At 41.0% G+C, this 57,671-nt stretch carries 31 protein-coding genes and 8 pseudogenes (1 of these 39 running past the window's edge); 8 read left to right on the top strand and 31 right to left on the bottom strand.

Features of this window, described 5'->3' with window-relative positions; translation table 11 throughout:
• The 7 genes and pseudogenes from DXA05_RS08065 to nagB form a co-directional block, all read left to right on the top strand.
• Positions 1-1,533 (top strand): annotated as a pseudogene (locus DXA05_RS08065) (pectate lyase); it begins 107 nt to the left of the window's first position.
• Between the two features lie 47 nt (positions 1,534-1,580).
• The gene (locus DXA05_RS08060) at positions 1,581-3,158 is read left to right on the top strand and encodes a pectate lyase (protein WP_128859022.1); all 1,578 of its coding nucleotides are present in this window, start codon (positions 1,581-1,583) and stop codon (positions 3,156-3,158) included.
• A 174-nt stretch (positions 3,159-3,332) separates the two neighbouring features.
• Positions 3,333-4,127 (top strand): LiaF domain-containing protein, encoded by a 795-nt coding sequence (locus DXA05_RS08055; protein ID WP_008020765.1) that lies wholly within the window; start codon positions 3,333-3,335, stop codon positions 4,125-4,127.
• Positions 4,128-4,130: 3 nt separating this feature from the next.
• The gene (locus DXA05_RS08050; RefSeq protein ID WP_128859021.1) at positions 4,131-4,949 is read left to right on the top strand and encodes a LytTR family DNA-binding domain-containing protein; all 819 of its coding nucleotides are present in this window, start codon (positions 4,131-4,133) and stop codon (positions 4,947-4,949) included.
• 434 nt (positions 4,950-5,383) lie between these two features.
• Positions 5,384-6,363, top strand: a pseudogene (locus DXA05_RS08045) (TIGR01212 family radical SAM protein).
• 54 nt (positions 6,364-6,417) lie between these two features.
• Positions 6,418-7,613: pseudogene (locus tag DXA05_RS08040) on the top strand (FprA family A-type flavoprotein).
• A 51-nt stretch (positions 7,614-7,664) separates the two neighbouring features.
• Positions 7,665-8,477, top strand: coding sequence for a glucosamine-6-phosphate deaminase (nagB, locus tag DXA05_RS08035; protein WP_087321483.1), 813 nt, complete (start codon positions 7,665-7,667; stop codon positions 8,475-8,477).
• Positions 8,478-8,570: 93 nt separating this feature from the next.
• On the opposite strand, the gene DXA05_RS08030 is transcribed toward nagB, so the two are convergent.
• From DXA05_RS08030 to DXA05_RS08020, 3 genes and pseudogenes are all read right to left on the bottom strand, one after another.
• Positions 8,571-9,185, bottom strand: a complete 615-nt coding sequence (locus tag DXA05_RS08030) for an L-threonylcarbamoyladenylate synthase (RefSeq protein ID WP_015532391.1) — start codon at positions 9,183-9,185, stop codon at positions 8,571-8,573.
• Between the two features lie 80 nt (positions 9,186-9,265).
• Positions 9,266-11,790, bottom strand: a pseudogene (locus tag DXA05_RS08025) (AsmA-like C-terminal region-containing protein).
• 448 nt (positions 11,791-12,238) lie between these two features.
• A pseudogene (locus DXA05_RS08020) lies at positions 12,239-14,937 on the bottom strand (hypothetical protein).
• Positions 14,938-15,156: 219 nt separating this feature from the next.
• On the opposite strand from DXA05_RS08020, the gene DXA05_RS08015 reads away from it, so the two are divergent.
• Positions 15,157-17,589, top strand: a complete 2,433-nt coding sequence (locus DXA05_RS08015) for an ATP-binding protein (RefSeq protein WP_128859020.1) — start codon at positions 15,157-15,159, stop codon at positions 17,587-17,589.
• A gap of 515 nt (positions 17,590-18,104) precedes the next feature.
• Here DXA05_RS08015 and DXA05_RS08010 read toward each other — a convergent pair.
• The 28 genes and pseudogenes from DXA05_RS08010 to DXA05_RS07895 form a co-directional block, all read right to left on the bottom strand.
• The gene (locus DXA05_RS08010; protein WP_182019451.1) at positions 18,105-18,995 is read right to left on the bottom strand and encodes an endonuclease/exonuclease/phosphatase family protein; all 891 of its coding nucleotides are present in this window, start codon (positions 18,993-18,995) and stop codon (positions 18,105-18,107) included.
• 11 nt (positions 18,996-19,006) lie between these two features.
• On the bottom strand, positions 19,007-20,602 hold the full coding sequence (locus tag DXA05_RS08005; protein ID WP_284515471.1) for a hypothetical protein: 1,596 nt from the start codon (positions 20,600-20,602) through the stop codon (positions 19,007-19,009).
• Complete coding sequence (locus DXA05_RS27265) at positions 20,572-21,168, bottom strand: hypothetical protein (RefSeq protein ID WP_284515470.1); 597 nt, start codon at positions 21,166-21,168, stop codon at positions 20,572-20,574. Before DXA05_RS27265 ends, DXA05_RS08005 begins: the two co-directional genes overlap by 31 nt.
• 16 nt (positions 21,169-21,184) lie before the next feature.
• Entirely contained in the window at positions 21,185-22,078 is an 894-nt protein-coding gene (locus DXA05_RS08000) for an endonuclease/exonuclease/phosphatase family protein (protein WP_004325982.1), read from the bottom strand.
• 29 nt (positions 22,079-22,107) lie between these two features.
• Positions 22,108-23,852 (bottom strand): annotated as a pseudogene (locus DXA05_RS07995) (RagB/SusD family nutrient uptake outer membrane protein).
• A gap of 26 nt (positions 23,853-23,878) precedes the next feature.
• A complete protein-coding gene (locus DXA05_RS07990; RefSeq protein ID WP_128859019.1) occupies positions 23,879-27,379 on the bottom strand; it encodes a TonB-dependent receptor in 3,501 nt (1,166 codons plus the stop codon).
• Between the two features lie 215 nt (positions 27,380-27,594).
• Complete coding sequence (locus DXA05_RS07985) at positions 27,595-28,587, bottom strand: FecR family protein (RefSeq protein ID WP_008017758.1); 993 nt, start codon at positions 28,585-28,587, stop codon at positions 27,595-27,597.
• 7 nt (positions 28,588-28,594) lie between these two features.
• Positions 28,595-29,215 carry an RNA polymerase sigma-70 factor gene (locus tag DXA05_RS07980; RefSeq protein ID WP_004310318.1) on the bottom strand — a complete coding sequence of 207 codons (621 nt, stop codon included), beginning with the start codon at positions 29,213-29,215 and terminating at the stop codon, positions 28,595-28,597.
• 195 nt (positions 29,216-29,410) lie between these two features.
• The gene (locus tag DXA05_RS07975; RefSeq protein ID WP_165861487.1) at positions 29,411-31,615 is read right to left on the bottom strand and encodes an alpha-L-rhamnosidase C-terminal domain-containing protein; all 2,205 of its coding nucleotides are present in this window, start codon (positions 31,613-31,615) and stop codon (positions 29,411-29,413) included.
• A gap of 162 nt (positions 31,616-31,777) precedes the next feature.
• Positions 31,778-33,637: a right-handed parallel beta-helix repeat-containing protein gene (locus tag DXA05_RS07970; RefSeq protein ID WP_128859018.1), complete on the bottom strand. Its 1,860-nt coding sequence runs from the start codon at positions 33,635-33,637 to the stop codon at positions 31,778-31,780.
• 35 nt (positions 33,638-33,672) lie between these two features.
• Positions 33,673-35,769: a glycoside hydrolase family 127 protein gene (locus DXA05_RS07965; protein WP_128859017.1), complete on the bottom strand. Its 2,097-nt coding sequence runs from the start codon at positions 35,767-35,769 to the stop codon at positions 33,673-33,675.
• Positions 35,770-35,909: 140 nt separating this feature from the next.
• Positions 35,910-36,643 (bottom strand): annotated as a pseudogene (locus DXA05_RS07960) (DUF5131 family protein).
• 421 nt (positions 36,644-37,064) lie between these two features.
• Positions 37,065-39,013, bottom strand: a pseudogene (locus tag DXA05_RS07955) (cytochrome c biogenesis protein CcdA).
• Positions 39,014-39,071: 58 nt separating this feature from the next.
• The gene (locus DXA05_RS07950; RefSeq protein ID WP_008640454.1) at positions 39,072-39,563 is read right to left on the bottom strand and encodes a hypothetical protein; all 492 of its coding nucleotides are present in this window, start codon (positions 39,561-39,563) and stop codon (positions 39,072-39,074) included.
• Positions 39,564-39,670: 107 nt separating this feature from the next.
• On the bottom strand, positions 39,671-41,515 hold the full coding sequence (locus DXA05_RS07945) for a S41 family peptidase (RefSeq protein WP_128859016.1): 1,845 nt from the start codon (positions 41,513-41,515) through the stop codon (positions 39,671-39,673).
• A gap of 35 nt (positions 41,516-41,550) precedes the next feature.
• A complete protein-coding gene (locus tag DXA05_RS07940) occupies positions 41,551-43,332 on the bottom strand; it encodes a hypothetical protein (protein ID WP_284515469.1) in 1,782 nt (593 codons plus the stop codon).
• Entirely contained in the window at positions 43,242-44,087 is an 846-nt protein-coding gene (locus DXA05_RS27260) for a PL29 family lyase N-terminal domain-containing protein (RefSeq protein ID WP_284515468.1), read from the bottom strand. Before DXA05_RS27260 ends, DXA05_RS07940 begins: the two co-directional genes overlap by 91 nt.
• Before the next feature lie 82 nt (positions 44,088-44,169).
• Positions 44,170-45,114, bottom strand: a complete 945-nt coding sequence (locus DXA05_RS27255) for a hypothetical protein (RefSeq protein ID WP_284515467.1) — start codon at positions 45,112-45,114, stop codon at positions 44,170-44,172.
• 29 nt (positions 45,115-45,143) lie between these two features.
• Positions 45,144-46,325, bottom strand: a complete 1,182-nt coding sequence (locus DXA05_RS27250) for a hypothetical protein (RefSeq protein ID WP_284515466.1) — start codon at positions 46,323-46,325, stop codon at positions 45,144-45,146.
• Positions 46,326-46,405: 80 nt separating this feature from the next.
• Positions 46,406-47,470 (bottom strand): Omp28-related outer membrane protein, encoded by a 1,065-nt coding sequence (locus DXA05_RS07930; RefSeq protein ID WP_128859015.1) that lies wholly within the window; start codon positions 47,468-47,470, stop codon positions 46,406-46,408.
• 9 nt (positions 47,471-47,479) lie between these two features.
• Positions 47,480-48,130 carry an Omp28-related outer membrane protein gene (locus DXA05_RS27245; RefSeq protein ID WP_284515465.1) on the bottom strand — a complete coding sequence of 217 codons (651 nt, stop codon included), beginning with the start codon at positions 48,128-48,130 and terminating at the stop codon, positions 47,480-47,482.
• Entirely contained in the window at positions 48,127-48,597 is a 471-nt protein-coding gene (locus DXA05_RS27240) for a hypothetical protein (protein WP_284515464.1), read from the bottom strand. Before DXA05_RS27240 ends, DXA05_RS27245 begins: the two co-directional genes overlap by 4 nt.
• A gap of 5 nt (positions 48,598-48,602) precedes the next feature.
• A complete protein-coding gene (locus DXA05_RS07920; protein ID WP_118408586.1) occupies positions 48,603-49,700 on the bottom strand; it encodes an Omp28-related outer membrane protein in 1,098 nt (365 codons plus the stop codon).
• 35 nt (positions 49,701-49,735) lie between these two features.
• The gene (locus DXA05_RS07915; RefSeq protein WP_128859014.1) at positions 49,736-51,340 is read right to left on the bottom strand and encodes a DUF6029 family protein; all 1,605 of its coding nucleotides are present in this window, start codon (positions 51,338-51,340) and stop codon (positions 49,736-49,738) included.
• A 33-nt stretch (positions 51,341-51,373) separates the two neighbouring features.
• On the bottom strand, positions 51,374-51,862 hold the full coding sequence (locus DXA05_RS07910) for a TlpA disulfide reductase family protein (RefSeq protein WP_128859013.1): 489 nt from the start codon (positions 51,860-51,862) through the stop codon (positions 51,374-51,376).
• A gap of 35 nt (positions 51,863-51,897) precedes the next feature.
• The gene (locus tag DXA05_RS07905) at positions 51,898-52,791 is read right to left on the bottom strand and encodes a Calx-beta domain-containing protein (RefSeq protein WP_118408582.1); all 894 of its coding nucleotides are present in this window, start codon (positions 52,789-52,791) and stop codon (positions 51,898-51,900) included.
• Positions 52,792-52,828: 37 nt separating this feature from the next.
• Positions 52,829-54,412, bottom strand: a complete 1,584-nt coding sequence (locus tag DXA05_RS07900; RefSeq protein ID WP_230328156.1) for a RagB/SusD family nutrient uptake outer membrane protein — start codon at positions 54,410-54,412, stop codon at positions 52,829-52,831.
• Positions 54,413-54,432: 20 nt separating this feature from the next.
• Positions 54,433-57,402, bottom strand: a complete 2,970-nt coding sequence (locus DXA05_RS07895; RefSeq protein ID WP_128859012.1) for a TonB-dependent receptor — start codon at positions 57,400-57,402, stop codon at positions 54,433-54,435.
• Positions 57,403-57,671: the final 269 nt, after the last annotated feature.

Genomic DNA, 57,671 nt, shown 5'->3' with positions numbered 1-57,671 from the left:
TGAAGGGACTGGAGAAACTCAAGATGAAAAGATACCAGCTTTTCCTGGGGCAGAAGGACATGGACGCTACACAACCGGTGGGCGTGGTGGCGATGTATATATTGTTACTTCATTGGAGGACAAGTTACAGAACGGAACTTTACGTTATGGTATTGAGAAACTAAGCGGAAAACGTACAATTATTTTCCAGGTATCCGGAACTATTCATTTAAACGGTGATTTAAAGATTAAGAATGGAGATTTGACCATTGCAGGCCAGACGGCTCCGGGGGATGGTATTTGTTTGGCTGGCTATCCGGTTTTCTTGGAAGCAGACAATGTTATTGTCCGTTTTATGCGTTTTCGAATGGGAAATAAAGAAGATGTCAGTGCAGACGGAGCCGACGCCTTTGGCGGCCGGTATCATAAAAATATAATGATTGATCATTGTTCTATGAGTTGGTGTACTGACGAGTGTGTTTCTTTCTATCAAAATGAGAATTTTACACTGCAATGGTGTCTTATTTCTGAAAGTCTGCGTTTAGGTGGGCATACAAAAGGTCCTCATGGCTATGGTGGTATATGGGGAGGTATGAAAGCTTCTTTTCACCATAATCTATTGGCACATCATGATAGCCGTAATCCTCGTCTAGGTCCTGGAGTTAATTCGACAAAAGAGAATGAAATTGTTGATATGCGTAATAATGTCATTTATAACTGGTGTGGAAACTCTTGTTATGGTGGAGAAGCCATGCATGTAAATATTGTGAATAATTTTTATAAGCCGGGGCCTGCCACTCCTACTGGTACTTCTAAACGTGGACGTATTATTGCCATTGACAAAAAAGTGAGTGATTCGGATAAGAAATCATATCCGGCCATTTTTGACACTTGGGGAGATTTCTTTATCCAAGGAAATGTGGTGGATGATGGGCAAATTAATGGTGCGGCTGATTACGATCGTTGTATGAAGGCTACAAAGGATAACTGGGAGTACGGAGTTATAATCAGTTTGATAAAAAGTATGGAACGTTGGATGAAAGTACAAAAAAAGCTCTTAAACGTACTACTCCTGTAGAAACAGGTACTGTTACCACTCATGATGCCCGTATGGCTTTTGAGCGTGTTATGGATTATGCAGGTTGTTCTTTGCACAGGGATAGAGTGGATGAACGTATTGTTCAGGAGACTCGTACCGGGACTGCGAACTATCAGGGAATGAACGAGCACAATGGTCAGGGAGTTGTTGAAGGTATTGATTGGAAAAGCGTGGGGTATCCAAAGAAAGGTATCATTGATAGTCAGGATGATGTGATTCCTGTTGGAGAATCTTCAGCATGGCCTGAATTGGTACAAGGTGTTATTCTGAAGGATTCGGATAATGATGGTATGCCTGATGAATGGGAAAAAAAGTATGGTTTGAATCCGAATGATGCTTCTGACCGAAATGGTAAAACAGTAGATGAGGAAGGAACATATACAAATCTGGAGATGTATATGAATAGCTTGGTACAAAAGATTGTTGAGGAACAGAATAAAGGAGGAGTACAATAAATAAATTTGGTGTATTTTTGTATTATTCCATAAATAAAAATATGAATATGAATTTGATCTTTCGTTGTTTAACCGTTTTATTAACTCTGATCGGAAATGAGGCTGCTTTTGCCTCTGCTGGTATTGGTAACACTCTTGATTTTGGAGAGTTGGCTGCTTTTCCCGGAGCAGAAGGATATGGACGTATGACTACAGGCGGACGTGGAGGTGAAGTGTATATTGTTACTTCTTTAGCAGATGATGGGATGCCTGGCACTTTACGTTATGGTATAGAAAAGTGGGATGGTCCTCGTACTATCATTTTTCAAGTGTCCGGTACAATATTTCTGCATAAAGACCTAAAAATACGGAAAGGGGATTTGACTATTGCGGGACAAACTGCACCAGGAAACGGTATTTGCATAGCGGGTTATCCGGTGACAAATTATGCTAGTAATGTAATTCTCCGTTTTTTACGTTTCCGTATGGGTAATAAAGAATGTGTGCATCCTGACGGTGCAGATGCTTTAGGAGGAAAAGGGGCAAGGAATGTGATTATAGACCATTGCTCTATCAGCTGGTGTACAGATGAATGTGCCTCTTTTTATGAAAATGATGATTTTACTATGCAGTGGTGCATTATTTCTGAAAGTCTTAGATTAGGTGGACATACCAAAGGTCCTCATGGATATGGAGGAATTTGGGGAGGTGAACACTCTTCTTATCACCATAATTTATTAGCCCATCATGATAGCCGGAATCCCCGTTTCGGATTAGGAGCTAAGGTACGTAAGAATGGAGAATGTGATGGTGATTATGTAGATTTTCGCAATAATGTGATCTATAATTGGGGTATGAACAGTTCGTATGGTGGTGAAAGGATGAATATTAATATAGTGAACAATTATTATAAACCAGGTCCTGCAACGGTGACAGGCTCTAAACGTGGACGGATTTTTGCTATAGATGCAACAGAAAATAGGAATGGGGGGTATCTGTGGGGAAAGTATTATATCGATGGTAACGTTGTAGATGGAGGGGCAGATGATAAAAACAGCCAAAAGGCTACAGCTAATAATTGGGAATATGGAGTCTACAATCAATTTTCGAATAATTATAAGAAAGTAGTTACGCAAAAAACTAAAGACTCGATTCGATTGGACAAACCTCATGAATTTGCATCGGTAACAACACATTCTGCTTTCAATGCTTATAAACAAGTGTTGGATTATGCGGGGTGTTCATTGCATCGAGATGATGTGGATGCACGTATTGTGAAGGAAACACGTACGAGAACAGCTGGATATAAAGGTTTGAATGTTCATAATGGAGAAGGAGGTATTTGGAAAAGTGAAGGATATCCGAAACCAGGATTGATAGATAGTCAGGATGATTTGCTCTCGTTAAATACTTCGGAAAATGTTTCCGTATGGCCAGTTCTTTTACAAAGAAGTACCTTGATTGATTCTGATAATGATGGTATGCCTGATGCATGGGAGAGAAAATTCGGATTAAATCCTCATGATGCTTCTGATGGCAATGGAAAAACGATAGATAAATATGGCCAGTATACAAATCTGGAAATGTATATGAATAGTTTGGTGCATGACATTATTGAAAAACAAAATAGCGGTGGAAAGAAGTAATCTGCAAACATCGTATTTAAGAATTATCTTTATCAGGTAAGATACTTTATAGTCAGTTTCACCGGTTTTTATCCGGCATTCATCGGAATTTATACCGGAAATCAACAGAAAAGGCTGTAGAAGCAGTGGGAAATGATGTATCTTTGAACCATTAATCAATTAATAATAGAGACAATGGAAGAGAAACAAAAATTTCCCACTGCTACAGGCTTTTCCGGTAAAATACTGATAGCTTCGCTTTTTATCCTTTCCGGGATTCTGCTGTTTGCCCGTAATATGGGATGGATTACATCTGAAGTCTTCGATATGATCGTATCCTGGCATTCACTCCTTATTATATTAGGTATATATTCTATGATTCGCCGCCATTTCATCGGTGGAATCATCCTTTTGTTGATAGGTTTGTATTTTTTGATTGGAGGGCTTTCATGGTTGCCCGAAAATTCGCAGGCAATGGTATGGCCTATCGCTCTGATAACAGCAGGTGTCTTATTCTTTTTTAAATCCGGCAAGAACAGGCGGGGGCACTGGGCACACCATCATGCCATGCAACATCGTCAGAAATGGATGAAGATGCATCAGGGACAACCCGGCATGAATTTTGAAAGTGAGCAACAGCAGGCAGAGTCAGTAGATGGTTTTCTACGTGCCGAGAATGTTTGGGGAGCTGCCCGTCACGTGGTGCTTGACGAATTGTTTAAAGGAGCTGTCATTCGCACATCTTTCGGAGGAACGACGATTGATTTGCGCCATACCCATATTGCACCCGGAGAAACATACATAGATTTGGATTGCAGTTGGGGAGGAGTTGAGATATATGTCCCTTCTGACTGGAAAGTCGTGTTTAAATGCAATGCTTTCTTTGGAGGATGTGATGATAAACGTTGGCAGAATGGAAATATAAATAAGGAGAGTGTGTTGGTAATTCGGGGAACACTTTCTTTCGGAGGCTTGGAGGTTAAAGGCTAGCGTATGAAAGCACATCCGATTATAGAATCTCCTTTTCGTTGGATTCCGATACTGGTGCTGGCATTGATTCTGGTTGTATTCCAAGTAGCTTTAGTCTGTGGATACACCGGAAACGATTATCTTCCCGCTTTGGTAGATGGAATAGTAACGATCGGTTGGTTGGCGGCTATCGCCTATCTGGCATGGTTTGTGGTCGGTCTTGTCTCGTTGTTCCAGACGGATGTAATTATGATTATCGTTGGAAGTCTGCTTTGGCTGGCAGGGAGTTTTATGGTCTGTGACATAATGGTGAGAATTGTAGGAGTGTCCTATGTTCCTTTTGCGCAGACAATCCCTTTCCGGTTATTGTTCGGACTACCGGTTTTAATTGCCATTACTCTATGGTACCGCTTGATAGTCACAAAAGAAGAAGTACAAAACCTGGAAATGGAAAAAGAACTGGCTGTACATCAGGTGAATGTGGCTGAACAGCAGAAAGAGTCAGCCATGGAATGGGTAGATCGTATTACAGTGAAAGACGGCTCCCGGATTCATTTGGTGAAGGCAGACGAATTGATTTACATACAAGCATGTGGAGATTATGTGATGCTGATAACCCCCACAGGCGAATACCTGAAAGAGCAGACTATGAAGTATTTTGAAACTCATCTCTCTCCGGATACATTTGTTCGGGTGCATCGTTCTACGATTGTGAATGTTACGCAGATTTCCCGGGTCGAGCTTTTTGGAAAAGAAACCTATCAGTTATTATTGAAGAATGGAGTGAAACTTCGGGTTAGCCTTTCCGGCTACCGGTTGCTGAAAGAACGGTTGGGGATATAAAATCTGTTTATTCTGATTTTGTAATATACTATCACTACAGCCCTGTTATAAATGTTTCATCTAGCAGATCGGTTGGGTAATAGTATTGATCTCGCTTCTTTGTTTTGGAAAAGTGAAATGAATAATATCGTTAAAAAATCCTCTTTATATCTTATTCAGAATATAAAGAGGATAATTTTATTGACAAGAGTTGCATGGGGTATGGTGAGATGAAATCATAATTGGGGAATAATTGCACAAGACTTTCACAAGTATCCTCCTGCCAATGCCTAAAATCATTACAAAGCTAATTAAATAGTTTTTTGAATAGCAATGTTTATTAATTTATCTTATGGAATTTATGAATTTTTTAATATATTGAAGATATTTTGTGTCAACTTTCCATAACTCGCTGATTTTGCTTATGTTTGTAGATAAAATAAAGAAAGAAGTGAATGAACATGTCTACACAGCTATTATATAATGATTTTCCTACTTTTTTGCGGAAATATTTTCCTTACAAGGTACAAAAGATTTCATTGAACGGAGGTTTCACTTGTCCTAATCGTGACGGAACAAAAGGATGGGGCGGATGTACATATTGCAATAACCAGACTTTTAATCCGGATTACTGCCGGACAGAGAAGTCTATCACTACCCAATTGGAAGAAGGGAAATGCTTTTTTGCCCATAAATATCCGGAAATGAAATATTTGGCCTACTTTCAGGCCTATACCAATACGTATGCCGAACTGGAAGGCTTGAAGCGTAAATATGAAGAAGCGTTGACGGTAGACGGGGTGGTCGGATTGGTAATAGGTACACGCCCCGATTGTATGCCGGAGAGTTTGTTGCGTTACTTGGAAGAATTGAACAAACATACTTTCCTTATGGTTGAATATGGGATCGAGAGCACTTGCGACGAAACCTAAAACGCATTAACCGGGGGCATACTTATGCCGATACGGTGGAAGCCGTCCGGCGGACAGCCGCCTGTGGTATCCTGACAGGCGGACATATCATCCTCGGACTTCCGGGAGAAACGCATGATACGATGGTGGCACAAGCGGAAATACTTTCCGATCTGCCTTTAGCTACACTCAAGATCCATCAGTTACAATTGATTCGTGGTACACGAATGGCGCATGAGTATGATGAAGCTCCTGATGGTTTTCATTTGTTTAACGAGGTGGAGGAATACATTGATCTGGTGATTGATTATGTAGAACATCTTCGTCCCGATATAGTTGTGGAGCGTTTTGTTTCCCAATCTCCTAAAGATTTATTAATAGCTCCGGACTGGGGATTGAAAAATTATGAATTTGTAGCGCGTTTACAAAAAAGAATGAAAGAAAGAGGTGCTTATCAAGGTAAGAAGTATAGGGATTCGGAAAAAAGGATTATTTTTGCAGACGATAAACTTACCACTGAATAAATAGCTGTTTGAGCGGAATATAGATGGTGGAAGAAATATAAATGGATTTGAAGAATGGAACATAAAACAAGAATTAAAGGAAATGTCCACTATGTGGGAGTGAATGACCGTAACAAGCACAGATTTGAAGGGATGTGGCCATTGCCCTATGGAGTTTCATATAACTCTTATCTGATTGATGATGAAATGGTGGCATTGGTGGATACGGTAGATATTTGTTATTTTGAAGTCTACTTGCGCAAGATCAAGCAAGTGATTGGAGAACGTCCTATTAATTATTTGATTATAAACCACATGGAACCGGATCATTCGGGATCTATCCGACTGATTAAGCAACATTATCCGGAAATTATTATCGTGGGTAACAAGCAGACATTCGGTATGATTGAAGGTTTCTACGGTGTAACCGGCGAACAGTATCTGGTAAAGGAAGGTGATTTCTTAGCTTTGGGACATCATAAACTGCGTTTTTATATGACTCCGATGGTGCATTGGCCGGAAACGATGATGACTTTTGATGAAACGGACGGCGTTCTTTTCTCCGGCGACGGATTCGGATGCTTTGGCACTGTAGATGGCGGATTCCTAGATACGCGGATCAATGTGGATAAGTATTGGGGGGAAATGGTTCGTTACTACTCTAACATCGTAGGCAAATACGGAAGCCCCGTGCAAAAAGCTTTGCAAAAATTGGGAGGACTACCTATTTCTGCCATCTGTTCTACACATGGTCCGGTATGGACAGAGAATATTGCCAAGGTAATTGGTATCTATGACCGTTTGAGTCGTTATGATGCAGACGAAGGTGTTGTTATTGCTTATGGAAGCATGTATGGAAATACGGAGCAAATGGCGGAAGCTATTGCAGAAGAGCTTTCGGCACAGGGTGTTAAGAACATTGTCATGCATAATGTGACAAAGAGCCATCCTTCTTATATTATAGCGGATATTTTCCGTTACAAGGGATTGATTATCGGTTCTCCCACTTATAGCAATCAGATATTCCCGGAAGTGGAAGCGCTGCTCTCAAAGATTCTGTTGCGTGAGGTGAAGGGACGCTATTTGGGTTATTTCGGTTCTTTCACATGGGCAGGTGCTGCTGTGAAGCGTCTGGCAGAGTTTGCGGAAAAGAGCAAATTCGAATTGGTCGGTGATCCGGTGGAGATGAAACAGGCAATGAAAGACCTGACTTATACTCAATGTGAAAATCTGGCACGTGCATGGCGGATCGTTTGAAGAAAGATCGTTAAAACTGTGAATGAGATAATAATTTATTAACTAACCTATAAAACAATCGACTTATGAGACTTATTATTCAGCCGGACTATCAGTCCGTATCTCTGTGGGCTGCACATTATGTTGCTGCTAAAATAAAAGCTGCCAATCCAACCCCCGAAAAACCATTTGTATTGGGCTGCCCCACCGGATCTTCTCCTCTGGGTATGTATAAAGCTTTGATCGACCTGAATAAGAAAGGAATCGTTTCCTTCCAGAATGTGGTAACATTCAACATGGACGAATATGTAGGATTGCCGAAAGAACATCCGGAAAGCTATTATTCTTTCATGTGGAATAACTTTTTCGGTCATATCGACATCAAACCGGAGAATACGAATATTCTGAATGGTAATGCTCCGGATTTGGATGCAGAGTGTGCACGTTATGAAGAAAAGATCAAGTCATACGGTGGTATCGACCTGTTCATGGGCGGTATCGGTCCTGACGGACATATTGCGTTCAACGAACCGGGATCTTCATTGACTTCACGCACTCGTCAGAAAACATTGACGATGGATACCATCATTGCTAACTCCCGTTTCTTCGATAATGACATCAATAAAGTTCCTAAGACTTCTTTGACAGTGGGAGTGGGTACTGTGCTTTCTGCAAAGGAAGTGATGATTATTGTAAACGGTCATAACAAAGCTCGTGCTTTGTATCATGCAGTAGAAGGTCCTATCACACAGATGTGGACAATCAGTGCATTGCAAATGCATGAAAAAGGTATTATCGTTTGTGATGATGCTGCTACGGCGGAATTGAAAGTAGGTACTTACCGTTACTTCAAAGATATCGAGTCTGCTCATTTAGAACCGGAATCTTTGATTAAGTAAGCATAAAATTGATTCTATAAAAAGAGAATGGGCTGCATCAGTGTTGAATTGATTGCAGCCCATTTTGTATGTTAGAGATAGCTGTCAGCGGAATTAATTCTCTTCCAGCCAGCCTTTTCCTTGTCGGACGATTTCCAGTTCGTTGTCCGTGCATTTCACAACCGTTGAAGGTTCTATACCTCCGATACCGCCGTCAATGACCAGATCGACGATGTCGCCGAACTTTTCATCTATAAGTTCGGGATCAGTCATATATTCCAAGTCCTCGTGCTCTTCGTATGGCAGTGTGGTGGTCATAATGGGAGCGTCCAGCAGGCGTGCGATTTCACGGATGATGTTGTTGTCCGGCATACGGATACCTACTTCTTTCCGGTTGCGAAAGATTTTCGGTAACCGGTTGGTGCCGTTCAAAATAAAGGTAAATGGTCCCGGAAGATTATGCTTCATCAGTTTGAATACGTTATTGTCTACTTTCGCGTATTCGCTGATACTGCTTAAGTCATAACAGATGATAGACAGATTGTTTTTTCGAGGGTCTATCTCTTTAATCCGGCAGATCCGTTCTATGGCACGTTCCTTCAGACCATGGCAGCCGATGGCGTACATCGTATCGGTAGGATAGATGATAAGTCCGCCGTCATTCAGGATATCGATGATTCGTTGTAAATCCTGCGGGTTATTGTTTTTATCATATAGTTTCAGTAGCATATTAAAAGCTTCATCCCTTCCCTCTCGCAAAGGAGAAAGAGGAGGGATGAGTGGGGTTAAATGGTTATTATCTTCTCTTTTTATTTGAGTTTCTTTTTCAAGAAATCTAGTGCCTTTTCCGCAGCTTTCTCTGTGACTTTCTGTTTGATTGAGTCTTTGTTGGCGGTAGCGGCAGAGTCCAGTCCAAGTTTCTGTCCGAGTTTGCTGATTGCTTCATCGGCTACGGCTTCGACAGCTTGGTTGGCCATGCTTTTAGTATCTACACTGACTTTCGGAGAGGTGAACGAACCTCCGATTTTCAAGTCAAGAGTCATTAACTTAGAGATATTGCCTACGGATGCGGGCAGTTTCACTTTACCGGAATAGTCGATGGTTTGATCGAGTCCTGTGCTGCCGGAAAGATTCAGTGTGTAGTCTCCCATCTTGATATCAAACGGTTTGGTTTCTACGCGGCCGTCTTTGATGGTGAAATCCAATGTCATGTCTTTCACTTTCATGTCTTTCAGGCTGGGTTGCTTCACGGCATCGGCTATCTGGTCGATTGCTTTTACTCCGCTTAAACTAAGGTCGCGCGTGGAAAGGCTACCGTCACCCTGCATCGTATTCAGTACGGGGCTCATGGCTGCATCCAAATCTGTCAGGATATTGATGCTTCCGGAGAAATTACCTTTCAGATTTTCGAAGATAGGAGCCATTTTCTGCACCATATCCAGTTCTTTGTAAGCTTGTGCGAAACCGATATTGGAGAGCTTGAATCCGGCTTTCATTTCCGGTTTCTTTATGTTGGCAGTGGAGTAATAGCCGTTCATCACTACATTACCACCCATGGTGTTCATGGAAAGGTTTTTCATATCCACTTTGCCATCTTTTACAACAAGTTTGCCATTCATATTATTGAAAGACATCTTGTCGAATAACACCTGTTTCAGGTTAGCGTCCATTTGGAAGTCGATGTTACGGGGAACTTCAACAATACCTGTGGCGGCTGTAGCTACAGAGTCGGTGGACGCAGCTTCTGATGTGGAGGCTTCATCGGCAGAAGCGGTGATGAAGTCGTTCAGATTGAAGTAGTTGGAACGAATATTCAGGTTTCCTTTCAATGTGCTACCTTTCAATACATAACCGATGTAGTTTTCAAACCGGCTGTCGGCGGTGATATCGTTCTTTCCGATGTTGACGGTTGTTTCACTCAACTGGAGGTATTTCGGAGTGAAGGTGAAGAGAGACTTTTTAATCTCTACATCCGGCATATCTTTCATTTTGAGTTTCATGCCCGTCAGTCCGATAGTGCCTGAGGCTTGTATGCGTTCGTATTCTTCTTTTTCGATGGATGAGAGGCGTCCCGACATTTGCATATCGCGTCGATGGTACCGTTCAACTCCATGTCTCCAAGCGGGTAGACTTGTTTGATCATACCTAAGTTGAGCACTCCTTTCGCTTCTGCTTTAAAATCCGGATCACTGATCGGCGTTTTCACAGTAGCAGTCAGGCTAAACGGATTTCCGGCAAGGCGGAAACTGAACGGATGGATGTTGACCGTAGTCAGGTCTATATTTCCTCCGGGATTTTGAACGTTGGCACTGATGTTGATTTGATCTACTCCTGCCGGTAAAGCCGGATAGCGGAACATGGCATTCTTGACTTGCATGTCAATATTGAATGATGGAACGGTGTCTCCTTGCAGGATACCTTTGGCCGTTGCGGTAAGCGTTGCAGTTCCGTCTGTTTTCAGACTGGAGAATTCTGTGGCGTAAATGGCGGGAATTAATGACAAAATTTCCTTGAAGCCTATATCATTCGTGTTAAGTTTCAAGTCCATGTCGATAGCCGGGTCTTTCAAGGCTACCCAACCGTCGATGCCTGCCTGAATGGCGTTGAGGCGGATAGTGTTGTCTTTCAATGTGTATTTGTTGTTGGCAAGGTCGGCGTCTACATCCATCTTAGCGGAGATATTGGCATTTGCCAGGAAAGGGATTCCATTCATCTTGTAGGTGAGTGATTTGGTTTCCGCTTCCAGTTTCAGAGTGGTACGTTCGCTTCCTAAGTCTCCGGCACAAATAGCGTTGAAGTCGCGGATATCAGCATACATCTTTCCTTGTTGATCGTCATAAATCAGATTCATGTTTTTGATAACAAAGCGTTGCAGCTTGACTTTGAAAGGAGAAGAGGCTTCTTCTTCTGCAGGCGTTTCGGCTGTTGCTATTGTATCCGGTTTCATGATATCCCAGTTGGCACGTCCGTCCGGCAAGATAATGGCATGTAACTTCGTGTCTTCAATAAATATTTTAGAAATATCGTAACCGCTATCTCCGAAAAGGGAGAATAAGTTGACTGCGGCGGTAACTTCTCCGGCTTGTACAAGGGTGTCATTGGCAAATTCACCCGTACCCTTCAGCCAGAAATCTTCGAGAGTGACAGAAGCCTGTGGAAAATTGCGGAACAGACTAATGTTAAGGTTCTTAAAGTCAAATTGTGCGTTAAGCATCTTGTTGCCTTCTGTTTTTACAATGTCGGCTATCTTTCCTTGGAAGGCGAAAGGAAGAAGGAACATCAGAATGATAATTACTCCTACGGTGATAGCTGCGATTTTCAAACCTTTTTTCATTTGCTTCTATTTTAAGAGTTTGAGATATAATGAAGAGCAAAACTAATAAAACTTTTTGATAATAAGAGATAAAAGAGAAATTTTTAGGGATTCTTATTTTTAAATTAAGCGGAATCCAAAGGACTGGCTTCTGGCTTAATCCGAACTTCCGGTTTTAGTTCAAATCGGTGCAGAAATGAGATAAATGATCATTTTGCGGAGTGCCCTGAAAGAGCTTAATTATATAGCGTAGGGCAACGCCCTACGTAAAAACGACAATCTGAATTTGCGCCCTGAAAGGGCATAATTGTATACGGTTCCGCCCTTTCAGGGCTTGTGGCTGGTGTGTTTTTTTCGTAGGGCGTTGCCCTACGCTATATAATTAAGCCCTTTCAGGGCACCCCAATAAATATATAATGTAAGGCTTTCAGCCTAACCGATAAATTCTCATTTAACCGATAAATTCCCATTAATAAAACAACCAATCCATTGTCTCTTCATCCCCGGCAAGCCCGGCATTACGAACTTTCGTTTCCGCAGCCGTGAATCCCAGCACTTGCAGATAACCTTTGGGTAACATCAACGTATGTTTCCAGCCGGAAAACTATATGCATGCACATTTGCCAAAGGCATTCCATTGATACGGACAGCATTCGTCAACACGGGTTCCGCCTGACCGTAGTCATTGGCTGACGCATCGATTTCCAGTTTCGGAGCTTTTGCATATTTTTTCTGGTCGTCTTTGAAATAAGCGACTAACAATTTCACCGGAGCATCCGTTTCGAAAGTGATGCTTGTGCCTTTCTCTCTCTGCTCATTTCCATTGAAGCGGAGCGCTTTCATTCCTTTCAATTCCGGAGCTATTGCTTCTATCTTACCTGGAACATCCACAAATAAAGAAATACCCTCATCTACTTTCACTGTCGGATAATTAGAGATCAGTTTCACGTTTGCAGGAGTCCAGGCAGTAATCTCGACAGTTTCAGTCACCGCATTTCCATTCTGTTTTTCTTTCAACAAAGCGAGGTTGGCTTTGAAATTCTCCAATTCCTTCTCGTAGTGTACCAGCAATTCTTTCCAAGTCTTATTCTTTCCATCATCTCCACCGATAGGAATACGACGTTGGGCAGTCTGCATACTGTTGGCATACAAGTAATGTTCGTCCGTCAGTTCCACCAATTTGCGATAGTGTTCCAAGCTTTGTTCCATCAAAGGAATAGCTTCTTCAAGATTCTTAATCTCTTTTCCCCATTGATAATCCAATACCAGTTTGGCAGCTTTCACTTTCAGGTTGAACGCATACGCAAACTCACGATAACAATGCATATCATTCTGCAAACGTGCGAATTCATCTTTATTTGAAGAGACGGAACCTGCTGCTTTATCAATAGCCGCTACCGCTTTATCTCCATGTTCTGTTACTTGAGCAACAATATCCAAAGGCATTTCACCTACATGAGGTTGCTTTTTCCATTCTTTCTCTACATACTCTATCAGCTTCTCTCCTTCCGGTCCGCAGCTTTCATAGAATCCCGGATAGATCGTATATTTGTATGGATTGACAAGCTGACTCATAAACATACCCAGTAATAACGTTTGGCGATTTCCCTCTGTGATACCGAAACGACGTAACAACTTCGGAGCGATCTCTCCGCTTTCTTCGTATGCTACACGGATATTACTTGCATTTTCGTCAGAGGTTCCGTAGAACTTGCCTAACTGATGGTCCCAGTAACCCATTTCATCTGTACGGTCGCGATGGCAGTTCCACGCATAGCGTCCCCAGGTCTGATACCAGATCCAATCACGATCCAATTGGGATTCACGTTCATTGTTCGGTAGTTTGTCAGCCGTATAAGGCCAGTCCCAATATGAGGCCTGCGGATAAAGGTGCAACGCATTGGCACCGTGTACATTGTGCATGGCAGTTACCGCCTTCTGAACGAAATCCGGAGAACCCCAGCGGAACGGTTCCAAATTTGCCAGAATATGTACGTTACTGATATGAATAGAACCCAACGAACTCAAATCCGTATGAATTTTCGACCAGGGGCCACGAGGTTCGTAGGTAGTCAACGATTCACCATTATACTTATGCATCGTATAAAGATTCTTATAGAGCGGCGAGGCAGCGTCCATCACCAGTTTACAGTCCGTGTCGTGTGCACGCAACAAAAGAGGCGGTTCATCCGTACGTCCCAATGCCTGTAATCCGTCTTTCACTCCCGGAATAATTGTTTTAGTAAACCATTCCACATCGTCCTCCACTGTACACATCGCTTCACCCAGACAAACAAGTAATCCTACATTGGGATATTTTTCGATGAAAGCGGTAATACTCTTGCGTGTATAATCGGCAATCAGAGGAGTAATGGGACGGTTACGGTCCTGTGTTTTCAGTCCGTAATGTTCAGCAAAAGGTTTGGAAAGAATGATATTATAAAACATCTGTATGACAAAGATACCGCGCTTGTCCGCTTCTTCCGTGAGGAAAGAGAACATTTCTTCGTTCATTTTGAATGTTTCTTCATCTACTTCCAGTGCAAACGGATAATCTTCCAGTTTCACCAATGACGCAAACGGATGGCCATTCCAAAGGTACAGCGAATTCATGCGGTTGGCAACCAGCATATCCAAGTATTTAATCCACTGTTCTTTATCATAAAACCAGGGGAAACTTTCCGGCGTATACGGATATTCGTATACACCATGCCCCGGCAGGTAGGTCATCTTCTGTAATCCTACACATGCGCCACGCAATACCATTTCAGGACCGTCTTTCAGTTCCTCCGGGAAGTTCAACTTACCATCCGAATCATTCACACGGTCAATCAGTTCACGGCATCCGTAAATGACACCACTCCCATCCCTGCCGGACACTCTGGTCAGATTGCCCGTCGTCGAAATATGAAAACCTTCTTTCTTGAGCGTCGTGTCATTTACTTCCGTCAAGAGAATCGTTTTGATTTCGGGATCGGAGAATGTCGTGTCTCCCTGTTGCATCATTACCTGATAACCGGCTTTATCCAAGGTAGTCTGTAACTGCTCCGCACCAAACAGAACACGATTTGACGCATCCGGCGGAGTCATAATCTTCACGGTTTGCCTGCCACACGCTGCCAAAAAAAGTGTGCATGCCGCAAACATGAATAATCTGGTATTTTTCATTCTTCTGATATATATTATAGATATATAATTCATTTCTTCACTAAGAGAAAGACGAAATAATCCCCTGTTTGTACTCATTCGTCTCTTTTTCCACTTTTCAGCACCAAATTTCCACTTTCATCCTGCTGTGATATGCAAATGCCTCATTATTTAAAAGTTATGCTTATCTTTGCAGGCTAGTGTCTTATAATATAAAAACAGAAAACAAGAGCAAACAATATGAAAGAACAAACAAATTATGACTATGAAAAATACGTTCAGATAGCACAGATGGCCAAAATGGGATGGTGGGAGTCAGATTTGAAGAATAAAGAATATATCTGCTCTGACTTTATTGTTGACTTACTCGGCCTTGAAAGTAACCGCATCAGTTTCACCGAATTCCACCAAAGAATACGTGAAGACCACCGGCTGCGTCTTAAAAATGAATATATGTCTCTTTCTTATCTGGAGACATACGAACAAATGTTTCCAATCCGGGCAAAAGACGGGGAAATATGGGTGTACTCCAAGATTAATTTCCAAAAGCCCGATAAAGAGGGATATAGGAACATGACGGGCCTTCTGCAATATATTGACAGACCGATCGATACTACGGATGGAAACATTGATTTCTTTCAAGTGAGCAATTTGCTTTACCAACAAACTAATATTTCATATTCATTGCTTGCTTTTCTGCAATGTGATGATGTTACTCAAGTGGTTAACAAGACGTTAGGAGATCTCCTTCACCAGTTTTTGGGCGATCGTATCTATATCTTCGAAATAAACAGAAAAGAACAACGCCAGGATTGCACTTATGAGGTTACCGCCGAAGGAATATCCAAGGAACAGGAATTCTTGAGTAATATTCCCTGGGACCCTTCTACCTGGTGGAATCATCAGATAGCCGAAAGAAGGGCTATCATACTGAACACGCTGGACGACATGCCCGAAGAAGCTGCGGAATATCGTCAGACGTTGGAGATGCAGGATATCAAGTCGCTGATGGTAGTTCCGCTAATCTCTAAAGAAGAGGTATGGGGCTATATGGGAATTGATATGGTAAGAACGCAGCGTAGCTGGAGCAATGTAGATTATCAATGCTTCTCCTCCCTTGCTAATATTATCAGTATTTGCATCGAATTGCGAAAGTCGGAGTTACAAGCCAAAGAAGATCGTCTTGCTTTGGACAACAGCGAGAAGATATTGAGAAACATCTATAAGAATCTTCCGGCTGGCGTCGAACTTTACGACAAAGACGGTTATCTGGTAGATATTAATGATAAAGAGCTTGAAATATTCGGCTTGTCTGACAAGCATGAGGCACTGGGAGTTAATCTGTTCGACAATCCCAATATTCCTTTAGAGGTTAAAGAGAAGTTGAGAGCGAAAGAAGATGTAAACTTCTCCATCAATTATGACTTCTCAAAAATAAATCAATATGTAGATAGCCGGAGAAATGGGATTATTAATCTTACCACTAAAGTTACTGCTCTCTATGATTCTCAAAATCGATTTATCAACTATCTGTTTATCAATATAGATACGACGGAAACGACCAATGCATACACCAAGATACAGGAGTTTGAGAATCTGTTTCTTCTAATCGGTGATTATGCCAAGGTAGGATTTGCTCATTTCAATGTATTGACAAGAGACGGATATGCCCAAGATACATGGTACAGGAATTTGGGAGAGAAAGAAGGTATTCCCATGCCACAGGTTATCGGAGTATATGCACATGTGGTTCCTGAAGATCAGGCTGTTCTGAAAAACTTTGTAGGTGAAGTGAAAACGGGAAAGGCAACCAGTTTGCGTAAAGAAGTTCGTGTATGCAGGGAGAATGGCAAATATACATGGACCAGCATTAACGTAATGGTCAGAGATTATCGTCCGCAAGACGGCATTATTGAGATGTTGTGTATCAATTATGACATCACGCCTTTGAAAGAAACTGAACAGAAATTGATTATTGCCCGCGATAAAGCGGAAGAACTGGATCGTCTGAAGTCGGCTTTCCTAGCTAACATGAGTCATGAGATCCGTACTCCTCTCAATGCTATTGTCGGTTTTTCCAGTCTTCTGGCAGAAACGGACAGCAGAAACGAACGGCAGGAATATATCAAGATTGTGCAAGAGAATAATGAACTTCTCTTGCAACTGATATCGGACATTCTCGATCTTTCGAAAATCGAAGCGGGAACATTTAATTTTGTATATACCAATGTGGATGTAAATGAGACGTGTGCTGAAATCATCAAATCAATGAGTATGAAAGTGAGTAAAGGTGTTGAATTGATTTTTGAGGAACCATTCCCGGAATGTTATATCTATACGGATAAAAACAGATTCACCCAAGTAATCAGTAACTTTATAAATAACGCGTTAAAGTTCACCCAGCAAGGCAGTATCACCCTGGGATATGAACAAGTATCCCATCAGAAAATAAAATTCTATGTGCGCGACACCGGAATGGGAATACCGGAAGAAAAGCAAAAGAGCGTATTTGAACGTTTTGTGAAGCTCAATACCTTTGTTCAGGGTACAGGACTTGGACTTTCTATCTGCAAAAGCATTGTTTCCCAAATGGGAGGAGAAATTGGCGTGGATTCGACCGAAGGAATAGGTTCCTGCTTCTGGTTTACACATCCGTACCATGCTGCTGACTAGACTGACTATAAAAAGAGTTGTCCGCATGTTTGGTTTCTCAATATTAATATGATCAATATATTCGGGCAGTTTGTGGATTCTAAATGAATAGAACTATTGACTTTGCCCTTTTTATTTTGTATATTTGCAATAACCAATTAGCTAACATCAAAATGATATATACAAAAATAGATACATAAAGTAGTTTTTCAGATACATAAATATATGTCTGAAAGAGTAAAAACGGGGTGAAATTTTTGCTAATTTCACCCCGTTTTGTTTAATATATTCAGTGCCGTTTGACGAATTTCTATGAATGTCGTTTATAATAAATACAAGAGACGTTTATAATAAACTATTTCACTTTTTATTATAAACGTTCTATGAGTTTATTAGCATCTTGTATGAGAAAAAGAAAACAGTGTAAAGGCCGAAACAACACCAATGCGATATATACAAATATATCTATACACTTATAGTAATGAACGACCTTTACAACTTGTTTTTTATAACTATTCAAATGTTTATTCCTTTTCTCATTTCAGTAGCGCTTCCACCATTACAGGAAAATGATCTGAAGAGTACTTATTATACTTTATATCATCATCAATGGTGTGATAAGAAAGTATTTTTATTTTTGGAGTCACAAAAATAAAATCTATGCGCTTAGCTGTTTTTCCAGTTTTGTCATAGGCATAAAAACTACCGGACGGTCCTTTAGGAGGCGTCAAAGTACATTTATATGAATCCAGTAATAAACTATCTTTCAGGAGAAGTTGTATCGGTTCTTCGTCCGGAGTGGCATTAAAATCACCGGTGCAAAAGGTTGGTCTGCCTTTAGCGATTTTCCTTACCTGTTCCAACAACATGAACGAAGATTGCCGTCTTGCTTCTGTTGCTTCATGATCCGTATGCGAATTAAACACATAGAATTTCTTCCCAGTCCGGAGGTCTTTAAAATATCCCCAAGTGCAAATCCGGCGACAACGTGCTCCCCAACCATAAGAAGGTATATCCGGAGTTTCCGAATACCAGAAATCACCATGTTTCAACACCTTAAAGCGATCTTTTTTATAGTAAATGGCACAATGTTCTCCTTTATTATCCCCGTCACGATCACGACCGATATAAGAATATTCGTTCAGAATCATCATATCCTTTAATTGAGAGGTACGCCCTTCCTGTATGGCAAACATATCGAACTTATTCTGTCGCACAACATCTACCAATGCGTTCAGACGGACTTCCCAAGACTTATCCCCCTTGTCTCCTTTGGTACGGATGTTATAAGATGCAAGGCGAATAATATCTTCCGGTTTCGTTTTGTCTAAGTTGGAAGATTTTGCCGGAAGACCTCCGGCAAAAAGTAAAATCAAAAGTAGAAAATAATATTTCTTATTTATAGAACACTTCATATTACAAATCATTAAGTATCAATTTATTTACTCCATTTAAATACCGGATAGCCGTTGCTTCCTTCTTTCCAAAGAGAAGAATCCCAGTTTATGACAGTGTTTTTCAGCTCGTTAGCAGATTTAGCTACTCCCTGGAAACTACTACCGGACGGTGATGTCTCATCTGAAACGGTAAATGTAGCCTCTCCTGCTTTCAAAATCACACCGTCATAAGCATAGCAATTTTCATAAGTAGCATTGGCAGTACCTCCGACTATACGTCCCACCTTTGCTTTATCGGTACTAACCAACATACTATTCCAAGCAATACAATTTTTTATGACTAATTTACCGCCATCCACTTTGCCGACTATACCTCCGGCATTTCCTCCACCTATGGCATTGATATCACCACTAGTATAACAGTTTTCAATACTGCTTCCACTGGCATTGCCATTCACCCTTCCGATGATTCCACCGGCTTTACCTGTATTGTTAGCAATTTGATCAATAACAGTAGCACTGGAATAGCAATTTTTGATATATCCCGAACCACCAAGTACACCGCCAATTCCACCTGCTGCTCCCGACCCCTTCAGTACTCCGGTAGTATAGCAGTTTGTTATCTTTCCAGTATAATTCTCTGCACCGGCAGCCAATCCTACATAACCGGCTATGATGCCAATACCAGTATTCGGAGATGAGATATTTGCATCCACAAATCCCACATTTCTACATTCTCCACACAATACCCCGAAGAAGCTTCTATATGTGCCTGACTCACAAGTAAGGTTTTTAATTACATGATTGCGTCCATCGAAATCAATCCATTTATGGTAACCATTAGCATCATTTAGAGGTGCCCACTTGATCCCCTGCATATCAATATCCGCACTCAAGACAAAATAAGTCGTTTGTTTTTCAATGAGGGCTTTGCTCATATTCTGAATATGGATAGCATTAGCAATCACATAAGGATTATTTTGAGTTCCGTCTCCATTGGCAAAATCTCCTTCCGGTTCGTTGTCATGTCCTCCATAACTAGCATAATCTTCTCTATCCAATTGCCACTCTAAAATAGGGAATCCCATATCTATATTCCCAACATTATGCCATGGGGTCCCCCAATTAGCAATGCTATTCTGCAAAGTCAGAGCACTTTCACTCACTCCATCATATTTTCCTGTCGAAACGGAACCTGCATTATCCTCCGGAGTAAATCCTGTACAAATCATATCCTCCCATGCATAACATTCAGATGCGACGGGATCCGCCTGATGTCCATTTTCACCTTGAGACAAAACTCCACTGATACGTCCAGATCTGGCAGCAGGACCTGTTATTTTCCAGTTCCAAGCAACACAGGACGTAATTTTAGCTCCTTCGGAAGGAAGTGCAGCAATACCTCCCACTGAATTGGCTCCAATTAATACACCTGTAGAATAGCAATACGACACTTCACTGTTTTCATACATAGAACCTACAATACCTCCACATTCATCTCCTGTAGATATAACCTCTGCTGTGGAATAACAGTTTTTGATATAACAAATCTGTCCTCCATACGGTCTACCCATACGGGAAGCTATTCCACCAGCATACTTTCCTTTCACTTTTCCGGAGACGTAACAGTTTTCCACCTGCCTGTCTTCTCTACAGCGTTCGGAGCTTTCACTCCGATATAACCGCCGATAACCCCTGCCCCACTATTAGTAGCTGCTTCTACATGGGCATTATAGAAACCGACATTTTTACAAGTCCCGGCCAAAATACCGAAAAAACTGGCATACGCTTTATCCGTACAGGTGAAATTCTTTATAATATGATTATTTCCATCAAAATAGATATAATAGTCACCGGTTGGGTTCAATGGATCCCAATTAGATATAGACTTCATATCAATATCAGCTCCCAATTGGAAATAAATCATCTTTCCTTTCACCAAAGCCTCACTCATATTCTGAATCTGTATCACATCCATAACGAGATAGGGCTTGTTCACTGTTCCATAACCTTTTTCAAAAAGCCCGCCTGCTCCGTCACCCTCGTCTCCGTCATCTATGTCTGTGTTTCTATCCGGCGGAATACGGCTATAGGAATCCATCGGATTAAAATCAGAGCATGAGAAAGATAAAATAGCCATCCATAAAATGGTCCAATATCTCATTACCGAGTATGTACTTATATGATAAAATTTGTTTTTCATAATCTTCATTTTTATTTTAGATTTCTACTACGATCACCATAGGATAATGATCGGATAAAGAACTGACAATAGTGCGGGTAGAAAGCACCGTAGCATGTTTCACAAAAATAAAATCAATTCTGGTCTTTTTAGAAGGAAATGTAAAGAGAGCTCCATGCTGAACGGCCGCTTCCCGATATGCATCTTTTAATATACCACTTTGACAAATCGTAGTAGCTATTTCAGGAGCATCCGGGGTAGCATTAAAGTCGCCGGTACAAAATGCGGGAGTATTGTCTTTTGCTTTATCGGAAACTGCATCCACCAGCATTTGGCATGCGTGTTTTCTAGCATTATCAGCCAAAGGCATGTGAGTTTCAAAAAGATAAAATTCCTTTTGAGTCTTGCTATCCTTGAATTTTCCCCATACACAGAAACGTTTGAAATTTGTTTCATCCCATCCGTTGGAAGGAATGTCCGGAGTTTCGGAAAACCAGAAACGTCCGGCATCCAGTAATGTGTAGCGGCTCTTCTTATATAAAATGCCACTCATCTCTCCTGCCTTGTTATCGTCATTTCCAGTGTCACGACCATAAGCGAGAATCTGATAATCACTCGCAAGTTGAGTTCCTAAGTAGGAACGTTGTTCCCAACTGGCTTCTTCGAATCCACAAATCTCAAAATCGTAGTCTTTGATTAATTGTGCCACACGTTCCCGTCGGTTAGTCCATCCTGTACCAGTCTCCACCTGTAAGTTATAAGTTGCTACACGCATGGACGTTTCAGTTACGGGGTCTTCGTCTTCCTCTCCATCTCCTGTATCCCACGTGAAATCAGGATAGTACAATGAATTGTCTTTATTATCTTCACAACTGCTGGCAAAAACAGAGAATATGAAGGAAATCAATGTATATATTACTATCTTTTTCATAAATCTATTATTTATATCTTTTATACTTGTTATTCATTCCATCCCGGATTTTGGGTTACAACACCGTCAGATAGTGTTATTTCCTGTCTTGGTACCGGATATAGATAATCACGGTTCTCATTCCAAGTACGGTCGATCCAGCTATAACACAACAAATTACCATAATTACCTTCCGACAAAGAGGTGCCACTTCCATCAGAAGCCAGTTTTACATACGTCACACTCCCCACATTGGGTTGCGAAGATGTGGTGTAGAAACAGACATCATTTGTTCCGTCTCCATCAATATCATACGCTTTATTGATAGCTGTAGCAGGAAGATAAAATCCTTTAAAGGATTGGGCCATACATTGCCCCTCTTTCCAGCGCATCAAATCATAATAACGGAAGCCTTCCATGACCAGCTCTATCGCACGTTCCCGGCGGATTTCCAGAATCACCCCTTTGTTATCTCCTGTGACATTCACATAACCGGTTTCCGGAGCACACATATAAGGGTCCGGAGCAAGGTTTGCTGCGTTCATATTCAGTTTTCCCGTTACTCCTGCACGCGTCCGTAATTTGTTTACCGTATTGTCGATATCAGTTTGCGTCAGTGTGCTTAATTCTGCCTTTGCTTCGGCATAGTTCAAATAAACTTCTGCCAATCTGAACAGAGGAAGGTCATTGCTTGAATCACCTGTATAGCTCATATTATCATTTGCATATTTCAGCAGGTGGTATCCGGTCATCGTGACATTCATATTTATATTTGAAGTACGGATTGTTTGCGCTAAACGCGGATCACGATTGACTATTTCATCCTTGAACTCCATTGTTGCATAATTGGGTTGGTCGGTGAAACGGTTGCCGTTCTTCATTAAATAATAATTGACCAGTTTTTTCGAAAGTCCGGGACGGCCTAATGTCGGAGAATTCTCAAAAGCCTGTACTTTATGAACCAGACTCAAATCATTATTATAATCCCTAGCCAATATGATTTCCGCATCAATCGCATTCTCGGATTTAAAGAGATTACGATAGGACTGTGAGCCGGATTGATACAATGAATATCCTCCGGAAGCAGTCATAATTTCATTAGAGGCACTTACACAGTCATTCAAGTATTTCTCATAATCACCCAATCCATGGTATTTACGATAAGTACCTTCAAATAATCCTACACGTGACTTTAATGCCTGGACAGTCCACCAGGTTACACGATAAAGTTCTTTTGTCCGGTTGGTTTCTTTAAAAACCTCTATGGCAAAATTAAGATCTTCCATTATCTTTCCCATCACAAATTCGCGTGAATCCCTGGCTTTGTATAAATCAGCATCATCCGAGCCGAGTACTTTATCGTACCAAGGTACATCTCCAAAACGTTTCACCTTTTCAAAATAGAAATAAGCACGGAAGAAGCGTGCCAGGCTTCATATTTGTCGCGCACTTTCTGGTCTTTACAGTTTCCCAGATTATCCAATAAAAAATTAATTGATCGCAGTGCACTCCAACTCCATCCTCCACCCGTTTCCGGAATGACACGTTGCCCACTCACTTCGTCGCTTAAAGGAGATACAATCAGCATATCAGCATCGTCCCTATAAATATCACCGTCACCCGGAAAATTGTTTGAATAGAACTGGTTACTGTACAACTGTAATTGCTCTTCATTCGTAAAATAATCCTTAGTCGTCAAGCGATCTTTCGGATTTATATCCAATATGCTTTCACAAGAAGCAAATAACAACGACAGACCAACAGTCGCCCACAATGTATATTTCATTATTTTCATACTATATTCCTTTATATTCATTATTATCAGAACGTTATATCTACACCAAAAGAGTATGTCTTTGCCCAGGGATAAATATTTGCGTCACTTTTACTTGTTTTCCAGCTGTTACTTGCCGATGCTTGTTCCGGATCAATATAATCGGAATGTAGCTTAGTGAATGTCAGCAAGTTCTCACCACTAAAGTAAACACGTATTTTCTCGAAACCTATTTTAGAAAGCCATTTATCCGGCAATGTGTAACCAATAGAAAGATTCTTCAACCGACAATAAGCCAGATTCTGCAAATATTTAGTATTAACCACTGCCAATTCACGATTACTACCGAGAGCCACATATCCTCTGGGACGTGGGAAATAAGCATTTGTATTTTCTTCACTCCATACCTGGCTCATAAAGTCGGAAGGAATAAAACTAGCGTATGGTCGGGAATAAGGTCCCCAAAACATGGACGTTTCAGCACCAGGATACCAATTTTGTTTGCCAATGCCCTGAAAAAGAACTGAAAAATCAATTCCATACCAATCTGCAGAGATTCCGAAATTATAATTATAGCGCGGCAATGAGTTACCGATCACTTTCATGTCTTTCCGGTCATTAGCTGATGTTGTCTGTTCAATCTTGTTGTTACCATCCAAATCGACAAATTTGAGGTCACCGGCATGAAGTCCATTATCCAAAGCGCTTGCATTAATCATTTGGTTAACGAACGATTGGTCCACTTTATAATTCCTTGCTTCTTCATCCGTTTTAAAATAACCGTCTACTACGTATCCCCATATTTCGCCCAACTGCTGTCCTTCGTAAGGATCAGTCAGCGTTCGGTTGGGATTATCATATTTTGTCACTTTGGAGGTGTTATCTCCGATACCAGCCATTATCCGGTAGTTGAAAGGCTTGCTTGCCAAAGTAAAACTATCTCCCCAAGTAACAGATGCTTCCCACCCTTTCGTACGCAAGTCTGCCACATTCATTCTGGGAGAAGAGGCACCATATACGCCAGGCAAAGTCTTTCCTGCCATCAACATATCTTTGGTATCACGAATATATGCATCAAAAGATACATTCAAACGGTTATTAAGAAAACCCAAGTCCAAACCTATATTTTTTGTGATTACAGTTTCCCAAGTCAAATCGGTAGAGTTCGGAGCTGACTCATAGGCATAATCGCCTTTCGTAGTATCTCCGAAAGCATAGTTCATTACCGCTCCGGTATTAATCAGTTGCAGATAGTCATAATAGCCTACTGTTTTCTGATTTCCCAATGATCCGTAAGACAGTCTTAGTTTCAGATTACTTACATAGTTTTTGGCTTGTGTAAAGAAGGCTTCTTCACTGACACGCCATCCGGCAGAGAACGACGGGAAGAAACCGAAACGATGTCCTCGACGGAAACGGGAACTACCGTCATAACGTCCGCTGGCTTCAAATAGATAGCGGTCTTTATATCCATAATTCAAACGATAGAAAAAACCAAGAATCGCATATTCCTCTTGTCCTCCGGTTATGGATATATCATCACCTTTTGCCAGGTTAAAATCATCGAGAGATTCAGAGAGTAACCCGTTACGTTTCATTCCCAGTTTCTTGAAATACTTATAATCATAGTTACCTCCCACAATGACCTTTACAGAATGTGCATTTGCGAAGGTATTGTCATACGTCCCGTATAAGTTGAAAGTTTGGCGTATCTGGTTGTTTTGTATTTCCGACAAATAATTGCCTCTGGTACGTCCGTTATCCATTGTGATTGTTTCTCCCGGATTTCTGGAGTATAATACATCTACGGAACGATTCAAATTCTGCTGGTTGTAATGCGCCCAGCTGTAGTTTGCACGAACCTCAAAATGTTTGATGGGTTTCAATACGGCCTCGAACGTAGTTACAAACTCATATTCACGATCCCGGTTATGGTGGCCGCCATTCAATAATACGGCACTAACACCATCTGCCACTTCTCCTGTGTCTGTCAAACCTGTTCTGTAAACCAGAGTTCCATCCGGATGCATCGGCACAATACTTGCCAAAGCATGCCGCCCGGCTCTGGTGAAAACGTCATTCACTCCTGATAGTCCCGGATAGGTATATTCAGAATGGTAATAGGAAGTATTGTTACTCAATTCAAACCAGGAAGTGATATTGGCAATGATTTTCGAACGAAAAGTATATTTCTTAAAACGGTCCGGATCTATTCTGATAATTCCTTTCTGATTATAGTAGTTGCCTGATAGCATGTACTTCACTTTTTCGGTTCCTCCCGAAACCGTCAAGTTATGCTCCCAAGTAGGGCGGGTATTATCAAACAAACAATTATACCAGTCAAAGTTGCCGTAATATTTATACTCTCCGTTTTTTTCTACCACCCATGGACGGGAAGGATCTTCCACTTTATCATTACGGCGAATCCATAATTCATGGTAATCTTCTTGGGTATAATGTGTATAAGGGACGCCCTGGTATGTTTTGTAGAACATATCATTGATACCGGCCGAATAATAACCACGCGTCTCAAAATCCGTAGAAGTTGTCGTTTCACCAAAACTGAAACGACCGTTATAGCTGACATTGGTCTTGCCTACCTTTCCATTCTTGGTTGTAACCAAAATAACTCCATAAGCAGCACGGGCACCATATACGGCAGCAGCCGAAGCATCCTTTAAAACACTGATGGATTCTACGTCATTGGGGTTTACCTTATTTATATCTCCCTCGATTCCATCAATAATAGTCAGAGGTGCTGCATCCGCACTAATGGAGTTGACACCACGGATATTGAAGCTTCCCCCTTGTCCGGGACGTCCCGAACTAAAGTTTACGTTCATATTCGGTACAGAACCTTGCAGAAGCTGTGATAAGTTAGCAGCAGAACGGGTCGTCAGTTCATCACCCGAAACGATAGCAACGGCACCAGTCAGGTTTACTTTCTTTTGCGTACCATATCCCACCACTACCACTTCTTCCAGTGTCTTACTATCTTCGCGGAGAACTACTTGGGACAGATTTCTGCTGGTAGCAGCGTAATTAACCGTAATATATCCGATGTATGATACTGTAATCGTACTGTTTTCGGGAACATTAGCCAAAGTATAACGTCCGTCTACATTCGTTATTGTACCCAAAGAGCTGCCTTGCACCATCACACTGGCGCCAATAATCGGCTCTCCTTTTTCATCGACTACCCGACCGGATATATTTCTTTTGTTCGCATTACTGGTTTGTTGTTCAGAATCCGTAACTTTCTCCTTCAAATAAATTTTTGTTTTTCCGATCTCATAGTTTATGTTAGTACCGAGAAACAAATCATTCAGAACTTTAGATAGTTCCTGATTCTTTGCTTCTACCGTCACTATTCGATCCGGATTGACGATCGTACGGCTATAAGCCACCGTAAGACCAGTTTGCTGTGTAATGGCAGAGAATACTTTCTCCAGCTTTACTTGTTTAAGATTCATTGTCACCTTTTGGGCAGAAGCGGAAACGCTTATGATTATCCCCAGCAACAATACGAGCAGAACTTTGTGTTTCATACTACTTGCTTTGATTAAAGTTAAACTTAGATTTAAAATCTCATTTATGCTTAGTAGACACACAAGTCAAAAAAGCGGGTGAGAGAAAAAAGAGTTTTTTTTCATAAGCCTAATTTATTTCATAACATTCTTATCCTAAAACAGTAAAGGCTGCGTATATACACAGCCTGTCCTCATTCTATTATCCTATCCAGTATATTTTACTTCTTTCCGTCCTATTTCATTCGGACTGTCACTTCTTTCCGGACTTCATCATATTCAAATTTTACCGGCGCAATCTTTTCCAAATCCTGAAGCACCTTCTCCAGTATCGTATTATCCGAGGTCAACGTATATACATATTTCGATGCCTGCTCATCCTCTATCTTAAAGTTTACATTATACCAGCGGTTCAGAACCTTGACCACTTCTGCCAGAGGAGTATCTTTAAAAGAAATCACATTGTCTTTCCACATTGAGCCTTGCTTTGAATGATCGTTTTTGATTATCCGGCACTGGTCACTTTCTTTATTATATATCAGTTTCTCGCCCGGCAGTAACGGGTATTCTTTTGCAGAGGAGAGAGTCAGGTTTACATGTCCTTCATCCAGACAGATCACAATGTCTTTATTCTCCGGGTAGGCTTGTACATCAAAAGAAGTACCCAGTACATGAACGGAAGGTCCGTTCAGATTAACAATAAACGGACGTTTTTTATTCTTGGCTACCACGAAATAGGCTTCTCCCACCAGGAAAACTTCCCGCTTACTCAATCCGAACTTTTTAGGATACTTCAACCAGGAATCTGAATTGATATAAACTCGTGTCCCGTCTTGAAACATCATCTGTATCCGCTCTCCTTTGGCAACACGAATTTCCTCATACTCCGTAGTGCCGAATAAATCCACCCGGGAATTGATCTGTAAATAAAGACCTATCAGGAAAATAACGGGAATCAAGATTGCAGCCACACGGAAGCAGATACGTTTGATCTGTTTGCGTGATATGTTCTTTTGGATCTGATGGTACATCTTTTCTGAAGGTATAGTATGGTCTACATATATTTCTGCCGTTTCGGCTTTTAAATATTCTGCCTCCCGAGTCATCACAGCATCCAGGTAAGTGTTCCCTTCTTCTGTGGCAAACCATTCCGCCACAAATTTTGCATCCTCCGGTGTAGCAACTCCGGCAAGCACTTCTTCTATTTGTTTATCAGTGGGTCGATTCATTCTCTTTTTATCTTAAATAGTGGACACTTAAATATGTCATTAGTGTGACAAAAGTAACAATTATTAGCATTTTACTTAAATGAATACGTAACATTTTCAATGCTTCTGTATAATGTGTTTTGACTGTATTAACAGACAGATTCATCCGTTCGGCTATTTCCTGATTCGTTAGTTCCTCTTTCACTTTCATCAAACAAATACTGCGTTTCTGCGGTGGAAGCATATCTACCGCTTTATAAAAAGAGGCCATCAATTCTTTCTTCTCCAGATTTTCTATCAGATTATCTTCGTAGACAGGCGTCGATTGGGCTATCTCATAGTTCTTGCTGATTGCACTATTCTCATTACGAATCAGATTTAAGACATGATTTTTCGTCATAGTGAACAGATAGTTCTTAAGGCTGATTCCTACATGTAGTTCCGACCTAAATTCCCATAAACGGGCAAAGACATGTTGTACTACATCTTCTGCCATGTCTGCATTCATTAAATAACGGTAAGCTAATACATATAGCAGCTTATGATATCTGTCATAAGCTTGTGTAAAAGCTCCTTTATCTCCTTTTTCTATGAAGGAAAAGAGCTTCTCGTCATCTGTATTAGTGTATTGAGCTGATTTATCTAACATTCCTTGGATTTTGTTTAATTGTTTTTCCAAAAGAACAAAAGACGTATTACAATTAAGTGTCTTTCACAAAACAAAAGTAGTAAAATTTAGAAAAGGTGGCACACATTCCAATAAAAAAAGTCCCCGATTAACAATCCCCCATTAAAAAGAGGAACCGTTAATCAAGGACTACTCCACTAACTAATTAACAATGTATTATAAATGATAGGTAACAATTCTTTCTTCAGGTGAATCGATCCAGAGGCGCCATACTCCTTCCGACACTTTTTCCGGTGTTCCGATATTTGCTTTAGGTGGACGACGGCTTTTGATGGTCAGATAGCCTTTCCCTTCTGTTGCTTTCACTTTCATCGTTTTGCTGTTCATATAGACATGGATATTGCCATTCGGAGTGGGTACAGTGCCTTCCATCCATTTCAATCCTCCCAACACAGGAGCAATAGCAAACTCTTTATATCCTTCTTTTACAGGTTTCACTCCCAGATAATATTTGCCCAACAGGTAGATAGGACTCGCTCCCCAGGCATGGCATAAACTCTTTCCGTATGGGCGGCCATACATGGCAAGATGTTGCGTTCCGGTTTCTTCGGGGTTATATTTCTCCCAGAAGGAGGTAGCGCCTTCCTTCAACATTCCACCCCAATAGGCTTTCATTTCTTTCATTACAGCATCCTGTTCGCCAAGAGCACAAAGTGCTTCCAGTTCGTAAAAACGCATATAGGGAGTTGTTATTTTCAGAATACTGTCATTCAGCAGAACAGACTGTTTAATGGCTTGTTGCTTATCTTCATTCAAATATTGAAAGAAGACAGAAAACATATTCGCATAGCGGGTGACTGCATCACTTTGCTGACCGTTGACGCAGTTATGTACAAATGCCTGTTTCTCGTTATTCCAGAAGGCAGGTTCTAACTTTGCTTTCAAAGCAGCAGCCAGTTTCTCGTATTTCTGTTTGCCATTGGCATCTCCAACCAATTCCGCACACAAAGCCATCGTTTCCAGACTTCTGCAAAATAAGATTTGTTCAAAAGAGAGTTCGCCTTTTTTATCCAGATAGCCGTCTGCCCAGTCCACAAATACCCAGTCACCGGTCATACCTTCTACCATGCCATTCTTATTGGTACGTCCCAACACGTAATCCATCATTGTTTGCATACGTGGATACAGTTGGTTGACAAAATGGCGGTCGCCACTATACATATAATAGTCATATACGCTAAGGAACCAGTAGAAAGTATAATCCATGATTGTATTACTGTGGCTGGTCACAGGGTCTTTGCCACGAAGTAACCAGATTGTACGTTTGACGGATTCGTTATCAAAGAAAAGATAATAATTCATCAAATAACTTTGAATGGCATCGCCACTCCATACCCAACGGTCACGTTTGATACCGTCAATGAAGAATTCGCGGGTAGTGAGATGCATGGTGTATGCGCCAACTTCCCAAATACGATTCAGTTCTTCATCATTGCAACGGAAAATTCCGCGGTATTCTTCAGGAAGATATTCATATTGCATGGAGACTTCTCCAATCTGTACATCCGGCTCGTGAGATACATAGACATAACGGAAGGCTTTGCTGTTCTCCAATGTATATTCGTTTTCAGAATTACTCAAAGGAGAAGTGCTGCGGATAGCAAGGTCGGTCACTTGTCCCGGTTCGAGCAAGAGTTTGTCCAATGTTTCGCAATATGCTTTATCTTTTGCTTCTTCCGGGCTTTCACCATAATAAATTTCTATTTTTCCTTTTCCGGAAAGATTCTTCAATGTGATAAATCCGAATGTTTCTTTTCCAAAATCATAAAGGATACCTCCTTCGGGCTGTTCTGTCTTCGTAACAGGTTGCTGCGGTTCACGCATCAGACTGAATTGGGAAGGACGTTGGGTAGCTCCGTCAAAGTTCCAGCATCCGGCATCCATATAGATAGTGGCAGATGTGTCACTGGCTTTTCCGCTCTCGTCAATCCATTCTTTATCTTCGTAAGTTACACGCCAGGAAGAGTCTGAATTCACCGTTTTTCCCTTCACATAAATAGTGGGAGGAGTAGCCTGATTCCAGACTTTAATGTTCAGATTATGTTTTCCGGCCGGAAGCAACATGGTTTCCGGCATACCGAACTGGAGCTTTCCATCCAGTTTGACGTTGTACTTTCCTTCGGCAGCAATAAAGATCTCTTCCGGCTCGGAAAGATTCAGTTGCTTGCTGAATTCTACGACAACATAATGACTGTCCGTTTTCCAAAAAGGAGGAAAAAATGCACCTCGTTCCATACGACGGTTATTCATTTGATTTCCCAGCCAGATTTCGTAGTCTCCCGGATACCATATCCAGGTCTGGGCAAATGTGCTGCTTGCCAAAGACAAGGCACTAAGCAATATCATATATTTCTTTTTCATTATTCTTTCTATTACTAACAAACTGAATCGTAAGAAATAATTCGTTCCACAGTGGTTGACGTTTAGTTCCACATCTGTTTCCCTTTAGTTCTACAATTGTTTTCCTTTAGTTCCATATCTGTGGAACGAATCACGTATTACAGTTAAATGACTTGTCAATACCTACTGGATATTTAGTAAATCCTTATATCCTACTTCCAGTCCCGCACGTTCACGAATAACACTATCCACCTTCGGACCATTGTTTTCCCATACATTTCCCGGACCATTGGCATTTTGCAGATACTTCTCTCCTTCTGTCCAATTATCACGTACAGTAATAAAGGAAGAACCTTCATCCGTATAAAGATAGAACCAGTGATTAGGGTCGTGTACATACCCCGGCTTATAAATACTATGCACGCAATTCTCCGTTACATAACTTTTCGGCTGCGAACCGAGTGTGTAAATACCTGCCACATCATACATGTGTTTCGCATAATGATGAATCAGATTGGCATGTACTCTGTTATTACGCATACAATTCACAGTTTGCGTCCATCCCCAACCAAGACTGATACCACTATAAGGCACTTCACTGATTTCATTATGCTCGATATTGACGTCTCCTACATATCCCGCAGCAATGGCAAGGCATCCCCAATCTTCATTGCCTATTTCCGTGAAATAACAATTATTGATTTGTTGCTGTGTGCATACTTCCCGACGATCAGCAGGATCGTATGGCAAATGCGTCTCATGGGCAGCCGGAGAAAAACTGCCGACTAACAGACCATTTCCGGCAATATCGCGGAAGAGACAGCCACGAACAACACCGCCTTGCACCGCTTCTTCATAATCCAATCCGGTTGAACCTAAATGCTCGAACCGGCAACGCTCGAAATCAATCTGCCTTGCAGCAGCCACACGAACAGCAGCTGCGGGACGTCCCAACCATCCTTGGTTATCCAACGGATGATTCAAGTAATCCCGTTGCATTTTCGGATCAATCCGGTAACCATCTGTCAGATACATACCTGCCTGAAGAGGTACATGTCCTTTTTCTGACGGACGCATCCATGTAGTATAGGAAAAAGTAATTTTCTCGAAACGAATATGACACACAGGACGATCCACAGTTCCTTCCACCCGTACTAATGTCTCAACAGCAGGTACGATCACTTTCGCCTCCTGCATCTTCTCTCCTTCCCGTGGATAATAATATATCTTACGGGCATCTATATCATGATACCATTCTCCGGGTACATCCTGCAATTCGCGGGCATTTGTCAGATAGAAAGCAGAATTATGTCCGTCTGTCGTCACCATCGGACGCGGCCAGGGATGCTCAAACTGAATCCGACTTTCCGGTTGATGAAAACGTATTGCCGCGCTATCTCCCTGCACTTCAACTGAACGAATCCGAAGATTGGCAACACACCACATCTGATGTAATACCATCTCGGCATATTTAGCTTTCAAATTCCCTTTATTATCAATAAGCCTGCGAATGGAAACTGCAGGTACATAAAGAATTTCATTCTTCTCATCCACACTGCAAATGCGATTCATCTTTTCGAAATCCTCCACATCACGGGCACGAACTGCCTTTTTTCCATTCACCCACAACTGGCGGAAATCCAATGGACGTCCATTAAATACCGGTACATCTGCTACCCAAACTTTCCCTTGCTTCTTCCAGCCATTTATGCTGATTCCTCCACTCAATATCACTTTTTCATCGCCTACCGAGCGAATGATTGTGGGCGATTCTTTGGTTCCGCTATCTTCCGGACGGATAAAAAACGGTTCATGGAAGGCATAGGTTCCACCTTCCATATAGATTGTGATTCCACCTTGAATACGGTTATCCTCTGTCCTGCGCCATTCTCGTGCTTGTCGTAAGGCAGAAGTCAGCGTGGCTTTAGGAGATTGACGAGTTCCGTCGTTGAAGTCACTACCCTTGGGAGAAATCCATATCTCACCGGCCAATAGCCAGTGACTGCACAAGATACATATAGCCGTTACAAATAACTTTTTCATGATTTTTTTCATTTCTGTATACTAAACAATCCGGACTATCTGGCAAGAGGCATCCATACAGTCATTTCTCCCTTTTCTCTGTTTCCCCAGGCATAATAAGGAATCAAACGGATATTTACTGTCTTTTCAGCCTGAACAACCGGCCGGTAAAGCACTCCTTCCCACGAAGTTGCAGATGCCAGACGTGCCATTCCTTCAAGTGCAACAATCGGACTGCCTTCAATTGTGATTTTCTTCGGAGTTAGTTTTATATCAGCGGGAATCAATACGTTATCAATCTTTTCCCCGTTTGCAATATCCATACTTTCCAGACAGTAAACCAACGGCCCGCGCTTCACGACCACCTGATTACGAATCTCCTCTGCTAACGGATGGGCTTCGAGCAAACGGACAGGCATATCCATCACCAGCTCCACTACATCCCCCTTCTTCCATGTACGATTTATTTCCGCATACGAATTTGCCTTTGCATTGGTTTGCAGCGGCTGTCCATTCACTGTGAGCGTAGTCTTTTCGCACCATTCAGGAATACGTAAGAAGAGCGAGAAAGCACCCGCCTTACGAGGAACTCTATCCAACGTTACGCGTACCTTTCCTTCCCAGGGATAATCCGTCTCTTGTGTTAATGCCAGCTCTCCTTTGTCTTTCCAAGTCGTAGTCAGCGTATTTGCACCATACAAGTTACAGTAAATGCCTTCCGGACTCAATGTGTAGGCGTAATTCTGTGCCTGACACAATGTACGCAATGTATTCGGCGGGCAGCAGAAACAACTGATATATTCCGTCCGTTCTTTCGGCCAGCGAAGCGTGTAAGGAAGATCGGCACTGATACGAAGCGGATTGGTATAGAAATATTTCTTTCCGTCCAGACTGATACCGCTCAATACACTATTATAAAGACAAGTCTCTACAAGGTCAGCATATTTCGCATCCCCTGTCACTTCCAGCATACGCCAGTTGAAAAGCATATTTCCGATATTGGCACATGTTTCATTGTGCGCTGTACTATTCGGCAACTGATAAGGACGTCCGTAGCTCTGATGTACCTTCTGAATACTATCCGGCTCATAGCAAGTCCCGTCCGGTGACGTTCCATCATAAAGAGCACCACAAGCTCCGGTCACGTACATCTTCCGGGTGACAATATCATTCCAGATACTAATCAGATTTTTCATCAATTGTTGTTCGCCTGTCTCGGCATATACATCCGCTACTCCTGCATATAGATAATTTGCACGTACGGCATGCCCCATTGCACGATACTGGTCGCGGAAAGGAATACGGTCCTGATTATCGTCCGTACCGTTCTCCACCATACCACGGATATCAATCAGATTCTTTGAAAGTTCCAGATAACGGGGATTTCCTGTGGCACGATACATTTCGACCACTCCCATATAATGTGAAGGGCAAATGGCATTGCGAGCCAGTTCGGCAGAAGCCGTTTCGTAAAAATGGCAAAGAAAATCCGTTGCTTTTACGGCAGCATCAAAAAGAGTAGTCTTTCCGGTGGCACGACGATGCACAATACCCGCCATCATCAGGTGTCCCAAGTTATATGTCTCAAAGTTCAGCCGATTGGCAAAAGCTCCTTTTTCATTCTCGTCACCTACTTTCGTTCCGATGACTGTTTGTTTATGCTGATCCCCTAATGCATGAGAGTCAATACCTTTATTCAGTTCTTCGATAACAACAGGCGTATGTATATAACCATCTGCACGTTGGGCTTTTACGACACAAGTAATAAAGTTATCCATTAACTTATCCAGTTCCGGATCTTTATTGACAGCATAGACAGAAGCCACACCCTCCATCCATTTATACATATCTCCGTCATGGAACGGAGGTCCCCAATGTTCACCCTTACACACACCAGCGGCAATCTCAAAATTACGGAAACCGTGGGATATTTCTGGTGTGTTCCAAGTATTCCACATACTTTGCAGGGAAGTCCGGCTAAATATCTGAAAGCGATCTCCCCAGAATCCATCTGTCCAATGTACGGCACTGATTCCGGTATTCGCCATCTTCGCAAAACGGCTCTGACTCATATCCGTCAATCCATTGCTTTGCGCAAGTGCTCCCGTAACGGAGGCGGAAGCTAAAAGAAGTAACAGTTTTATCTGTTTCATTAATATGGATAATTTAAAATTTACACAATATCTTTATAAAAAGACGTGATTATCCGTATTTTGTACTCAATAAAACGAAAGCGAAGATTGCTAAGCAACCCTCGCTTTCAGTAAAAAAGATCTGTATTAATCTTTATTTCTTATTTATCAGGTGTATAATTCAACTCCGCCTTTCTCGCCTGCGAATGTTGAAATTGTCGTGCAACCTTATACTCATGTCCGTCTTTTAATAAATAACTCCCTGTCTGCTTAAACCAAAAACCGACATTCGCATCTATACATTGCTGCCGGATATCCAATACCCACTCGTAATCACATACCCGGACTTCTTTGCCTGACTCTCCTCCTGCCACTACCTGTTCCACCCACTCTCCCAGCTCACCTCTGAAATCAATCCGACTAAGAAGCGGCTCGCAGATAATGATTTTATGTTTAATAGGCATTTCTTTATAAATAGGTAAACGATAATCCACTCTATCCTGGTTCTCCATCGTGCAGCAAATGGTCACATTGTCATAGCCATCTCCCAATCGGGAGGCAGACACTGTTGCAACCGGTCTATCCGTTTAGTGATAAAGAGGAAACGAAGATCCTGTCGTATCCGCATCATCTCCCACGCTTCGGCACGCCATTCATCCGCATCTTCAATGAGAAAATCTGAAGTAAAACAGGTATATACCAAATTTCCCGAAGGTATCTTATACGTACCATTCTTTTTACGCTGCAAGGGTAAATCGAACTTTTCTGTCTTTGTCACCACCGAACTGTCTTTTCCATATTTACCATCCGTCCGATATACATAACAATGACGGCAGCCTTCACTTAATTTGTGACAGCCGTGCCAAAGATTCCACATTGAAGCTTTTTCACCCATCTTCTTTTTTATTGAAAAATATATTTAATATTACATATACATAACTATAAAAAGAGTGCACCTTATTCTTTATCAGAAAAAAGGTGCACCAAAACACAAACAAAACAAACAATAGAGCGACCTTCACAGGCAGCCGATCCACGAGGGATCTTTATCTTAATCTGCCCATCTTGACAAGGACAACATTCACATTTTCAGATCATGTAATTCAGAACATCACAGCAGAAATCTTCGCCCTCATACTGCTTATATGTCAGATACAAATATTATTATACAATTTGCTCTATTAAACCCGATGTCACTTTACAAAGATAACACTATTCTATGTATTTCTATGAAAATGCCCAAAAAGAATTATTCTTTTTCTCATTCCAAACTTTAGCTATAAGCCATAACATACAAGCTGAATGTCTAAAATTCATCATTTCACATATCGCTCCAGCCCTTCCTGCAGGAACTCTATATATTTTGGAATATCTTCATTATATGCATAAGATTTATTCAACGGATTACCGTCATTATCCAGCAATACATAAAAAGGTTGGGCATTTGCTCCAAACTTCACCCGTTGCAGATAGCTCCATTTATCGCCTACTGTTCGTAAAGTGCGTTCCGTATCATTCTCCACAACATTTATAGGCTCATTCAATGGAGTTTTATCATCCACATACAAAGAGATAAGTACATACTTATCATTGATGATACCACCCACTTTACTATCTGTCCATACAGCCGCTCCATCTTACGACAATTCACACAACCATATCCGGTAAAATCGATCATCACAGGCATTCCCTGTTGTCGTGCATACTCCATACCTATTTCATAATCCTTGAATTTGGGGTGGACCTCATTCGAATATAAATTAAAGTCCTGTGTCATCACAGGAGGAGCAAATGCACTGACAGCTTTCAAAGGTGCCCCCCAAAGTCCGGGAATCATATATACAGCAAATGCTAAAGAAACAAGCGCAAGAAAGAAGCGCCCCACGCCTACCCTGTTTTCATCACCGTCATGCGGAAACTTGATCTTTCCCAACAGATATAACCCCATTAGTCCGAAAATCACAATCCATAACGCAAGGAAGGTTTCCCTATCCAAGATTCTCCAACCATAGGCTAAGTCCGCAACCGACAAAAATTTCAAAGCAAAAGCCAGTTCCAGAAAACCCAATGTCACTTTAATTACATTCATCCACCCTCCTGACTTAGGCATTGATTTCAGCCACGAAGGAAAAAGAGCAAACAGTGTGAATGGTAAAGCCAAAGCGATGGCAAAGCCTAACATTCCGATAGCAGGAGCAATCACGCTACCTGTCGTAGAAACCTGTACGAGCAGAAAGCCGATAATCGGCCCTGTGCAAGAGAAAGACACTAGAGATAACGTAAATGCCATCAGAAAAATGCTTAATAGGCCACTCGTCGCTTCCGCTTTGCTGTCCACTGCATTGCTCCATTTAGAAGGTAAAGTAAGTTCAAATGCCCCAAAGAAAGAAGCTGCAAAAACAACCAACATCAGGAAGAAAAGAATATTGAATACGGCGTTTGTTGATAAAGCGTTCAATGCACTGGCACCAAATATTAAAGTAATTGCTAATCCCAGTGTTACATAAATCACGACAATTGAAGCACCATAAGTCCATGCATCCCGAATCCCTTTCTTCTTATCCTTGTTTCTTTTCAGGAAAAAACTCACAGTCATAGGAATAATCGGCCATACGCAGGGAGTGAACAAAGCCAATAATCCGCCAAGAAATCCAGTGACAAAGACATACAACCAAGATTTATCCTCTTGAGAATGTTCTTCACCTAACACTTGCAATTCATTGATTACCGGTTTCCAAAGATCACTTTCCGATTGCTTCTCTACCACATTTACCGGAGCTTCTTCTTTCCCTTTTGCAACTATTAAATCTGCTTCTGCTTTTTTCCCATATTTAAAAGGAATTTGAGTCGGAGGTAAACAGCTCTCATCGTTACAAGCTCCAAACTCCAGAAACCCATCCATAAAGTAATCATTTCCTGTAAATTTCACTTTTTGGATAAACTGTACCGTATCTTCAAAATAGCGCACATTCATCTCGAACATCTTATCATAGATGCTGATTTCTTTTCCAACAGGTTGCAATTTACCCATTGTTTCTACATGATTACTCGCATTGATGTTGAAAGTAGCGGAAATAGGCCCATCATCCCCTAGCCCGGTCGAATACACATGCCATCCTTTCTCTATCGAAGCAGTAAACACGATTTCCGCTTCCGTTTCAGATGTCATTTTCAACTCATTTTTGAACTTTACAGGCTCTTTGATTTGTGCTTGTATATTCCCGATTGTGTACCAACTCAATAATAAAAATAAAATAATTCTCATTTTTCTAAGTTCTAAATTATAATCTATTATACAACAAATTTATTTCACTGTTCATATTCTATTGTGGTCGTTGGTCCCTTATATCTTTCAGCATCTCTATATATTCTGGAGAAGGATTCTTATTAGAAGTATCTGCATTTGATGGCGGGGGTATCACTTTGATGAATAAGAAGATACAGAATATTACCCAAATAAGATTTATTGCTAAAAAAATCCAAACTTGTTTCATACGTTGTCGTTGTTTTTCTTTAGTTTCATTACGATATTTATCAGCAATAGACAAATATCGTCCATCGCTAACAAATAATCTATGAGCAGCAAAAGTGAATATAACAGCCAAAAGTATACCTAACTCTTCATTGTTTTGTACTTCCAATGAATGTAATACTCCAACTATTGGGCCAACAAAAACAAAAGTAAACAATGAGGTCGGTAGTAATAACCCTGCTACTTCTGGCGACCGCTTTTCTCCCCACAATCTAAGCTGCCATATATATGTTCGATAAAACAGATATTCATATATCTCATATATTTGTTTAAGTATATTCATTCTCAATACATTTATGAAGCAAAATGGGGATGCTCTCACTAACACCTTATCGAGAAGCATCCCCTTTAACTTAAGAGAAAATTTATTTCACAAGAGATTTAGTCTTACTAATATAAGTTTTCTACTTCCGGCTTGTTGTAAATGAGCGAGCCAAAAGTTCCCGCAGGGCGTTTCAAAGGTACAGATGGTACTCTGATGATTTCATCTTTTGAAGAACGTGTCAAACCTGCTCTTCCACTACGTTTAACAGGTTCTCCTGTAGTCGGATCCACCCCTTGAACATCGCATAGTGCCCAATATAATGGATAATTAAAATCAAAATTGTCCCAATCTCCGAAAGCATAAGGGAATACATTATCAATATCATCTTCATAGCTTGAGTTTTGATTATTCAACATGACATCCGGGTCAATACCGTCAGCATAATCTCCCCAGTCTTTTGCATTGAAAGAACGGAAAGTAATTGGAGCAAATTCATAATATTTATTTCCATATTTATATTCTTGCACTTCCATTCCTACGTTCTTTCCTTCCGTGCGACTACCAAATAATTTCACAGGAAAATCTATGCCTCTTAATCCACTAATTATCAATTCACTGGCGGAAGCCGTTTCTTCCGAACAGATGATTCTTACAGATTTAAGATTTAGATCATCACCATCTCCAAAACGGATATATTCATCTGCACCGGAATTACGTTGCATTCTCATAAATACATCCGAACGATGTGATGTACCAGCGATAGAAGCGGCTAAATAACGAGCTAATTCAACAGAACCTCCATTGTTAAAACGTAAATCCAAAATCAAATCTGTGATGCCTTCAGCCTTGAACTGTTGAATTACATATTTCAAGTCTTCCTCAAAATTCAAATCAAAACCTAGATAAACTAAATAACCGATATTGAATTTATTCTCTTTTTTGTCTTTGATAAACATTGAGTTCAAGATAGGACTATTATTATAACTACCAGTGGTTAATGTAGTAGTTCCATCCACCAAATCATAGTCGCCCCGGTTTTCATCAAAGATTTTACGCCTATAGCCGATCTTAAAAGTTTCACCTCCACCTGCATAAAACAAAGTGCTCATATATTGCTGGTAATTACTCTTATTCAAAGTCGTACCATTCACAGCAACGATTACATCCCCCCGTCTCAATCCGGCTTTTTGAGCAGGAGATTCTAGATATACATATCCAATGGCTAATCCAATAGTTGTTTTATCCGGCATGTAAGAAGAGAAAAACGTTCCAAGTCCCGATCCTACAACACTTGTTGCACGAGTATTTGCACGAGTTCTACTGGAACCAGTTTCCATAATATAAGAATAGATATAACGCTTGCCTGCATTGACTGAAAATGCACGATAAGTTCCGCCATCCTCAATATTAGTTTTCATTGGTAAAAGATAAGTTGACAGAAAATTATCATAAGAAACCGATGCATAATCTACATCTAGTGTATTATATTCTTCTTTAAAGAGATAATGTTCCTTCAAATATTTATCCATATACTCATTAAGAGCCAAGTCTTCTGCCGCTCCGGATCCTCCTCCTTGTGTGATAGTACATACTGTAACAGGAGCTTTATATCCTTCCACTTGTACAACCACAGTCAATATTCGTTCTTTTCCGGATTCGTTTTTATTAATTTTCACCTTTAATCCCCCTTTACCGGCAGCAGAATTACCACTGGTATTAGTTATAGTAGCCCAATCTGCTCCTGTAGAATATTGTAGAGAAGGAGTCCATTTTCCAGAAGCCGTAAACGAAATTTCAACAGTCTCTCCATAAATAGAAACCGTCTTTTCCGTTTCAGTACCAATCGCAGTGATTCCATTATCAGTATCACCGACATCTCCCCCGTCGTCGCTATCCGAACAATTACTGAAAGCAATCAGACACAAGGCAAGCAATACTATACTATAAAAGCTATTAAATAAGTTTTTCATCTATCATTATTATTAAATTAGAAAAATTAAAAAGATTATTGTGCCGGAGCTTCTACTACGGTTTTAGAAACCTCATAAAAACGTCCTTCTTCGTCCATCCAGGTTACATTGATATTAGTAGGTAATGTTCCATAAACACTTCCTGAATAAGTAGTTGTTTGTTTTACTCCGTTTTTCATTACATACCTGATTTGTTCATCATACATACCAGTCAGATAATCTGCCGGTCCGGCAAATACATAAAATACTTTGCAGGCAGCCTTAGGTTTCACAGTGTAAGAAACGGTATAAAACTTATCTTTTTCTATCTTGTCAATCGTCACTTCCGGCACACTGGCATTCCATAAATCCGGGTCTCTGTCTTTTCGCACGTAAGTCGGCTTCGCACTGGTGTATTCCTTCTTTGTTATGGTTGAAGAAGGGTTACCATCAGTATCAACTGCTATCATGAACAGTACATATTCCGAATTAAATGCTATGTCCTCGATCACCAGTTGATGATTTTTCAGTTCAGCAGCAACAATTTCAGTAACATTATCATTCATAATTAATGCTTGTTTTACCATTTCTTCATTTCCCCAATACGGATAGTTTTTGAAATCACTCAATTTCATGTGAACATAACGGAACTTTTCCGGATTTCCAGTCGGGGTCAACGTTAAAGTCGTAGACACAGTTCCTGCCTCTATTGCCACGTCTACCGAGATTGATGAATTATAAGATATTTCTTTGGAATCAGCCTGTACTTTGACTAATGACCCGAGTTGCCCTTTTTCATTTAATGCTACTGCAATAAAAAAGCCTTTTGTTCCCGGTTCTAAAGAGGCTCTTTCAAAGTTTTCTACCTCTTTGGAAGAATCTCCATTTTTAATAAGATAGGAAATAACTTCCTTGTCGGTACCATAATTTGCCAGAGTTTGCTCCTTCATATAAGAATAATAGAACTTATAACAGTCAGTTCCGGGAGTAATAGTCGCACTTACACTTGAAACCGTAGTAACAACACTATTAATATTTATCGTCGCTGTCCCGTCATACGTCAACGCAGGCACAGGAATCTCCACAGCTACCAGTTCTTCTGTTTTATACCCTTTTTCTTCTTTATAAGGAATAGCCCAAAGTACATACGTTGTTCCAGGTATTACCTTTGGAAGAAAATCTAACACCTTACCTTCCAACGGCCCGTTATAATCCGAATACTGTTTGGTTCCTCCCCCATAAGCCAGATCATCAATAACTCTTTCGGGTGAATAATTCGGTTTATCTAAAATCCCTGTATAATAAACGTCACAACCCTTTCTGATTGCAGAAACCGTTGCACCTTCAAACGTTATATCCGAAACCTTCAGTTCTACTGTTGCAGCAGTCTTAATCACGCTGGCAATCACGTCATCAGGTAGATATTCAATACCAGCTTCAGATGGAGGTACTGCCCAAATCATATATGTCTTTCCGGCTTCAGGATCCTTGCCTATCAGTTCTGCCAATGAAACTTTATCAAGAGCTGCTGTCTTCATGTACATACGGGCAGCATATCCGTTCACTAATTCAGCTACGGCCTCTGCACTATATTCATTCATTTCCAGCACTCCCAAATAATACATTTCTACACCATTCGTCAAAATAGTAGAAACCGTTTGACCTTCAACAGATATAGTAACAGGAGCCTCACCTATTATCACCGGAATCTCCGAGATTATGCTCTGCCCATTAGACGCAACAGCCATTACTGCCACTTTGCCCCCCGTTTCTGCATACTGATTCTCTGCAACAGGAGCATAATAGTCAATCCCTTTCCTGTCAATGAAGCTTTCCAACCGTCAGGCTTCGTTACGGTATACTTAGAAATACCACTCATTTCAACCGAAATCAGTTTCTCCTCACCGTTTGCAAAATATTGTTTTCCCGATAATATCTCACATTTCAATTCCTTGGATTTCAGAACTTTCAATATTGTGCCGTCTTTCAGAGTAAAATAAGCATAATCATCATCCTGACTTACCGCACTGAAAAGAGAGGTATCCCCCGTCCCTTCGCCGGATGCATACACACCCGTAGGTTCCCAAGTCTTTCCACCATCCGTAGAAATCTCCCACTCTTTCGTATTCGTATTAATGCGAATCTTAGGAGCGGTAGCCGTTACAGGCATCATATTCCCTTCTCCATCTTTCAGGAATGTCTTCTTACCGTCCGTGCTGGTTATTCCCCAATAATAAATGCCATCTTCTTCGTTTTTTATCACAGTTATTTGCGGAGCATCTTCTCCGTTTTCACCATTACGGATAGTTACTTCTGTCTGGTCTGAAAACTTAATTGTATAACTTCCGTCTTCATTCTCCAATACAGAAGCGATTGATTTATTTTGAGACAAAGCATCAGTCAGTGTCTTCAATGTCGAAATATCAGTCTGCACACTTTGCAAAGAAGCTTCTAACTTATCCATGCGATCTTCCAAACCGGAAATCGAATTCTTCAAATCATCGTCATTATAGCATGACGAAAATGTCATAACACATATAGCCAGGAAATACATACATTTTCCTATGCCACCTAAAAATTGATTTCTTCTCATACCCATAAAAAGTTTAATGATTAGAGAAAAACCGCACGATAGATTTACACACTATCGCGCGGTAAATTAGTTTTGCCGATATTTATTTGGAATGAGGATGTTTACCTAATTTCTTCAAATCAAGATAAATAACGCTTTCACTTCTCATGACTCCCGGAGTATTCACCTTCACCTGTTCATTAACAATCAATTTTGCAGGAACCCGGTTATCTTTCTTCACTACTTGAGGTTTCGCTATTCCCTTTATTCCTTTTTTCAATTTCGGAGCATCGGGGAATAATACGGAAGGATCAGTAATGATACCTTTTTCTTTATCATAGAATACTGTATAAAGATCGCCAATTACTTCATTTCCGTCAGCATCGGCACCAATAGGCACACATAAAGCAACCAGTCGTTTGGCTTCACTTGTCTTATCATACGATTGAGTAGTTGAGTTGACACCTGATAAACCATAATCCAGACAATGCTCTTTCCATACATCCATACATTCCTGATAAGTATAATCACCACTTGCGGAATAGTTATCTTCTGTAATGCTATAATATAGTTTGGCAACATCCTTTACAATAGAATACTGAACTGTAAAGTTGCCCAAATCACTCATATAGGCATTCAGTTGCATCGTTGGATTCGGCCCTGCTATAATAGCTTCAGTCGTAGCTTTCACAATCTTCACATCTGTCAATACGCCATCCCAGTCTTCTGCCATATAAGCGAATGTATATTCCGTTCCAGGATTCAAACCGGTCCATTTAAAATTTTCTACTCCTCCATTCGCATTCGCGGCCCATATATTTGAATTTTCTGACATCAGATATTTAATCAGTTCAGCCTTATTAGCTTCTTCAAGTAAATCCGGTGTCATAATGTATTGGTGATAATATACTGCCGTTTCCTGATTATAAGTATAGGTTAATTTCAAGCTTGTCCGTCCCGGATCGGAAATAGTAATATCTATCGTAGCTTTAGATGCTCCCGGATTATCCGTTACTTGTGCTTTGGTAGAAAAAGTTTCCGTTTTCACTTTTGATAATTGTCCATACTCATTACGACCTACATAAGCAACAACATAAGAACCATTCGGATCAAGAGCATGTTGGTAATCTGTAGTTGCATACGAGCCTTCCTGACTGAAGTTATATTCTTAATCCCCCATCCTTCTTGATCTAAAGCTTGTGCCAATGCTGTCATTGTTGCTTCATCGGCATTTTCATAAGGTGCCCAGTCAGCAGCGCTGAATATACGATAAAACATGGCATAACAAGTTTTCTCCATTTTTACATCCATGTTAACAATAGAGGCACCTGTCTTTGTAATCTTCAGATCACATTCTGCCTCGTCCGGGTTATCAGGAATTTTTTTCAATTGGAAATCCTGCCGTACATAATCTCCTTTATTCTTATTCTCATCCAGTCCGATAGTAGTAGCTGTTAATTTTCTTTCCGAATCGGCATTATATCCAAAATCAACTATATATAATAATTCTTCTTCAGGTACCTGTGCATCTTCTGATGTCTGTGTCCAGTGTCTCATAAAGTCGATATACATATTCTGTCCATAAGCTTCAATAAACGCATCGATAGGTTCGGAATCCGCACAGAACTGATAGAAATACTTGCAATCCTCATTGGGGACATATTGAATGGCAGCTGCCTGATAACTTGCTGTAACATCTATTTCAACACGAGGATGGCCTGTCACATCTCCTGAAGGAGTTTTAAGATAACAGATTTTCATATCAGCCGGATTTTGTCCGCCTTCATCATTACACCCTACCGTTATAATCAGATATTCTGCTCCCGGCACAATCTCTGATTGAGCATATTTGGAATTTACCCAGTCAAATTCTGTATTCGGGTAACTATCTCCTAATGTTTTCCTATTGAAAGTATAAGCACCGGCACCCTCCGAATTATAGAGAGCTTCCAGAATCAAATCTTCGATTTCTTCTTCACTTGCACCTGAACCGCCACTTTCAAATAAGTAGTTATACATACGACATAAAGGATAAACATCCAAACGATAAGATTGCACCTTATCTCCCGGGGTACATTCAAACACAAAGTTGTTGGTAGTTTTGCTAGTCACTTTGATGCCTACCCCACGTTCACCACCATCCACTTCGTTTTCCATCCATCTGATAGGAGTCGGTACAGGAGGAAGCGGAACATCGGGGTTCACCGGCACGTCAGGTTCCTCAACCGGTTCATCCTTATCCGAACACGATAGCACCATAGGCTTATAACCAACACCAGCCCTAACAAAAGTAATAAGTTTAATAATTTCTTCTTCATAATTCTAAGTGATAAATGTGATTAATCATTTACATATTCATAATCGGCATTGCCGTTTATTGCTTCGCAAACAGCCAAATTGTTTACATAACCGTTTTCATCCATTACTAATGCATAAAAAGAAAGATTCTCTGCTTTCCATGTATCGTCTAATGCCACAGTATACTCCTTTACTTCTTCCTTATCTTCTGCAATTTGTCCCAGTTTGTCACCTTCTACAGAAGCAGAAAGTAATTTGCGGACTACATGATTATGTGTATAGTCCCGATAGTTGCCTCCGTCATTCTGCTGATACTTCAATCCATTTTCAACAACATACAATACCAGGCGGTAATCAGCCGTTTTCTCCGAAGTCACTTTCACAGTAACTTTAGCTTCGGAATCAACCTCATTATAAACAGAACTGATAGCTACTCCGCAATGAGCAGGGTATTTCTCCAAAGACTCATTAAATATAGCCCGCATGACACTATAGTTTTCAGATAGCCCCATTGTCCCACGCATATCAACCACACATGAAGGATAACCGGAGATAGCAAACTTTCTGGAAAGAATCGATGACTGTTCAATTGTCATTGGATCGGCACTTGTCCCATCAACATGAAATGACATCAGATAAACAATTCCCTCGTAACTCGAACTTATCAAATAATTCAGACGGGTCATTCCTGCCGGACACATGGCGCACCATGTTCCGGTGAACTCCATTGCGCAGATGCGTCTCACAAAATTGGATACTGTACCTGATGTACTTTTTGCAACTACTGTTATCAATTTGGATACATAGTTGCCATAAGATGCCTCAAAAGCGTAGGTTCCGGCTTTAGAAGTAGAAAAGGTATTTCCATCCAAAGTTTGTCCGTCCATCACGGAACGGATGATTGCATCAGCAGTTACATCTATTCCCGCATGCATTACCGTAAAGGTTATAATATCCTTTCCGTCCGCAGTCAATGTATTTTTATCGACGCTCAAAATCACTTCTGTCTGCTCCGAATCATCGGAATTGCCTGAACAGGAAATCCAGCATATTCCCACACAGCACATACAGACCAGCAATATTATTTTATAGACATTTATATACATAACTCTTCTTTATTCGTTATACAAGTAATCTGCTGATTCTCCAAGTTTACACTCATTTACATTGTTACACGTATAAGTCTTTCCTCCATCCAAAGTTGTCAGCATCGACACTATCACACGCATATTATCCACATTCCATCCCGGTTCCAACTGATAAGATCGTTGCATGGTAGATTCTACTCCCGCATTTACTTCCCCATTGAAACGGTCGCCGTTCAACGATGTGGACACCACTGCACGCACCACATTATTATGTGTATAATCATTCGCACCATTCGTTTGAAAGTATTTGATTCCATCCTCTACCAGATAAATCAAACAACGATAAGTGTTTGTTACGTTGGAAGTTAATTTGGCAGTAATCTTCACTGTACGGTCAGAAGCATTATACACAGACTCAACAGCTACCCCACAAGAAGCCGGATAGTTACTTAATTCTTTCTGAAGCTCTTCTTCAATCTGGCTCTTGATACTGATCATTTCTTTAGTACCCTTACGCAGATTGTAAAAGAAACGGGGCAGTCCCGAGAAATTACCGAGAATATTAGTCCGGTAATTATTGGTAGCTGCTGTACTCATGGGATCCGTCATTCCTCCGAAATCCATGTGGAAAGAAGCGATAGCCAATCGCCCCGGTTGTTCAGTCTGAATTGCTTTCAATGTAGTGCTAAGCGCCGGACAGGCTGGCACCCGACAGAAGTAAACTGCATCCCCAGTAATTTATGATAATAGCTGGTTCCTCCTGATACGGGAGCAACCTGAACGGTCACTTCATTTTCACTGACCATTGCTTTTCCTTCATAATAGCGGGCTTTAAAAACATACGTACCCGGCACTGAAGTGCTGAAAGCACGAACACCATAATCCAGGTTTTCCTCTCCCGATTCCTTTACCAAAATCAGGTTCATTGTACTTTCTTCACTTACATCTTTTGTACCCAGTTTGACCGTGAAGGTCACTTTCTCTACTCCATCTGCCTGTATAGCCGTCTTATCAGCTGTAATACGCAAAATGCCGTCATCCGTCCCTCCATTCTCCGTTTCGTCCGAATTGCCGGAACAGGATGACAGCATTGCTAAACAAAGGATCATTACAATTGGTAGAATTGTCAAGTATAATTTCCTCATAAGTCTTAATCATTATAGAGATAGTCTATGCTACCATTAATCGAACATTCGGTTATATTATCCACCATATATGCGTCATCCACTTTACGCAATGCATAAACCACTACACGCGATGTGGCAGGATTCAGGTTCTTTGCATTAGAGATGCTGAAAGTTGCGGCAGTGTGCTCCTCGTTTGCACTCACAGTAAACCGTCCGTCGGTTGACATCGACAGGTAATTGTTGGAAATAGCTCTTACTGTATAATCATACGAGGCCTCATTTCCTCCGGATGCTGTTAAGCCATCAGTCACCAAGACATAAACAAGGTCATATTCTCCCCCCAAGCTCGACTTCAGTGCGGCATTCACCGTAATCTCACCCATAGAAGAATTATAAGATGTATTTACCTTAATTCCGCAGGTTGCCGGATATTGTCGGATTTGACTTTGTAAAGTCTGTTTAATAGCACTCACGTTCCTGTCTATCGACATGACTTTCAAGTCATAGATACAGGTAGGAAAACCGGACGCTCCAAAACGACTCATGATTGTGCTTGTCTGTGACAAATGGAACGGGTCAGTGGCGGAACTGCTGGAAGAATGAAAAGCCATTTTTACCATACGTCCCGGCATCAGTTCTTCCACTTTCTTCAATGCCGAAGTCATGGCCGGACAATAAGTACACCAAGTTCCCGTCATTTTGAAGACACCTACTTTACGATAGAAAAGTTCATAATTCTTACGATTCTGTGCGGTTACGGAAACTTCATCCGACTCCCAGTCCAGGTAATATGCCTTAAACTTATGTGTCCCGTTCTCTACTGCCGAGAACGTATTGGTCCGTCTCTCCAAATAATCACCGGTAGTTACATCTTCAAAATATACATTCTTCATATATTCGGAAGTCGTCAGTACTTTTCCATTGGCATCAGTCACCGTAAAAGTCGCCATATCTGTTCCATTGGCTTCAATCTTGGCTTTATCCACAGTCAAAGTAATAGGTCCTGTCACTTCGCCGTTATCCGGCTCTTCACCATTGTCGTCAGAATTGCCGCTGCACGCTGTAAAACATCCGCACAAGCATATCAGACTTGACATAAAAAACATTGTAAATTTTCTCATATTCTATATTCTAATTAATAAATGTTTCGATGAACTCAAAATGAAGTAGTTATAGTCAGGTTGGCACCTGTATATTTAGGAATCGTCCGGCAAACTCCACCAGAGCAGACGTACCCTTCCTTGTTACGACCATAACTCAAGGCTATACGCGTACGTGACTTGGCATAACTGGCTCCCACATTGTAATAATGGATTTTATCCTTGCCGTGATTATACATATCACTTCCGTAAATGCTCCATGCCGGAGCAAAATTTATCTCCAACAGAGCTGCCATCCAGTCCTTCTGATCTTCTTTTGTAGTTAAGTATTGCAACTCCATGCGAGTTGAAAAAGAAGGCGTGAACTTATATTGTAAATCTGCTACAAAAATATTCGACAGATTAGTCGTTTTATTCGCTCCGTACGAAGGGCTATATTCTTGCATAGAATAAAGCAAGTTCATTTTGAATGACTTTGTCCATTGCTTTTCCACATCAACACTAAAGTCACGAAATGCCAAGTTACCTATCTGGGCTGTTCCTTCTTTTTCTAAAGCATAATAGGTAGAAAAGTTAGCGTGTAATTTCAAACCACGTTTACCTCCAATGACCGTTCCTCTTTTGAAATGATAAAAGACATCCAATTGTCCGCCCATCTCACCGCTAACTGCATTTGTCACATCTCCTATTTGTGGAGTATGAGGATGCAAGTTGGTCAACATATAGGTATATTGCGTACTCATAGCCGGGACATAATTCAACAGATTCGAAGTCGAACCATTACCGGCAATAATCTCACTATTCATCCATTCCAAACGGCGCCCGGTCAGATTTACCCCCAACCCATTGCCGCTATATCCCAGCTCCAGCAATTGCGCATTGGCACGTTTCCTCGCATAAAGTTTGTCATCATGAATGAAATTATAATATTTATTGCCACCGTCCACATATTCACCTTTCGCTGTAAATCCGGAGCGTTCAAAATTTACCCGTCCCGAGAAGCCATTCGAATAAGGTTTTCCCCCTTCTTCTTCGAGGTCGATATTGATTTTCTCATATCGGTTCAATGCCCCTCCTTCGATACTCAAGGACGTATTTTGCCAACTAAGCATTTCAGATAAGGAGAAACTTACATCTACGCCACGTACTTGTGTGTCGGAAAAGTCCATTCCAAAACGTGGAGTTCCCCAAATGGCCTTCAACCTTACAATATTCTTGTAATTGTAGGTAAAACGTGCTCCCATCACCGCATTATTCAAACCAAGCATACGGTCCTCCCAACTACGGAATAGCAGTCCACTCCCAAACTGCTCATAAAATGTACCCGCTGTTACGGAAAAATCCTTGTCGGCCCAAGATACGTAATAGTTGGTTAGTTTTGCTTTCTCTAATTCTGTCGGGTATCCCACCAGTACCGGTTCATAGGCTTCCAACTGTACACCTACGGCAAACTTACCTTGATAGTAATCCAGTTTCAGATAATTGTTCGAACCGAAATGATCTTCCGGAGATTCTGCTTTTGTCTTACTATCATCCTTGTAGTAAATCGTATTCGTTTCAAAGCTCCCTGTCAGATAACCTTTTTTGTTATCTTGCTGCGCATAGGTTAGAGTAGACACTAACGCTACTAAAGCCAACACCTGAATTCTTATTCTAGTCATGTCATTGCGTTTATCTATGAATAATAACAGTTTCTATTTCTGTAGTTTTTTTATCGCTTTCAGTAGTTCCAGCTCACTTCCCGGCGCGTACCCGGTGTGTGAATAGACAATCTTCCCATCTGCATCCACTACATATACCTGTGGAGTCAGGCTCACATTCATAGCTCGCATGAATTCCTGATTTTTATCATACAACATGATAAAATCATCCCATCCATGTCCCTCTGCCAATGCACGCGCTTTAGCAGTAGAACGGCTGTCATCTGTCGAAACAGCTACAACACGGAATTTGGCTTCTTCCAACCAATCGGGCAATTGTTCATTTATGGCGTCCAATTCACGAATACAAGGTTTACAGGTTGTTGCCCAAAAAGAAATAATCATAGGTGTTTTGTGATTAATTAGGGAGGAGGTGTTTACCTGTGCTCCTTTCGTATTTTCAACCTTGACTGATGGTATTTGTGCCATGGTACAAGTTAGAAAAGCGAACAACAACGTAATGCAGACAATTAATGCTCTCATAAGTTCTTTTTATTTGTTATGTTAATAATCTTGTTTTATCTGATGTGTTCCATCTTACAGCCAAATAGCCTGAATTTCTGTATTTGTATCAAGCCGTCCTTATACATATCGCCTATCAAATTGGCATTCTCGAAAGTGACAGTTTTAGTTTCAACATCATATTCTCCACGATATACGTCAGAAGTACTTCCGTCCAAAGCTAGTCTCTTGAAACGAATAGTATACGGGCCATAAGAAGCGACATCTTCACCCGGCACAATGGACAGGTAGGTTTTCTGCGCCTCCGAATCATATTCATAATGCAACCGCCAACTAAATTCCCATTCAATATCATTATCCGGATCAAATCCATTCTTATTCGAACAGACCAGATAGTGCTCGTATGCCTCCGTGCCTTCTTCCGCTGTATTTACTCTTACGGAGAATCCCACTTGCACATTGGAAACATTGGTGGCAGAAGCCGTTCCGGTAAATATCCAAGTTCCTGAAAGCGTTTCATAAAAACTGGAATCATTGTCTTTGATAGTCACCGTCAGTCGCTTGTTCTCACCAATAGACGCCCCTTTCACATCGGCAATTTCAACATCAAAAGAACGGTCGTCATTAACAAGCTTGTCATCAACGGTCTTAAACTCAAAATTCATTGTTTCCTGCCCGGCAGGAATAAGTAACGTTTTGGTTGTGACAATATAGTTTTCATCCTCTTTGGCGTTATGATCTTTTAATTCGAACGTCACACGGATAGTTCCGGTATGTTCGCCCGTCACAACAACAGGCACAGTACACAAACCGGCAGATTCTTTCACCGTCATTGCAGTTTCCTGCAAGTTTACCGTAGCCGCTCCGGAATTAAACTGTTCCTCATCGTCCGAACAGGCGGCGATCAGAACGGCACATAGAAGAAGGGTGTATATTTTCAGATAGTTCATTTTACTCAAGTGTTTGATAATTTACGTTATTCATTGATTAATATCCCGGATTCTGCTGACCTGCCAATTGAGGGTTGGCATCCATTTCTGTTTTAGGAATAGGCCAAAGCATCCGCTGGTCATCCACAGGTTTATCCAGTCCGTCAGTACTTGCTTGTCCCGGGAAAAGCACCAGTCCTTTGCTTTGCGGTTTTCCACGCTTCACACCTTTCCCCCAACGTTTCAGGTCCATCAACCGGTATCCCTCACCTACAAGCTCCCGTTCCCGTTCGTTCATGATTTCATTTAATAAAGCTTCCTGATCGTAGGTTGCATCAGTCCATCCCTCGATTCGCGCTTTTTTTAATGCATTCAAAGCGTCATTACCCTTTTTCACAGCAGCTGCCGTTCCAATCTTAGCATTAGCTTCAGTGGCAATCAGATACATTTCAGCAATTCGGAATGGTTTCGGCTGATTCAAATAGCGTGTTTCGCTTCCTAATGCATTGTAATATTCATTGCCCGGATATTTATTAAAGAAATAGATGTCTGCCGCATTACCAGATGATACGGTTAAGTGATATTTTCCGAAATAAGACTTTAACCGGATATCTTTTTCATTGTATAAGTCAATCAGTGTTTGTGTAGGAATATAATCCTTCTTTGTAGTCGGATAACCGATAAAAATAGTCCCCAGAGGTACACCGGCATCGTCGGCACTAGTCATGGCAATCTGCCAGATGGTTTCCGTTCCCTTGTCATTCTTCCATACGCTTTCAAAATCTGTTGCTGTGTTCGATAATGGATATCTGTTCGAATTAACCAGGTCACCTGCATATTTGGCTGCATTTTCATAGTCGTCCATTTGCAGGGCAACACGCGCTTTCAAGGCAGTCACTACATCTACCGTGATATAATTCCCACAATTCTTGGGAGCCGTGTTGACTGTCACGTATGCACCATTAATATACCTGTCATAATCAGCAATGCCATTTTTTGCAGTCTCTATACGTTCTTCGGCTTCTTCGAGGTCCTCCAATATCCGTTTGTAAGTATCTTCCAGTGAAGATCGTCCCGGATATTGGGTAGCAGAAAGTTTAGGCTCATATTTTATCTGAAGCGGCAGTCCCGGAGTACTTGCTGCGGTAGCTACATCGTAATCGCGGCAAAATAAAGTAGCCAGATAAAAGTAGCAGTATGCTCTTGTAAAATACGCTTCCCCCTCATACACATTGATCTGTTGTCTCTGGGTTTCAGTCAATTCGATTTCCGGGTTCTCATCGATCTTACCTACCCCGTCAATAAAGAAGTTGACACGTCCGATAGCGGCATAGTAGTTCGACCAGATTGTTTCTACGGTAGAGTTGGTACTCTCGAAAGTCCAACGGTGCAACTCACCATATTTATTAGAGAAATCCGCCACTGCATTAAAGGCATCTGCCTGAACTTCCGGAGCTAATACATAGCTTCCTCCTGTCAGTCCTAAATATACGGAATAGATACCGGCACGTGCTTCTTCAAAACCGACTATGGTCGTTAACGCTTCTTCTGTAGGAACAGCATCGTATGGCATTTTATCCATATCACAAGAAGTCACCCCAAGTGTCAGTATAGTCAATGCTATCATAGATATTTTCTTCATATTCACCATTCTTTATGTTTTTAGAAAGTTAGTTCGACTCCGAAAGAATATTGTTTCGTATTGGGATAGTTACCCAATTGGATATTACTGTCTACTTCCGGGTCATATCCTTTATATTTAGTCACTGTGAGTAAATTACGTCCTACAAAGTAGATTCTGGCGTTACTGATTACTCCTGTTTTCTGAATCAGTTTGGCCGGAAGGGTGTACCCGATAGTCAGGTTTTTCATACGCATAAATGAAGCATTTTCCAGTAAATGCGTATCAAACTGCATCGGGGAGTCGGGAGTGGCAATTCTGGTTATATCTCCCGGCTTCTGCCACATGGTAAGCATTTCTACAGTTTGATTGTCCGAACCTGCAAAAGTGGGATTCTCTGTAAAAAAGCGCTCATTATTCAACATATACTGGCCTAGCATAAAAGAGAAGTCGGCACTAACAGAAATCCCTTTCCATCCGAACTGGGTGCCAAAGCCACCGGACCATGGTGCATAGCGTTGTTTACCGACAAAAACTGCATCTTCTTCGGAGTAACTCTTCGTCAGATTTCCATTTTTGTCGTACCACATATTATATCCGTCACGCGGATCGACTCCTGCCCATTTCACATAGTAATATTCTCCCCAAGGTTTGCCGACCTTCATCTTCAAACCGGTATCAGGCAAGGTATATTCATCCAATCCGTTAAACAGTTTAGTTATTTCATTCTTATTATAATTCAGGTTTCCGGAGACACTCCATGAAAAATCTCTCGTTTTCAGAATATCCACTCCCAGAGTAATATCGAAACCACGATTACGCATACTTGCTACATTTTCCACACTGCTTCCGTGTCCGGTAGTATATGACAATGGATACCCCATCAACATATCATCCGTCTGACGGTTATAAAATTCCAGTTCTACAGAAAAGCGGTCAAACACTCTTGTACTGATGCCTACATTCAGTGTTTTCATACTTTCCCATGTCAGGTTATCATTTCCGACGGTAGAAGGAGCAATACCCGGTTGTCCGTTATACAGCAAACCGGAACCAACCAATGCCAACGCATTATAGGCGCTGATACCGGAATTACCAGTTGTTCCATAGCTCACCTTCAACTGTAAACTGTTCAACCATGAAACGTTCTGCAGGAAATTCTCTTTTCTCATATCCCACATGGCTCCCAAAGAATAAAAGTTTGCCCACTGGTTGTTTTTGGCAAACAGAGAAGAACCGTCCCGCCGTGCTGCCAAATCGACATAATAGCGATCAGCGAAACTATAACTGATTGTGCCGAAATAAGAATTGAAAACCTTGTCATACATCGAATGTATCGGCACTTCTGACTCTGCTCCAGCTGCCATCAGCATCATTCGTAAGTCTACCATTTTTTTAGAAGTTGCCGAGAAATTCTCATTCTTTGTGATAATGGACTCCTGACCGGCCAACACGGTAAAAAGATGCTTGTCTGACAGACTGAACTTATATTCCGCTGTATTGGTGAAAGTAAATGAATAATAACGTTCGAAAGACTCGGACGCCACCCCTGCCCCTTCAAAGGGGCCTTCCGGATAGGCTTTATGGGAGTTACGATAATCAAAGGCATCTACTGCCTGCGAGGTACGTATATTCAATCCTTTTATTGGGTTTATATTAAAGAAGGTATTGCCATTGATACGTACCGTACTCCGGTCATTCGGTTGAAGTTCTGCCAAGTAATACGGATTATAATATCCCATATCGTCAAAATAGTCCAATCGTTTCCCATATCCTGTAAAGTTACCTTCTTCGTCTGTCAATATCTCGTTTATTGTTTGGTCAGGACGATAAATACGGGCAGCATACGCTTTATTATAAACGCTATTAGCTTCCGTTCCGAAAGTTGTCGTGTTATATTTCTGATAGGAAAGGTTCACGTTAATCCCGGCTTTCAGCCAGTCGGTCACCTTTACTTCCACATTACTGCGCAAAGTCTCACGGCGCAATGAGGAATCATCCATAATTCCCTCTGTATCATAATGTCCAAATGAAATATAATAGTTGATACCTTCGGAACCACCGACCACATTTACATCATATTGTTGTGTAGGAGCTGCATCTCCGAAGAAGACATCCGCCCAATCTGTAGATATACCATTATCTATATAGAACTTTTTCCGTTTTTGAAATGTAGTATCGTATGCTTTTCCCGGGTCCAGCATTTCCTGCAGGTTAAGCCATTGTTCGGTATTCATCATCTCTATGTTATCCCCAGTCATTCTCGACCAGCCATATTGCGCATTGATACTAACACGGGCTTTCTGTCCCATTTTTCCTTTCTTGCTAGTCATTATTACTACCCCGTTAGCAGCACGGGAACCATATATAGCTGTTGAGGAAGCATCTTTCAATACGGTCATGCTTTCGATGTCGTTCGGATTTAATGCTGTAAATGCTCCGGATGATATAGGTGAGCCGTCGAGAATAAAAAGAGGTTCTGTATTTGAATTGATCGAGCTGACTCCACGCAATCGCATTACAACACTTCCACTTGGTTCTCCACTGGGAGTAAATACTTGTAAACCGGCAACTTGACCTTGTAATGCATCTCCGGCATTAGCAACCGGTCTATTGGCTATCTTGCTATTATTTACCGTTGTTACCGAACCGACTACTGACCCTAGTTTCTTTGCTGATCCGTAACCTACCACAACAACTTCATCCATCAGTTGTGTATCAGACTTTAAGATAACTCTAACAGTCGGCTGAACAGGAACCGACTCCGTTTTCATACCGATATAAGAGATTTGCAATATTTTTGCTGAATTTGGCACATTCAATAATGTGAAATGCCCGTCTATGTCTGTTATTGTACCTAAGTTAGTGCCTTTTACAACAATTGAAGCCCCTACAACAGGTTGTTTGTCATCATCGGAAATAACTGTCCCCGTGACTTTCTGCGTTTGAGCTGTTATCAGCCCGATACCTATAAAAAGGTATCCAAATAGCAGCGCTAATTTTTTCTTCATAAATCTCTTTTTAAATTATTAAATAGCCCTAAAACATTTAAACTCACTTTTTACACTTAGATAAGTTCTATCAGAACTTAATTATAATCCATTGTTTTTGTAGTGTTTTTACATCAAATATGTAATTCTGGAAAGAAATGTTGCTTGATTTTACTTTTTCAATCAATTTAGATGACTATTCCATAAAAAAAATATGTCTTTTCGTTGTTTTTTGCAAAAAGAATATATACTTTTGTTCCATTATATAATACCAAACCGGAACTGTTAAT

This window comes from Bacteroides sp. AM54-2NS (assembly GCF_003602935.1).
GTDB classification, from domain to species: Bacteria; Bacteroidota; Bacteroidia; order Bacteroidales; family Bacteroidaceae; genus Bacteroides; species Bacteroides xylanisolvens.
The sequence above is the reverse complement of the archived record's forward strand: the minus strand, read 5'-3'. Positions and strand labels throughout refer to the sequence as shown.

Bases quoted from the DNA above. Each gene is read 5' to 3' on its own strand.
- DXA05_RS08060 (WP_128859022.1), top strand. From the start codon at position 1,581: ATGAATTTGATCTTTCGTTGTTTAACCGTTTTATTAACTCTGATCGGA.
- DXA05_RS08055 (WP_008020765.1), top strand. From the start codon at position 3,333: ATGGAAGAGAAACAAAAATTTCCCACTGCTACAGGCTTTTCCGGTAAA.
- DXA05_RS08050 (WP_128859021.1), top strand. From the start codon at position 4,131: ATGAAAGCACATCCGATTATAGAATCTCCTTTTCGTTGGATTCCGATA.
- nagB (WP_087321483.1), top strand. From the start codon at position 7,665: ATGAGACTTATTATTCAGCCGGACTATCAGTCCGTATCTCTGTGGGCT.
- DXA05_RS08030 (WP_015532391.1), bottom strand. From the start codon at position 9,185: ATGCTACTGAAACTATATGATAAAAACAATAACCCGCAGGATTTACAA.
- DXA05_RS08015 (WP_128859020.1), top strand. From the start codon at position 15,157: ATGAAAGAACAAACAAATTATGACTATGAAAAATACGTTCAGATAGCA.
- DXA05_RS08010 (WP_182019451.1), bottom strand. From the start codon at position 18,995: ATGATTTGTAATATGAAGTGTTCTATAAATAAGAAATATTATTTTCTA.
- DXA05_RS27265 (WP_284515470.1), bottom strand. From the start codon at position 21,168: ATGAAAAACAAATTTTATCATATAAGTACATACTCGGTAATGAGATAT.
- DXA05_RS08000 (WP_004325982.1), bottom strand. From the start codon at position 22,078: ATGAAAAAGATAGTAATATATACATTGATTTCCTTCATATTCTCTGTT.
- DXA05_RS07990 (WP_128859019.1), bottom strand. From the start codon at position 27,379: ATGAAACACAAAGTTCTGCTCGTATTGTTGCTGGGGATAATCATAAGC.
- DXA05_RS07985 (WP_008017758.1), bottom strand. From the start codon at position 28,587: ATGAATCGACCCACTGATAAACAAATAGAAGAAGTGCTTGCCGGAGTT.
- DXA05_RS07980 (WP_004310318.1), bottom strand. From the start codon at position 29,215: ATGTTAGATAAATCAGCTCAATACACTAATACAGATGACGAGAAGCTC.
- DXA05_RS07975 (WP_165861487.1), bottom strand. From the start codon at position 31,615: ATGAAAAAGAAATATATGATATTGCTTAGTGCCTTGTCTTTGGCAAGC.
- DXA05_RS07970 (WP_128859018.1), bottom strand. From the start codon at position 33,637: ATGAAAAAGTTATTTGTAACGGCTATATGTATCTTGTGCAGTCACTGG.
- DXA05_RS07965 (WP_128859017.1), bottom strand. From the start codon at position 35,769: ATGAAACAGATAAAACTGTTACTTCTTTTAGCTTCCGCCTCCGTTACG.
- DXA05_RS07950 (WP_008640454.1), bottom strand. From the start codon at position 39,563: ATGAATATACTTAAACAAATATATGAGATATATGAATATCTGTTTTAT.
- DXA05_RS07945 (WP_128859016.1), bottom strand. From the start codon at position 41,515: ATGAAAAACTTATTTAATAGCTTTTATAGTATAGTATTGCTTGCCTTG.
- DXA05_RS27260 (WP_284515468.1), bottom strand. From the start codon at position 44,087: ATGAGAAGAAATCAATTTTTAGGTGGCATAGGAAAATGTATGTATTTC.
- DXA05_RS27250 (WP_284515466.1), bottom strand. From the start codon at position 46,325: ATGGTGCTATCGTGTTCGGATAAGGATGAACCGGTTGAGGAACCTGAC.
- DXA05_RS07930 (WP_128859015.1), bottom strand. From the start codon at position 47,470: ATGTATATAAATGTCTATAAAATAATATTGCTGGTCTGTATGTGCTGT.
- DXA05_RS27240 (WP_284515464.1), bottom strand. From the start codon at position 48,597: ATGAGGAAATTATACTTGACAATTCTACCAATTGTAATGATCCTTTGT.
- DXA05_RS07920 (WP_118408586.1), bottom strand. From the start codon at position 49,700: ATGAGAAAATTTACAATGTTTTTTATGTCAAGTCTGATATGCTTGTGC.
- DXA05_RS07915 (WP_128859014.1), bottom strand. From the start codon at position 51,340: ATGACTAGAATAAGAATTCAGGTGTTGGCTTTAGTAGCGTTAGTGTCT.
- DXA05_RS07910 (WP_128859013.1), bottom strand. From the start codon at position 51,862: ATGAGAGCATTAATTGTCTGCATTACGTTGTTGTTCGCTTTTCTAACT.
- DXA05_RS07905 (WP_118408582.1), bottom strand. From the start codon at position 52,791: ATGAACTATCTGAAAATATACACCCTTCTTCTATGTGCCGTTCTGATC.
- DXA05_RS07900 (WP_230328156.1), bottom strand. From the start codon at position 54,412: ATGAAGAAAATATCTATGATAGCATTGACTATACTGACACTTGGGGTG.
- DXA05_RS07895 (WP_128859012.1), bottom strand. From the start codon at position 57,402: ATGAAGAAAAAATTAGCGCTGCTATTTGGATACCTTTTTATAGGTATC.